At 58.0% G+C, this 54,408-nt stretch carries 65 protein-coding genes (2 of these 65 running past the window's edge); 26 read left to right on the plus strand and 39 right to left on the minus strand.

Annotation, left to right across the window (positions count from 1 at the left end):
- From MKZ87_RS03945 to MKZ87_RS03955, 3 genes are all read left to right on the plus strand, one after another.
- A protein-coding gene (locus tag MKZ87_RS03945) for a cysteine hydrolase family protein (protein ID WP_011333204.1) crosses the window boundary here: on the plus strand, positions 1-379 show its 3' portion. It extends 212 nt beyond the left edge of the window; only the last 379 of its 591 coding nucleotides appear in the window; its start codon lies off the left edge, out of view; the stop codon is at positions 377-379.
- A gap of 131 nt (positions 380-510) precedes the next feature.
- Positions 511-831 carry a hypothetical protein gene (locus MKZ87_RS03950; RefSeq protein WP_007960009.1) on the plus strand — a complete coding sequence of 107 codons (321 nt, stop codon included), beginning with the start codon at positions 511-513 and terminating at the stop codon, positions 829-831.
- 74 nt (positions 832-905) lie between these two features.
- Positions 906-1,463 (plus strand): Smr/MutS family protein, encoded by a 558-nt coding sequence (locus MKZ87_RS03955; RefSeq protein ID WP_039769915.1) that lies wholly within the window; start codon positions 906-908, stop codon positions 1,461-1,463.
- A 377-nt stretch (positions 1,464-1,840) separates the two neighbouring features.
- On the opposite strand, the gene MKZ87_RS03960 is transcribed toward MKZ87_RS03955, so the two are convergent.
- A complete protein-coding gene (locus MKZ87_RS03960) occupies positions 1,841-2,212 on the minus strand; it encodes a response regulator (RefSeq protein ID WP_266200299.1) in 372 nt (123 codons plus the stop codon).
- A gap of 144 nt (positions 2,213-2,356) precedes the next feature.
- Between MKZ87_RS03960 and MKZ87_RS03965 the strand changes: the two genes are divergently transcribed.
- The 5 genes from MKZ87_RS03965 to MKZ87_RS03985 all read left to right on the plus strand — a co-directional run bounded on the left by MKZ87_RS03965 (position 2,357) and on the right by MKZ87_RS03985 (position 9,415).
- A complete protein-coding gene (locus tag MKZ87_RS03965; RefSeq protein WP_266200300.1) occupies positions 2,357-3,484 on the plus strand; it encodes a sensor histidine kinase in 1,128 nt (375 codons plus the stop codon).
- Between the two features lie 340 nt (positions 3,485-3,824).
- Positions 3,825-4,043: a hypothetical protein gene (locus MKZ87_RS03970; RefSeq protein ID WP_266200301.1), complete on the plus strand. Its 219-nt coding sequence runs from the start codon at positions 3,825-3,827 to the stop codon at positions 4,041-4,043.
- 246 nt (positions 4,044-4,289) lie between these two features.
- Positions 4,290-6,395: an AAA family ATPase gene (locus tag MKZ87_RS03975; protein WP_266200302.1), complete on the plus strand. Its 2,106-nt coding sequence runs from the start codon at positions 4,290-4,292 to the stop codon at positions 6,393-6,395.
- Positions 6,396-6,699: 304 nt separating this feature from the next.
- A complete protein-coding gene (locus MKZ87_RS03980) occupies positions 6,700-8,673 on the plus strand; it encodes an AAA family ATPase (RefSeq protein ID WP_266200303.1) in 1,974 nt (657 codons plus the stop codon).
- A 334-nt stretch (positions 8,674-9,007) separates the two neighbouring features.
- Positions 9,008-9,415, plus strand: coding sequence for a response regulator (locus tag MKZ87_RS03985; RefSeq protein WP_266200304.1), 408 nt, complete (start codon positions 9,008-9,010; stop codon positions 9,413-9,415).
- 87 nt (positions 9,416-9,502) lie between these two features.
- Here MKZ87_RS03985 and umuC read toward each other — a convergent pair whose 3' ends face one another.
- From umuC to MKZ87_RS04165, 36 genes are all read right to left on the minus strand, one after another.
- Positions 9,503-10,780, minus strand: coding sequence for a translesion error-prone DNA polymerase V subunit UmuC (gene umuC / locus MKZ87_RS03990; protein ID WP_266200305.1), 1,278 nt, complete (start codon positions 10,778-10,780; stop codon positions 9,503-9,505).
- Positions 10,773-11,198: a LexA family protein gene (locus MKZ87_RS03995; RefSeq protein ID WP_266200306.1), complete on the minus strand. Its 426-nt coding sequence runs from the start codon at positions 11,196-11,198 to the stop codon at positions 10,773-10,775. The genes umuC and MKZ87_RS03995 overlap by 8 nt, the downstream gene beginning before the upstream one ends.
- Before the next feature lie 138 nt (positions 11,199-11,336).
- A complete protein-coding gene (locus tag MKZ87_RS04000; protein WP_266200307.1) occupies positions 11,337-12,131 on the minus strand; it encodes a DNA adenine methylase in 795 nt (264 codons plus the stop codon).
- Positions 12,132-12,281: 150 nt separating this feature from the next.
- Complete coding sequence (locus MKZ87_RS04005; protein ID WP_266200308.1) at positions 12,282-12,824, minus strand: lysis system i-spanin subunit Rz; 543 nt, start codon at positions 12,822-12,824, stop codon at positions 12,282-12,284.
- Positions 12,806-13,369 (minus strand): glycoside hydrolase family 19 protein, encoded by a 564-nt coding sequence (locus tag MKZ87_RS04010; protein WP_266200309.1) that lies wholly within the window; start codon positions 13,367-13,369, stop codon positions 12,806-12,808. The genes MKZ87_RS04005 and MKZ87_RS04010 overlap by 19 nt, the downstream gene beginning before the upstream one ends.
- Before the next feature lie 30 nt (positions 13,370-13,399).
- Positions 13,400-14,449, minus strand: coding sequence for a phage late control D family protein (locus MKZ87_RS04015; protein WP_266200310.1), 1,050 nt, complete (start codon positions 14,447-14,449; stop codon positions 13,400-13,402).
- 89 nt (positions 14,450-14,538) lie between these two features.
- The gene (locus MKZ87_RS04020; RefSeq protein ID WP_266200311.1) at positions 14,539-14,745 is read right to left on the minus strand and encodes a tail protein X; all 207 of its coding nucleotides are present in this window, start codon (positions 14,743-14,745) and stop codon (positions 14,539-14,541) included.
- Entirely contained in the window at positions 14,720-15,565 is an 846-nt protein-coding gene (locus MKZ87_RS04025) for a phage tail protein (protein WP_266200312.1), read from the minus strand. The genes MKZ87_RS04020 and MKZ87_RS04025 overlap by 26 nt, the downstream gene beginning before the upstream one ends.
- Before the next feature lie 9 nt (positions 15,566-15,574).
- Positions 15,575-18,124, minus strand: a complete 2,550-nt coding sequence (locus tag MKZ87_RS04030; protein WP_266200313.1) for a phage tail tape measure protein — start codon at positions 18,122-18,124, stop codon at positions 15,575-15,577.
- Positions 18,125-18,280: 156 nt separating this feature from the next.
- The gene (locus tag MKZ87_RS04035; protein ID WP_266200314.1) at positions 18,281-18,595 is read right to left on the minus strand and encodes a phage tail assembly protein; all 315 of its coding nucleotides are present in this window, start codon (positions 18,593-18,595) and stop codon (positions 18,281-18,283) included.
- A gap of 12 nt (positions 18,596-18,607) precedes the next feature.
- A complete protein-coding gene (locus MKZ87_RS04040) occupies positions 18,608-19,111 on the minus strand; it encodes a phage major tail tube protein (RefSeq protein WP_085683143.1) in 504 nt (167 codons plus the stop codon).
- Between the two features lie 12 nt (positions 19,112-19,123).
- Positions 19,124-20,290, minus strand: a complete 1,167-nt coding sequence (locus tag MKZ87_RS04045; RefSeq protein ID WP_266200315.1) for a phage tail sheath family protein — start codon at positions 20,288-20,290, stop codon at positions 19,124-19,126.
- A 103-nt stretch (positions 20,291-20,393) separates the two neighbouring features.
- Entirely contained in the window at positions 20,394-20,837 is a 444-nt protein-coding gene (locus MKZ87_RS04050; RefSeq protein WP_266200316.1) for a phage tail assembly chaperone, read from the minus strand.
- 2 nt (positions 20,838-20,839) lie between these two features.
- Positions 20,840-22,798, minus strand: coding sequence for a phage tail protein (locus MKZ87_RS04055; RefSeq protein WP_266200317.1), 1,959 nt, complete (start codon positions 22,796-22,798; stop codon positions 20,840-20,842).
- Entirely contained in the window at positions 22,795-23,400 is a 606-nt protein-coding gene (locus MKZ87_RS04060) for a phage tail protein I (RefSeq protein WP_266200318.1), read from the minus strand. Before MKZ87_RS04060 ends, MKZ87_RS04055 begins: the two co-directional genes overlap by 4 nt.
- Position 23,401: 1 nt before the next feature.
- Entirely contained in the window at positions 23,402-24,286 is an 885-nt protein-coding gene (locus tag MKZ87_RS04065) for a baseplate assembly protein (protein WP_266200319.1), read from the minus strand.
- The gene (locus MKZ87_RS04070) at positions 24,283-24,609 is read right to left on the minus strand and encodes a GPW/gp25 family protein (protein ID WP_266200320.1); all 327 of its coding nucleotides are present in this window, start codon (positions 24,607-24,609) and stop codon (positions 24,283-24,285) included. The genes MKZ87_RS04065 and MKZ87_RS04070 overlap by 4 nt, the downstream gene beginning before the upstream one ends.
- Before the next feature lie 5 nt (positions 24,610-24,614).
- Positions 24,615-24,878 (minus strand): hypothetical protein, encoded by a 264-nt coding sequence (locus MKZ87_RS04075; protein ID WP_266200321.1) that lies wholly within the window; start codon positions 24,876-24,878, stop codon positions 24,615-24,617.
- Positions 24,879-24,940: 62 nt separating this feature from the next.
- A complete protein-coding gene (locus MKZ87_RS04080) occupies positions 24,941-25,528 on the minus strand; it encodes a phage baseplate assembly protein V (protein WP_266200322.1) in 588 nt (195 codons plus the stop codon).
- Positions 25,525-26,064: a hypothetical protein gene (locus MKZ87_RS04085; protein ID WP_266200323.1), complete on the minus strand. Its 540-nt coding sequence runs from the start codon at positions 26,062-26,064 to the stop codon at positions 25,525-25,527. Before MKZ87_RS04085 ends, MKZ87_RS04080 begins: the two co-directional genes overlap by 4 nt.
- Before the next feature lies 1 nt (position 26,065).
- The gene (locus MKZ87_RS04090) at positions 26,066-26,722 is read right to left on the minus strand and encodes a hypothetical protein (protein WP_266200324.1); all 657 of its coding nucleotides are present in this window, start codon (positions 26,720-26,722) and stop codon (positions 26,066-26,068) included.
- A complete protein-coding gene (locus MKZ87_RS04095; RefSeq protein ID WP_266200402.1) occupies positions 26,719-27,033 on the minus strand; it encodes a head-tail joining protein in 315 nt (104 codons plus the stop codon). The genes MKZ87_RS04090 and MKZ87_RS04095 overlap by 4 nt, the downstream gene beginning before the upstream one ends.
- 2 nt (positions 27,034-27,035) lie before the next feature.
- A complete protein-coding gene (locus MKZ87_RS04100) occupies positions 27,036-27,248 on the minus strand; it encodes a hypothetical protein (protein ID WP_266200325.1) in 213 nt (70 codons plus the stop codon).
- A gap of 1 nt (position 27,249) precedes the next feature.
- On the minus strand, positions 27,250-28,278 hold the full coding sequence (locus MKZ87_RS04105) for a major capsid protein (protein WP_266200326.1): 1,029 nt from the start codon (positions 28,276-28,278) through the stop codon (positions 27,250-27,252).
- Between the two features lie 12 nt (positions 28,279-28,290).
- Positions 28,291-28,641, minus strand: a complete 351-nt coding sequence (locus MKZ87_RS04110; protein WP_266200327.1) for a head decoration protein — start codon at positions 28,639-28,641, stop codon at positions 28,291-28,293.
- Between the two features lie 12 nt (positions 28,642-28,653).
- On the minus strand, positions 28,654-29,886 hold the full coding sequence (locus MKZ87_RS04115; protein WP_266200328.1) for a S49 family peptidase: 1,233 nt from the start codon (positions 29,884-29,886) through the stop codon (positions 28,654-28,656).
- Between the two features lie 2 nt (positions 29,887-29,888).
- Complete coding sequence (locus MKZ87_RS04120; RefSeq protein WP_266200329.1) at positions 29,889-31,496, minus strand: phage portal protein; 1,608 nt, start codon at positions 31,494-31,496, stop codon at positions 29,889-29,891.
- Positions 31,497-31,498: 2 nt separating this feature from the next.
- Positions 31,499-31,714, minus strand: a complete 216-nt coding sequence (locus MKZ87_RS04125; RefSeq protein ID WP_083366729.1) for a hypothetical protein — start codon at positions 31,712-31,714, stop codon at positions 31,499-31,501.
- Between the two features lie 10 nt (positions 31,715-31,724).
- Positions 31,725-33,713, minus strand: a complete 1,989-nt coding sequence (locus MKZ87_RS04130; protein WP_323873467.1) for a phage terminase large subunit family protein — start codon at positions 33,711-33,713, stop codon at positions 31,725-31,727.
- Entirely contained in the window at positions 33,658-34,182 is a 525-nt protein-coding gene (locus tag MKZ87_RS04135) for a terminase small subunit (RefSeq protein ID WP_266200330.1), read from the minus strand. The genes MKZ87_RS04130 and MKZ87_RS04135 overlap by 56 nt, the downstream gene beginning before the upstream one ends.
- Before the next feature lie 133 nt (positions 34,183-34,315).
- Positions 34,316-34,654, minus strand: a complete 339-nt coding sequence (locus tag MKZ87_RS04140) for a phage holin family protein (protein ID WP_266200331.1) — start codon at positions 34,652-34,654, stop codon at positions 34,316-34,318.
- A gap of 527 nt (positions 34,655-35,181) precedes the next feature.
- The gene (locus MKZ87_RS04145) at positions 35,182-35,541 is read right to left on the minus strand and encodes a hypothetical protein (protein ID WP_223008163.1); all 360 of its coding nucleotides are present in this window, start codon (positions 35,539-35,541) and stop codon (positions 35,182-35,184) included.
- Positions 35,534-37,753 carry a VapE domain-containing protein gene (locus tag MKZ87_RS04150; RefSeq protein WP_266200332.1) on the minus strand — a complete coding sequence of 740 codons (2,220 nt, stop codon included), beginning with the start codon at positions 37,751-37,753 and terminating at the stop codon, positions 35,534-35,536. The genes MKZ87_RS04145 and MKZ87_RS04150 overlap by 8 nt, the downstream gene beginning before the upstream one ends.
- The gene (locus MKZ87_RS04155) at positions 37,743-37,970 is read right to left on the minus strand and encodes a TraR/DksA family transcriptional regulator (protein WP_223008161.1); all 228 of its coding nucleotides are present in this window, start codon (positions 37,968-37,970) and stop codon (positions 37,743-37,745) included. Before MKZ87_RS04155 ends, MKZ87_RS04150 begins: the two co-directional genes overlap by 11 nt.
- Entirely contained in the window at positions 37,963-38,481 is a 519-nt protein-coding gene (locus MKZ87_RS04160) for a phage regulatory CII family protein (RefSeq protein WP_223008160.1), read from the minus strand. Before MKZ87_RS04160 ends, MKZ87_RS04155 begins: the two co-directional genes overlap by 8 nt.
- 327 nt (positions 38,482-38,808) lie before the next feature.
- Positions 38,809-39,033 carry a helix-turn-helix transcriptional regulator gene (locus tag MKZ87_RS04165; RefSeq protein ID WP_223008159.1) on the minus strand — a complete coding sequence of 75 codons (225 nt, stop codon included), beginning with the start codon at positions 39,031-39,033 and terminating at the stop codon, positions 38,809-38,811.
- Between the two features lie 100 nt (positions 39,034-39,133).
- On the opposite strand from MKZ87_RS04165, the gene MKZ87_RS04170 reads away from it, so the two are divergent.
- The 10 genes from MKZ87_RS04170 to MKZ87_RS04215 all read left to right on the plus strand — a co-directional run bounded on the left by MKZ87_RS04170 (position 39,134) and on the right by MKZ87_RS04215 (position 44,680).
- Entirely contained in the window at positions 39,134-39,859 is a 726-nt protein-coding gene (locus MKZ87_RS04170; protein ID WP_266200333.1) for an XRE family transcriptional regulator, read from the plus strand.
- Between the two features lie 83 nt (positions 39,860-39,942).
- The gene (locus tag MKZ87_RS04175) at positions 39,943-40,119 is read left to right on the plus strand and encodes a hypothetical protein (RefSeq protein WP_223008157.1); all 177 of its coding nucleotides are present in this window, start codon (positions 39,943-39,945) and stop codon (positions 40,117-40,119) included.
- On the plus strand, positions 40,116-40,706 hold the full coding sequence (locus tag MKZ87_RS04180) for a hypothetical protein (protein WP_266200334.1): 591 nt from the start codon (positions 40,116-40,118) through the stop codon (positions 40,704-40,706). Before MKZ87_RS04175 ends, MKZ87_RS04180 begins: the two co-directional genes overlap by 4 nt.
- Positions 40,707-40,716: 10 nt before the next feature.
- Positions 40,717-40,998: a phage antirepressor KilAC domain-containing protein gene (locus tag MKZ87_RS04185; protein WP_266200335.1), complete on the plus strand. Its 282-nt coding sequence runs from the start codon at positions 40,717-40,719 to the stop codon at positions 40,996-40,998.
- A 158-nt stretch (positions 40,999-41,156) separates the two neighbouring features.
- A complete protein-coding gene (locus MKZ87_RS04190) occupies positions 41,157-41,474 on the plus strand; it encodes a pyocin activator PrtN family protein (protein WP_223008154.1) in 318 nt (105 codons plus the stop codon).
- Positions 41,475-41,530: 56 nt separating this feature from the next.
- A complete protein-coding gene (locus MKZ87_RS04195; protein ID WP_266200336.1) occupies positions 41,531-41,950 on the plus strand; it encodes a hypothetical protein in 420 nt (139 codons plus the stop codon).
- On the plus strand, positions 41,947-42,588 hold the full coding sequence (locus MKZ87_RS04200) for a hypothetical protein (RefSeq protein ID WP_266200337.1): 642 nt from the start codon (positions 41,947-41,949) through the stop codon (positions 42,586-42,588). The genes MKZ87_RS04195 and MKZ87_RS04200 overlap by 4 nt, the downstream gene beginning before the upstream one ends.
- Entirely contained in the window at positions 42,489-43,637 is a 1,149-nt protein-coding gene (locus MKZ87_RS04205) for a tyrosine-type recombinase/integrase (protein WP_266200404.1), read from the plus strand. The genes MKZ87_RS04200 and MKZ87_RS04205 overlap by 100 nt, the downstream gene beginning before the upstream one ends.
- A 22-nt stretch (positions 43,638-43,659) precedes the next feature.
- Complete coding sequence (gene folE / locus MKZ87_RS04210; protein WP_085701133.1) at positions 43,660-44,205, plus strand: GTP cyclohydrolase I FolE; 546 nt, start codon at positions 43,660-43,662, stop codon at positions 44,203-44,205.
- A 103-nt stretch (positions 44,206-44,308) separates the two neighbouring features.
- Positions 44,309-44,680 (plus strand): glutaredoxin family protein, encoded by a 372-nt coding sequence (locus MKZ87_RS04215; protein WP_039769909.1) that lies wholly within the window; start codon positions 44,309-44,311, stop codon positions 44,678-44,680.
- 32 nt (positions 44,681-44,712) lie between these two features.
- Here MKZ87_RS04215 and MKZ87_RS04220 read toward each other — a convergent pair whose 3' ends face one another.
- The gene (locus MKZ87_RS04220) at positions 44,713-45,879 is read right to left on the minus strand and encodes a PLP-dependent aminotransferase family protein (protein ID WP_266200338.1); all 1,167 of its coding nucleotides are present in this window, start codon (positions 45,877-45,879) and stop codon (positions 44,713-44,715) included.
- Positions 45,880-45,961: 82 nt separating this feature from the next.
- Between MKZ87_RS04220 and MKZ87_RS04225 the strand changes: the two genes are divergently transcribed.
- The 4 genes from MKZ87_RS04225 (at position 45,962) to MKZ87_RS04240 (ending at position 50,388) form a co-directional block, all read left to right on the plus strand.
- Entirely contained in the window at positions 45,962-46,405 is a 444-nt protein-coding gene (locus MKZ87_RS04225) for a MarR family winged helix-turn-helix transcriptional regulator (RefSeq protein ID WP_011333199.1), read from the plus strand.
- Between the two features lie 196 nt (positions 46,406-46,601).
- Entirely contained in the window at positions 46,602-47,951 is a 1,350-nt protein-coding gene (locus tag MKZ87_RS04230; RefSeq protein ID WP_266200339.1) for an NCS2 family permease, read from the plus strand.
- Between the two features lie 87 nt (positions 47,952-48,038).
- Entirely contained in the window at positions 48,039-48,668 is a 630-nt protein-coding gene (locus MKZ87_RS04235) for a LysE family translocator (protein ID WP_266200340.1), read from the plus strand.
- Between the two features lie 139 nt (positions 48,669-48,807).
- Positions 48,808-50,388, plus strand: coding sequence for a hypothetical protein (locus tag MKZ87_RS04240; RefSeq protein WP_085705313.1), 1,581 nt, complete (start codon positions 48,808-48,810; stop codon positions 50,386-50,388).
- Between the two features lie 107 nt (positions 50,389-50,495).
- Here MKZ87_RS04240 and uraH read toward each other — a convergent pair whose 3' ends face one another.
- On the minus strand, positions 50,496-50,849 hold the full coding sequence (uraH, locus tag MKZ87_RS04245; RefSeq protein WP_011333195.1) for a hydroxyisourate hydrolase: 354 nt from the start codon (positions 50,847-50,849) through the stop codon (positions 50,496-50,498).
- A 430-nt stretch (positions 50,850-51,279) separates the two neighbouring features.
- On the opposite strand from uraH, the gene puuE reads away from it, so the two are divergent.
- From puuE to MKZ87_RS04265, 4 genes are all read left to right on the plus strand, one after another.
- Complete coding sequence (puuE, locus tag MKZ87_RS04250) at positions 51,280-52,206, plus strand: allantoinase PuuE (protein WP_085701129.1); 927 nt, start codon at positions 51,280-51,282, stop codon at positions 52,204-52,206.
- Positions 52,203-52,718, plus strand: a complete 516-nt coding sequence (uraD, locus tag MKZ87_RS04255; RefSeq protein WP_085705318.1) for a 2-oxo-4-hydroxy-4-carboxy-5-ureidoimidazoline decarboxylase — start codon at positions 52,203-52,205, stop codon at positions 52,716-52,718. Before puuE ends, uraD begins: the two co-directional genes overlap by 4 nt.
- A 90-nt stretch (positions 52,719-52,808) precedes the next feature.
- On the plus strand, positions 52,809-53,804 hold the full coding sequence (gene alc / locus MKZ87_RS04260; RefSeq protein ID WP_085701128.1) for an allantoicase: 996 nt from the start codon (positions 52,809-52,811) through the stop codon (positions 53,802-53,804).
- Between the two features lie 117 nt (positions 53,805-53,921).
- Positions 53,922-54,408 carry the 5' portion of an ureidoglycolate lyase gene (locus tag MKZ87_RS04265; RefSeq protein ID WP_027613342.1) on the plus strand. The gene runs 17 nt beyond the window's last position, so 487 of the gene's 504 nt are visible here — the first part of the coding sequence; it begins with the start codon at positions 53,922-53,924; the stop codon falls past the right edge of the window.

The raw sequence follows: 54,408 nt of genomic DNA on the forward strand, positions 1-54,408 counted from the left end.
CGGCACTGTCGGCGGTCTGTTCGACCCGCAGGGCGAGCGCGGCGAGTTCATCCCCGGTCTGGAACCCCAGGGCGATGAAACCATCATCGGCAAGTTGCTGCCGAGCGCCTTTCACGGCACCGAACTCTACGATCGTCTGCAAACCATCGGCTCGCTGGACCTGATCGTCTGCGGTTTCATGAGCCACTCCAGCGTCAGCACCACCGTGCGCGCGGCGAAAAACCTGGGTTTCCGTTGCACCCTCGTCGAAGACGCCTGCGCCACCCGCGATCTGCCGTTCAAGGGCCGCGTGCTCAGCGCCGAACAGGTACAGGAAGCGGAAATGGCAATCATGGCCGACAACTTCGCCACCCTAGCGCTGACCCAGGATCTGATCTGATCGACCGAAAATGAGCGGCTCAGCCCGCCGCTCATCTGCAAAGACCTCGCATTTGCTTCAATTACCCTAGCCTCAGGAACAACCCGGTCAACTCCCGGTCGAAGGGCCGATACCCATTGAGGAAGGTCGGAATGAAGTTATCCGATGGATTTGACGCACGCCGCTTGCGGCCCAAAGGCCAAAGCAACTGGCGATTTCGATTCGGCGCGGCGATCGCGGCCATTCTGGCCACGTTCGGCGTGCTGCTGGCGATGGCCGGGGCCGCCAGCCTGCTGGGGCGCCCGCCGGCGCTCGGCGATCTGAATGCAACACCGCTCGGCTCGGCAATCATTCTCGCAGTCGGCCTGCTGTTCCTGTATTTCGGTGTGGCCCTGTGGCGTCGGTGCCGGCGTCGCGCACGGCAATCGCGGGAGCTGAACATGTCCCCGCACCTGATGAAAAAACATGATTGAATCGACGGCCTGGCTTTTTGCCGGGCCGTTTTGTGTCTGTTTGGGTAAACTGGCCGCCCTTCGCGGAGGCTGACATGCAAGACGACGATTTTTCCCTGTTCAAAAGTGCGATCCAAGGCGTCAAGCCGATCAAGCACGACCGCGCCGACACCGGCAAACCCAAGGCTGACCGTGACCGGATCGCCAAACTGCGCCAGTCTGCCACCGTGCGCACCGACACCACGACCGTTGACGGCTTGTCCGATCAGTTCGTGATTGACGTCGGCCCGGAAGACGAGCTGATGTGGGCACGCGACGGGGTACAGGAAAGCCAGATGCGCAAGCTCAAGATCGGGCAGATCCCGTTCGAAGGCAGCCTTGACCTGCACGGCATGAGCGTGGAAAAGGCCCGCGAAACCCTTTGGGCCTTTCTGGCCGAAGCGACCAAATTCGAAATCCGCTGCGTGCGCGTCACCCACGGCAAGGCTGTGCGTCTGGACGGCAAGCGGCCGATGATCAAAAGCCACGTCAACACCTGGCTGCGCCAGCATGCGCAAGTGCTCGGTTTCTGCTCGTGCCAGGCGAAACATGGCGGTGCCGGCGCCGTGTATGTGATGCTCAAACGCACCATGATGGAAGGCCGCGACGAATAATCCCGTTACACCGAACTTGCAGGGTCGTGTCCGCCACCGTACCCTTGCCCTTTGCGAAAATCCCCACAGGTAGTTTCATGTCCCTGGAACAGAATTACACCGCGATGTTTAAGGGGTAAGAGTAGGTTCTCAGGGGCAATGGAATCAGGGGCTTAGCACCGAGAAAACCTCAGACTTTCGTGCAAAAACACAGTTATTGGTACAGAAATTGGTACGGGATTTATATCCCAAATACATCGAAGAAGCCCCGCATTGCTAGCGATGCGGGGCTTCTTTCATTTTGGAATGATGCCTTGACCGTAAATCGAATTACGGCTGTCGGCCGGAAGCACGCGCATATAGGCGATTGTTTACCGACAATACCAAACAGCGGACTTTTAACGTGGTCTTGCATTCGGTAATAACTCTTCAATCGCACAGTGCAAAGCATCCAAGTGCACGGGCTTGACCAAAAATCGCGCGTTGGCAGGAAGAAAACCGGGCGGTAGCACCGTGTTTCCAGACATCAAAACGACAGGCAATTCAGGCCATCGCAACCAAATCGCTCGAGCCAAGTCCAACCCATCGAGCCTACCCGGCATGCGCACGTCGGTAATCACCAAGGCAGTGGATATCGTGCCCTCCAATGCGATTAACGCCTGGTCAGCACTGGATCGCTCGATCACCTCATGACCGAGAATCTTCACGGCCTCCGCCATCACTGAGCGCAAAAATCCGTCGTCCTCGACCAAAAGTATATTGAGTGGCACGGTGAAACTCCCTTGGGCTCAAACAAGATGTCGACCATTTATCAATCAGGAGCACATCGACTTTTCGATGCCTTCATTCAGGTCTAATCTTGTCAACTCAACTGCGCTCGACGTCACTTCCTCCGCATAAACCCAAGGACAACGATGAGACTTCACCAGTTCATTCTAGAGCATATCGAGCAGATTCTGATGGCTTGGGAAAGCTTCGCCCGCTCAGTGGAAACCGCGCTGCCCACCATGGATGCGAAGGGGCTGAGGAATCATTCTGAGCACATCCTGAGGACGGTAGCTCAAGATATGCAAACCCCTCAGACCGAGCGACAGCAGATTGCTAAATCTCTCGGTCAGGGGCCGACGTTGGAAGAAGACTCGCCCGCGCAGACGCATGCGGTGACGCGATTTGTGGCAGGGTTTTCCATGGATCAGATGGTTTCAGAATATCGGGCCCTCCGATCGAGTGTGCTTAGGCTTTGGCTGGCGGAGTCTCGGATCGAAGATTCGCATGATGTGCAAGACATCATCCGCTTCAATGAAGCAATAGACCAAGCGCTCGTGGAGTCGATTGCGAGATACGGTGAGGCCGTGGAGAACACGCGCAAACTTGTTCTGGGCGTACTCGGTCATGACCTGCGTTCACCGCTCGGGGCTGTATTGATGGCCAGTGACTTATTGCGTGAAAGCGCCCATCTGACATACAGGGACCGAAGGCTGGCAGAGCAAATCAAAGCGAGTGTAAGCAGAGCCAATCACATGGTCGGCGATTTGCTCGACCTGGCCCGCTCAAATCTGGGCGCGGGTATACCAGTCAACCCAGAAGATACTGATCTATCGATTGTGTGCGCTTCTGTTTTAGAAGAGTTACGCACCGCATTTCCGCAGGTGCAGCTCGTTTCGCATGTGAGTGAACGAGTAGCGGGACGGTATGATCCGTCGCGCATCGAACAAGTCTTCACCAACTTGATCGGTAATGCGGTCAGACATGGTGACTCATTGCAACCCATCCATGTGACCTTGTCTCAAGATGGCGATTACTCAGTCTTCAGCGTGCAGAATCGCGGCGAACTGATACCTGCAAGCGTAATACCCCATCTTTTCAACCCCCAGGCCCGTTACTCAAGCTATGCAGCAACTGAAAAAGGATCGACTGCCGGCTTGGGGCTGGGGCTGTTCATTGCGTCGGAGATCGTGACAGCCCACGGAGGAGAAATCGGGGTGGTTTCCACACCTGAGCAGGGCACGATTTTTAGGGTTCAGCTCCCAATCATCCAGTGATCCATCTCACGCTATCTAGCGGGAAGCTCGTCACGGTCTACCCTCAAGTTTGATCCTCATGACCCCTTCATACCCGCCTCCCCTTGGCGGTTTTTTTATCGGATATTACATCCAATTCTGCGAATGACGCTCACTAGCATCACAACTAATGCCGAGAACGGCCGTAGGCTTGCTCCTATGATGGATTGGATGCAGTAGCCCGCCTCCACCCCTAACTGATTGACTAAAGTCTCAAATCATCTACGCGGTGTAGCAATTTTTAAGCATGCGGTAGCTAAGCCTGTCTGCTGCGGCCGCATGAGCTAGGCTTTGCGAACCCCTCATTACTAGGATGGATCGCATGCCAAACAACTCACCTTCTAATATCGCCACTGCTGATGCCCTGACCTTACTCCTGCACAACCAGCATGCGCTGGCGGCGGCAATCGAGGAGGTCGCCGTTTGGCTTGCAGCTAACGGCGTGGCAGTGGTTGCAGATAACGCTGTGATGGCTATGGAGGCGTTAGACACGAATGCAAAAGCGATCACAGATGCGATCATGCGTATACGGCAATCCTAATAACGCTTTTGCAGGCAGCAATTGGCAAAAGCGGCAGTCCGTGAGCGGCAGCTTTCGGCCAGAAGCGGACATCGGCAAGCGGCCGGTGCCGGCCAAGAGTGGACGCTCGCGGTTTAACGCACAAAAACCTCCGGATACTGTGGATTCCCGGCTACAAAATTATATAGATCGGACATTCACGGGCGAATTTAAGAAATAGCTGCTAATTTTATTTTCCTACTCTGGTCAAGATAAAGGGGGGGGCGCATGGCTAACTACACGGTTACCGTACTCAACTGCAACAGTATTGACCGCGCAGATGTAGTTATTTCTGAGGGAGCGCTAAACATCAAATATGGGCCAAACGGCCTAGGAAAAAGCACCATTGCGAAAGCTATTATCAGCCATATTCGTGCTGACGGCACTCTCCACGAGTTAATCCCATTCAAGCACCGCGGCAAGCCTGATATGCCAGCCCCGGAGGTTCAGGGAGTGGATAAACTCAGGAAAGTCCTCGTATTTGACGATAGTTATGTGCAGCAATTCGTCTTCCAGAAAGATGAGATTGTGAAAAATAGTTTTGAGATTTTCATCAGAACTCCGGAATATATGGCGGAGATGGCTGATATCGATTCGCTGCTTTCGGGTATCCGAAAAGCGTTTTCCGACAATGCTGAAATCGGGCAAGTCGTAACCGATCTGAAGGAGTTACGAGAGGCCTTCGGAAAGTCCAAGACAGGTGCCATTCCCAAGACAAGCAAGATCCACAAGGCATTCGGAACTGGCAATAAGCTGGAAAACATTCCTGATATCCTGCAACCATTTTCGACGTTTATTAAAAGTCAAGAACCCGCCAAATGGATCGCATGGCAGGTAAAAGGCAATGAATTTCTACAATTAGCAGATAGCTGCCCCTACTGTTCAACAGCGCTGACTAGCGCAGAACAGAAGGACACAGCCTTAGCCGTCGAAAAAGAGTATGACTCCAACACCGTCGGTCACATTAACCTCCTTCGCGGAATCATTGACAGGCTAGGAAAATATTTCAGCGAGAAGTGCCGGGAGAATCTGGAAAATGTAACAAAAGCAAAGGTTGAATTGCAGGCGGAGGAGCAAAGCTTCCTGACGGGCCTCAAAGCGGACATTGATGCGTTGATCAACAAGCTGGAGGGGCTGCGAACTATATCTTTTTTCTCTCTACGCGATTTCGAAGAAGTTGGCGATCAACTCACACCTTTGAAAATTGACCTCAATTTGATTGACAAGCTTGACTCTGAGGAGACGCGCAAGACTGTCGACCCTATCAACCTTCAGCTGGACGACTTGATTGGGAAAGTTGGTAGCCTCAAAGGGAAAATCAATCGACACAAAGCGAAAATTAAAAAAAACATCGAAGACAACCAGAACAGCATCAATGGCTTCCTAAAGTCTGCAGGCTACAAATACGTCGTTGAAATCGTAGCCGAACCAGAATCCTACAAAATGAAGCTAATCCACAAAGACCAGGTAAATTATATAGAGACGGCCTCACGTCATCTGAGCTACGGAGAAAAAAACGCATTTGCGCTGGTGCTATTCATGCATCAGGTCCTAAGTGAAAAACCGGATTTGGTCGTATTGGATGATCCGATCTCGTCTTTCGACAAGAATAAGAAATTTGCGATCCTTCAGGAGCTATTCCGGGGTAAGGCCAGTCTGCGCGGCATAACCACGCTGATGCTCACCCACGACATCGAACCCGCGATTGATGTCATAAAAAGTACCAACGCCATATTCAAGGCCGCCGAACCGTCTGCTTGCTTCTTATCTTCGCGCGCCGGTGTTGTAACGGAAGTTCCGATTGAGAGGAACGATATCCAGACCTTCGCCAAAATCTGCAAAGTTAATATCGAGGCACTTACCGACATCGTCCTGAAGACAATCTACCTGCGACGACACTTCGAGCTGCTGGACGACGCAGGCTTGGAATACAACCTACTTGCTAGTCTTTTCAAGGGGCGGGATACCCCGACAATTCAGTCAGGGTCTTCTATTCGGGACATGACGGCTGCAGAACAGGCAGATGCCGAGTCACTAATCCGCAACAACCATATCGCCGAATTTAATTACATTGCCCTAGTGGCTGAGGTGAAGGACGTTGAGGTCATCAAGGCCAAGTTTTACGCGACGGTTGTGGGTTATGAAAAAATCCAGCTGTTCAGGCTGATCAATGATGAGCACGACGACAGCGTCATCCGGAAATTTATCAACGAGTCCTATCACATCGAGAATGAGTACGTGATGCAGCTCAACCCGCATAAATTCGAGAGCATTCCGGAATATGTCATCGAGGAGTGTGTCGCGCTGCTTACGCCAGCTCCCACCGTTGCGTAAGCCAGTACCACGGATCTGATCCCAACTGACGCTTGGGGGCTTTTTTGACCAGACGGGAATCCCACAGAATTCGGAGATTTTACCGTTCGATTTTTTCCGAATTCTGTAGCCTCCCCCTCATTGCTTACATTGAAGCTGAAACCGTACCCAAAGCTATAAAGGCCCCGTTTCCTTCGGGTCGACTGCTGCCCTTCACGAGAGACAGCAATCGGCCCCAAATGCTAACGAAGGTTGCTATCACTTTGATATCGGCTCGAACTGAGTTAGGGTGTCGATACATAATAGCAATGCGGATGATTGGCTGATGATTGTCGGATTGTTCATAAGAAACTTTAAAATCTATCAAAACATCAATTACATACCCCTCTCTAAAGGGAAATTATTTAGCGCTATAGTAGGGGAAAATGGGGCCGGGAAAAGCTCAATCCTAGAAGCCTTGAATTCATACTTTAATAATTTCGACTGGAACTGTAATCATATTGTCGTAACAAGTGGGTTTGATACCAGAGAGCCGTTTATATGCCCTATATTTCTATTTGAAAAAGGTCGTTTGCCTAGCACGTTTAAATACGAACCCGCTCTGGATGTTGCTAGCCATTTCGTATGGAACGCTACTAGTCAGTCTTTTAATTCTGCTAATAGAAAGATAGCAGCGCAGTTTTGTGAACACCGCGATCAGCTTCTTGAGGAAGGCTACAGCAGTGAAACACACTACCTGTTCCCAATGGGTTTGTTAAAGCACGGCATAAATACACCTACTGAAAATTATTTTTCTATTTTTGAAACGCACGAAGATGAAATCGGCGTTAAATTTTTAGATATGATTGGCAAGGTTGAGGCGGAAGCACTTTTGCAACTGGTCCAAGAAGCGTATAGCTTTGTATATCTGCCTTCAGAAATCGACTTTCAGTCGTATACGAAAATCGAAGGGCGAACCATACAAGCATTACTTGGACGAAAGCTAGATAGTATCGTGCGTGCTTTTATTAGTTCAAAAACGATTACAGATATCAATCGGGATCTGACAGCTTTTCTCAATGAGATAGCAGCAGTGCTCGAAGGATATGAATATAAAAAACCTTCAAAGAAACAGACCTTATTTAATCACTCTCATTTTACGGAAAAGGTGATTGAGGCCTTTTTTGATTCGAAAGTCTTAACAAGAATTGATGGCGACAACTCCACCCCAGTAAACAACCTTAGCTCTGGTGAGAAGCGCAAAGCTCTTATTGATGTTGCTCGCGGCTTCCTCTTAAGAGCCGAACAGAGCGGGCCTCAGCAAGTCATATTGGCGATAGACGAGCCGGAACTTTCGCTTCATGTATCCGCATGTTTTGAGCAATTTGAGAAGCTAAGAGAAATATCCGAAGCGAACGTTCAAACAATTATTACAACACACTGGTACGGATTTATGCCAATAGTGTCGAGCGGAGTTGCGGTATATATATCAAAGATAGAGCAAACTCGCGTGGCGCCATTAATCGACTTAAGGTGCTTTCGTGATGACATCAAAAAGTTAAAAGAGAAGACGCGCGGTGTGCTGCCGGCCAATATTGAGCTAAAAGGAATGAATGATCTCGTTCAATCGATCATTGCGTCAATTACAGGGTCAGATTATAGGTGGATAGTTTGCGAAGGATCATCTGATAAAATCTATTTGGAACACTATTTTTCCGGTGATTCAAAAAGACCATTTATACTGCCGGTTGGCGCGGCCAAAAATGTCAAAAAAATATTTTCATATATTGTAATGGCATTGGATTCTGACAGGGATGATATAGAGGGAAGAGTTTTATTTCTACTTGACACTGATAAAAGTTTTGAGAAATTTGACGGGTCGGATGGTATTGAGAGTTTACGAATTCGCCGGCTTTTGAATTCTTCCTCAGAAATGAAAACGACTCTGGTGCATACAACTAACTCGATATTTTTTCCTCCTACAGAAATAGAAGACTCACTGGACGCGACGTCCTTCCTGAGTACGCTCGCTGCATTTGAAAAAGATGAGCTATATCGAGAGATTTTTGGCGCATTGTCAGAGCCACTAACAGTAACTGATTTTAATTATCCGTCAGGACTGGCTTTGGATCTCAGAAGCTCTGACAAATTAATTTTAGAAAAGCTTTTTGATCAGGATGGTTTCAAGATCAAGTTTGCATTGGCGTACGTTGAAAATTCTGATCCAAGTAAATGCCCAGACTGGATAACTGATATTAAGCAGTTTTTGTATCCTCCAAAGCCGAGAGTTAAACGCGTTAGAGCTGATAGAGCTAGCTAAACTTTCATAGCTTCGATTCCTTCGCCGTTATAGCGGGCGTCAGTTTGATAGAGAGGATCTTCGGCGCACCTCGCCCGCTTTATTTGAGGCGTTTGCTTTCTACAGTGCTTCCCATTGCCGCATTACTGTCAGCCGAAAGCAGCCTGGGACGAACGTCCGCTAATGGCCGTTAGCGGACGTTCGGCCCTCGGTACCCATACACCTAGCCTTGGGCCATCAGGAAAAGAATTTAGCTTCATCTGAAGTAAGCATCGCCGCATACAACTATTAGGAGTAGGGTGATAGGACTGCGTTCGTCGCAAATCGCGGCTTACCAATCTTTGGAGCCTGATTGATGAACGCGAATTGGGAGCGGGTTCGCCCCGTCTTAGGTACTGTGATCGTCGTCGAGGATGACTCAATCATACGGTTGTTGGTGAAGGATATTCTCGACGAAATCGGCGCCAAATCCGTGCTTTTCTCCAGCGCTGACGAGGCCTTCGACTATCTGCTGGGCACTCACGCCCATTGTCCGCTGGTGATTGTCGACCAAGGATTACCAGGAATAATTCAAGGCAGTGAGTTCATCGAAATGGTTAGGGCAAAATGGCCGGGGGTACGCTCAATTCTTACCTCCGGATATCTTCTGGAACCCGCCACCATTCCCGCTTACGTCACCTACCTGCACAAACCATGGTCTCCAGGTCTACTGATTACCACGATTACGAGCTTGCTGAACCGTAAAGGCAGAGCTTCAGCCTAATCGTCAAATTGCGCCCAAACTTTGCCTTTAGCATCGGCATCTATCGGTGCCGCCGTATAACGTAAACGCTGCCGTCAGTCAGTAGGTTCATTTGCAATTCACGGTCCATAATTGGTCCAGCCGTGTCGTGTAGCTTTGACTCATCATTTCTCGCCGCATACCCCATGCTGGATTACTTGGGACGCTCGCCGCTCGAAGTGTTCCCCTGCCCCATCGCTCATTAATCAGGTCCAGGACAGCCATGACCCGCGTGGACCCGTTTGGTTGCGAGATTGCAAACAAGTCCTCCGTGTATTCCCCAGGCTGACACAGGTTCATTAGCAATACCTCTGCCTTGCTGTACTTGAATCCTGGGCGATAGACACGATCTACGGCGTCAACCGCCGCCTTGGTCAGTAGCCGTACGTCGTCCGTTGGATAGGGCATATCAATCACTACGCCATTCGCGTACTTCGCCTCTTCTGGATTGAACATGCCGGTGCGGATGCTCACGCGGACTTTTTTGCACAGCGAGTTTTGCGCCCTGAGCTTTTCCGAGGCACGCATCATGTACGTGGCCACCGCTTCCTTGATCAGCGCCAGCTCTGTGAGTCGAGCGCCGAACATCCGACTGCAGCAGATCTCCTGTTTCGGCGGATCGGGCTCATCTAGCTCCAAACAGGGAGTGCCGGCCAGTTCGCGCGCCGTCTTTTCGATCACCACACTGAAATTTTTACGCAATGTCCAAGGGTCGGCGTTGGCCAGATCCATCGCACTTTTGATTCCCATGATATCCAGGTGGGCTTTCATGCGCCGCCCTATCCCCCACACCTCCGCCACATCAGTATTGCGAAGTACCCAATCACGCTTTACTGGGTCGCAGATGTTGACCACCCCACCCGTCTGGGCTTGCAGTCGCTTGGCGGTATGATTGGCGAGCTTGGCCAGGGTTTTGGTGTGAGCGATCCCCACGCCCACCGGAATGCCGGCGCACTTCAGCACTTGGCTCCGGATTCGCCGTCCGAGGCTATCTAGATCGTTAATGCCGGTGAGGTCGACGAACGCTTCGTCGATGCTGTAGACCTCGACTGCGGGCACCATGGACTCGATCAGCGTCATGACGCGCTCACTCATGTCACCGTACAGCGCGTAGTTCGAGGAGAACGAGACGATGCCGTGCTGCTTTAGCTTGTGTTTGATCTGGAAGTACGGCTCGCCCATTTTCACGTAAGGCTTGGCGTCGTAGCTGCGGGCGATGACGCAGCCGTCGTTATTCGATAAGACAACGATGGGGACCTTTGCCAGGTCAGGACGAAACACTCGCTCACAGCTGGCGTAAAAACTGTTGCAATCGATCAGGCCGAACACCGGCACCTGCTTAAACATGACTGCGCACGCTACCAATGATCACTCCCCAGATCGCCAGTTCATCGCCTTCCAAGACGTAACGCGGCGGATACTTGGGGTTTTCAGACAGCAGGATGATCTCTTTCCCACGGATGCATAGCCGTTTGCAAAGTGGGTCGTTGTTGAGCAGCGCAACGACAATATGGCCGTGCGCCGGCTCCAGTGAACGGTCCACTACCGCTAAATCGCCGTCAAAGATCCCCGCCCCCTGCATGCTCTCTCCGGCAATTTTCACCAGGTAAACATGCGGGGCACGAATGTTGAGCACTTCGTCGAGCGAGATGTGGGTTTCGATATGATCCGCTGCCGGCGAAGGAAACCCTGCCGGCACTCGAAAAAGGCAAAGGGGTAATTTCCGACCGGCCACGGCAACAGGGCCTAAGATTGAAAAGCTCATGACGCACGACTTCCGATACTGTACGAATATACAGTTAACGTTCAGAACGGCACTCGGTCAATTTCTGTAGGAAATATCTGATAGACGGGAGGTCGGATGTTCTCCTGATTGAAAATAGAGAATGATGACCAGCATCTGTCAGAACAACCCACCTAACGCTATCGGCTCCCAGTTCATGATTACCAGTTCGCCACTGACTTCAGCCTTCCCTTGCCGCTGATTGGCTGTGGTGTAGCGGATGTCCAGAGTCTCAAAATGGAAGCCTTCGAACACGCGGCGGATGTCCGGATGATCGTTGATGCTGACCATCACTTTGCCTTTGCAGCGGCGCATGAAGTCGGCCATCCGCTCGTAGTTCTCAAATGGAAAGTCCACGCCATAGCCGGCGGTCTGCCAGTAAGGCGGATCCATGTAGTGGAAGGTGTGAGCGCGGTCGTAGCGTTCAGCGCATTCAAGCCAGGGGAGGTTTTCGACGTAGGTTCCGGACAGGCGCTGCCACGCGGCCGAGAGGTTTTCCTCGATGCGTAGCAGGTTGATGGCCGGGGCAGTGGTCGCCGTGCCGAATGTCTGACCCGAGACCTTGCCAGCGAAGGCATGGTGCTGCAGATAGAAGAATCGGGCGGCGCGCTGGATGTCGGTGAGGGTTTCAGGGCGGGTCATCTTCTGCCATTCGAACACCTGCCGTGAGCTCAGCGCCCATTTGAACTGGCGCACAAATTCTTCGAGGTGGTTCTGCACGACACGATAAAGCGTGACCAGGTCGCCGTTGATGTCGTTGAGGACTTCGACGGGTGATGGCTGGGGCTTCATGAAGTAGAGCGCGGCACCGCCGGCAAAGACTTCAACGTAGCATTCGTGTGGCGGAAAAAGCGGAAGGAGGCGGTCGGCCAGGCGGCGTTTGCCGCCCATCCAAGGGATGATGGGTGTAGACATAAAAAGCAAGACCTTTACTGTATGGATAAACAGGTGCTAGGCTCGCCGCGCTTTGTGCACGGAGCAAGAGCCTTGGCTGGACTTGCAGGGACAATCTGCAGGGACGGCGGTCGATCCGGATGTTGACGCATCCGGACCGACCGCTCTTTTTCAGTTCGGTGTTGATACTTCTTTGGCGTATGCCTGACAGGCCGTGAGGGCAATCAGCCCCCGGTCGCCGTCATCGGTGACGCCGATAATTCGTTGAGCATGCGCCGGGTCAAGTTCGGCTCTTGTGGGACCATGAACCACGCTGCCGGTGGCGGCGGTGGCTGGCATCGATCCGTTGCCGGCGCTGGTGGTGGCATCGAGGAGAACTGACAGGCGCAGATCAGCAGTGGCAAGACGGTCGCGTAGGCGACCTTGATCACGTTGAACATCGTTCAGGGCTCGGTAATGGGTTTGTTCACTGGATGCCAGGCGCTGCTCGAGCGCGAGGCGTTTGTCTTGGTTGGCACGCTGCTGCGCGGCCGAGGCCTGGGCCAACTGATTGAGTGTGTCGGTGTGTAGCTGGGACTGCTCGGCGAGCTGTTTACCGTAGCGCCAATCCTGCACTTGCCAGGTGATGGCCGCAGATCCGCCGACCAGAGTGGCCAGCAGTACCGCTTTGCCAAACAACCGATAAGGTGTCGGGATCAGTTCACCGAGGCGCATAGCACTGCCCTCGCCCGCTCCCACAACTGCAGGCGATCCTGCAGGCCATTTAGCCCGCCGTTGATCTTGCGGGTGATTTCCTCGAATTCGCCCTGATCCGCCAGGGCATTCAGCCCTCGAACCCACCAGAACCATGCGGCCGACTCGGCAGCCCATTGCGGCTGCTCCAGCAGCTCAGGCGTGCGCAGCAAACGCTCGTCACCGAACAGTGCCAAGCTGCATCGCAGGTAGTTGTTGTGACCGGTGATCTGAATCAGCCCGCGACCACGGTAGCGCTGGCCATCGCCATCGGCCTCAGGTGTGTTACCCAGCCTTGTGGCCAGGGTGCCGGTGTCGTACTTGCTCAGGTACTGGTCGCCGCCCAGCTCGCGCACGTAGTTGAGCTGTCCGGATTCGTGCCCAATCTGGGCGAGAAACACGGCCTGTCGCTTGGGCGTGTTGATTTGCCGGTGATCCATCGCTGCATTGAGGGCGGAAACAAAAACGCCCGCTTGGCGGCGGGCGTTGGGCATCATGCGTTGCAGCTGCTGTTCTGTCAGAGCCATGGGTTTCTCCTGGGTTATGGGAACGCGGCGCTACTGCTTGATCTGAACGACCTTCAGATCCTTCGCCGATTTTTTCTTCTTGCCTTTGGCTTTCGCCTTGCCTTTTTTGCCGCCGTTGCACTCGACCGTCGTGCTCCAGCCGGCTTGGGTGAACACCTGCTCCACGGAGTCGACTAGGTACTCGCCGTCGAGTCCGACCTTGAAGCCCTGGGCGTTGATCGATCGTTCGGCAAACAGATCGGTGCGTCCGACCATCTCCAGCCGGACGCCGGCCGTGGAGCGGTTGAATGCGGTAAGACGGGCCTGGGCAGCGGCTTCGGCGGCTGACTTGTTTGGGTAGATGTGCCGGTCGGTGTGCACCGGCGGCAAGCCGTCGGGTGATTCATCGTTGTCGAGGGTAACCACGGCGAGCTTGCCGGTCCTCTTGTCCTGGTGCTTGGCCGACACAGCCTTGTGGGTGTTGCGGTCGCCGAGCCTGAACTGGAAACGACTGACGTCCCGCCGCTGGATAGTCACCGTGTCCAGCGCTTTACCCGACGCGCTCTCCCCGCCCTGACGCGGCATCACCAGCAGCTTGCCGTCGGCCACCTTGGCCGTGCAGTCGTATTGCTTGGCTAGGCGCGTAATGAAATTGAAGTCCGACTCGTTGAGCTGATCGGCGCGGGGCACTTTTGTCTGCACCGGGCAGACCGCCTGCCAGCCGTTGCGAGCGGCGACGTCGGCGACGATCCGCGACAACGGCACGTTTTCCCAGCTGCCGCTGCGAGTGGTCTTGCCACTACCACGCATGTCGCTGGCCTTTCCAGTGATAACCAACGTATCCGGCGGGCCGGACAGCTCAATCTCGTCGACGACGTATCGGCCGATGCGGGTCAGTTTGGTTTCTGCGTAGCCGAGGTAAACCTCGATACTGGCCCCGCGTGGAGGCAGCACCACCGCGCCGTCGCGGTCGTCGATGCGCAGCTCGAACTCGTCGGACTCCATACCGGGTTTGTCGGTGGTCTTCAGCTGCAGGAGGCGGTCGTTGATCCGATGGGTGATATCGGCACCGTCGGCGACGATGCGAAAGGTCGGGGTCATTATTTTTTCCAAAAAAAAGCCCGCACGGGGCGGGCTTTGGAGGGGGTGAAGCTAAAGGAGCAACGTGAACTACGGGTGACTATAGTTCATCAACTCCATAGCGATATGCCGTCCTCCGACGGCAGTGGCAGATCTGGTAACTCGATCACAATACCGGCCCGATAAGGTTGCGGCTCATCGGCCAAGCCCTGATTAGCATCCAGCACCGCCTCGACCGTTCCGTTAAGATGCCCGTAGGCGTGGTAACACAGGGTGTCGAGTAGATCCCCATCAGACGTTCTGCAGGTCATCGCCATAACGTACAAACTCCAAAGTGAACGCCTGTTTACGCGGGATACCACCTTGCAGCAGCGCGCTCTGTTCTTCTTCGACGTTCTTCAAACACCAGGTGCCGAGCACGTCGCCATAGCCGGTGGTGAGTGTCAGCGGCAGCTGTTGAGCGCCGAGACTGCGCAAAGTGTCCAGTTGTTTGATCCCACCCTTGAACCCCGGAAAGATCGCGCCCTTAAGGGTGATCTTTTCCTCACCGATGCCCACCGCCTGTTGCGCCGGTCGCCGGGTCAGGCGTTCCTGTGAAGCCCAGCGGTATTCGGTCGAGCGCCGCAGCTCGTCGAAGGCGGCGGTATCCAGGTTGAAGTAATACGGCACCGCTTTGGGATCCAGCGGCTGTACGATCAGCAGGTGCGGAAACGGCTTCACTGCTTCCGGTACCGGCGTCGCATCCCCAGCCAACGATCCGGTTGGCAGGATGTTCCCCAGCGATGGGCTGACCTTCCCGGCGATCTTGTTGATAGCGGTCGACGCCCGTGCCGCCTGCTCCTTGAGTTGGCCCATGCGTTCATCAATCTGCGACACGGCACGCGTGGCCTTGTTGTAGGTGGCCACCACCTGACCGACCTTCGCCTGGGCGGCGTTCACCCCGCGCATCACGCGCTGCAGTTTTTCACCGACTGCAGGACCGACAATCGGAATGCCTTCCAGCTCCGAGGCCGCGCCGCTGATCTCGCTGATCGCGCCGTTGACCGGGCCCATCATGCCGTCGAGGCTACGCCGTCCGGTCTCCCCCGCTGCCGCCAGCTGCTTGAGCCCTGATTGCAGTTGCTCCATATAAGCCATCAGTCCTCCTTACACATGCGGTTCATCGTAGAGTTTGCGGTTCTGCAGCTGCTGCGTGGCCTGCTGCATTTGCTGCGCGATGTAGGGTTGGAGCTCTCGCGCCATTTGCGCCGGATCCTTGGCATCGCCTTGCACGGTAATGTGCAGTGGCGCCGAGATCTCGACCCGTTGTTCGACCTTGGGTGTTTCGGATCGGGGTGCAGGGATCGGCGCGGCCAGTAAAGGTGGTGGTATCGGTGCACTGGCAGGTGTGGTCAGCGAACGGGCGACATCACCCATTGCTGCAGCATCGGCTGGGCGCTCAGGGAGCAACATGCTGACAGTGGGCACTGCAGGTGGTTTTGCACCAGGTGCCAACGGGCCGGGGGCGGATTGCGGCGCGAATGACCGGGCGATGTCACCCATCACCGGCGGCAGGTTTTTTCCGGCATCGGCCATCATCAATGGCCCGGCGTCCGGTACCCGCTTCAGCGACTCGTCGGTACCGAACAGTTTCTTGCCCAGAAAACCTCCTGCCGCATCGCCGCCCATGTATCCCAGGTATCCGCCGATCATGCCGCCGACGATGTTGCCAATGATCGGCACCGCCGAACCAATAGCGGCGCCTGCAGCTGCACCCGCCAAAGTGCCGGCCAGCCCACCGGCTGCCTCGCCGTAGCCTTCGGCCTTTTCGTCCTGAGTCACCGCATTTTCGTAGGTGTCGTAGGCTTTGAAGCCGGCGTCAACCACCGCGAAAAACGCCGGCCCTTTGACGCCCTCGGCGATCTTGGCACCGCGACCGCCGCCTTCGTGACCGCCGCCCCTGCTGCCTTGGCTCTTCTTGCCTTCTCCGGCCTTACCGTCCTTCCCGCCTTTGTCCTTCTTGCCTTCGCCGCCATCCAGATCACCGGCATCCAATCCACCGCCGGCACCCGGCAGGTTGGTGACGATCACTTTTTGCGGGATGTTCGGGTTGCCCATCAGTGTGCCGCGCCCGAGGTTCATCAGCCCCTTGCCGACCTTGAAAGCGCTGACGACGCCCTTGAGTGCGACCAGCCCAGCCACGGCCGTACCAATGCCGAGCGTGACCCGTGGAAACTCATCGGCGAAGCCTGATAGCTTGCGGCTGACGTTGTTGATGCCGTCAGCCACTGCGTCGGTAACCGGCCGGATCGCATCGCCAATGCTGCGCATGGCGTCATCCATGGACTGCGCCATCTCGGACCATTTTTGCGCTGAGGTTTGTCGACGCTCAGCGAGGTTCTTGTCGAGGATCCCGGTGGCACCGGCCGAATCCTTTTTCAGCTGGTTGTACAGATCCCTGTTCTGCATGTACGCGGTCAGAGCCGCTTTCACCTGCATGTCGGCAAACAGGTCACCGGTACGCAAAGCCTCTTCCAGCGATTTCATCATCGCTTTGGCTTTCTCGGGGTCGGCCTCTTTGCTGATCGCCGCCGTGGCCTTGGCCATCTCGGCAGCCCGCTTCGGATCGGTCGCTTCGATGTATTTCTGCGCCAAGGCAAAGCTGGATTCCAGTGTGGACATGCCGTTTTGCAAACCGGTCTGCATCGAGCCCTTGTAGTCGATACCGGCCTTTTTGTAAGCGTCGACCGTCTCACCGGATCCGATTTTTTCCATCCAGTTTTTGAGGTTGTTGGCCGCCTCATCCGAACCGCCAGCCGTTTTCATTTGCACCTGAAGCATGGCGCCCAGCTGCGTCACCGAGTCCATGCCGGTGATGCCCAGCTTGCCCATCCCGGCCAACAGTTCGGGGAACCACTTGGCCATGTCGACCGCTTCAAAGCTGCCTGCCTGGCCCTGATAGGCTATGGCTTCCAGCGCTTTTTCCATCACCTTGGGGTCAGTGATCTTGGCGTTCTGACCCAGTGCGTTGATCATCTTGGCCGTTTCAGTGCCTTCCGATCCTTGGCCGATGGCAAACTTGGCCGCCGTCGGGGCGTAAGCCAGCGCCTTGTCCAGCTCCATGCCGGCACCGACCAGGGCGTTGACCACTTCGGCCACCTGGTTGCGCGCCATGCCGGTATCGCGCGACGTTTCGATCACTGTCTTGGACAACTGCGCCTCTTCCGGTGAGTTGGCAATGTTGGCCTTGATCGCGATGTCGCGAATGATCGCGCCGTAGTCGGCACTGACCTTGGTCGGGATCGCAGCAGCGGCGGTCAGCGCACCGGCTTGGCCGATGGTGCCTTTGAGTCCGGCCCGGCCTTCCTCGATCTGCCGGTGACCGAGCGCCTTTAGTTCGGCGCCGGCAGCCACGCGGCCCATGGTGGCGTAAGCCTTGCTCAATCGCCCTACCTCGACACCCTGTTTCTTGAGCAGATCGAGGTTCTTTTCGTACTTGGCCAGCAGCTTGTCTGCGCTTGCGGCACCGGTCGCGTGCGCCTTGCGCCACTCTTCGCGCAGACGCATGGTGTCGCCGATGGTGTTCTGCAGGACTCGGGCCTTACTGCCCACCGAATCCAGATGTTTGATCTTGCTTTCGACGTCCTTGAACGCTTTGCCTACCGTCTGATCGACGGCGCCGCCAATGACAAAGCCAAGCGCGAGGTTCTTCGCCATGTGCGTGCCTTATGCGTCGGAAAGAGTTGAGCGGTGGCTCAGTCGGAGAGCCACCACACCAGTTCGTTGAAGGGCATGGCCGTGATCTCAGCCGCCGAGAACCCGGTCTCCCTGGCCATGCGCTTGGCCAGGATCTTCAACGTAGAGCCGTCGCATTTACTCGTCCGTGACCAGGCGAAAGTAGCCGGCCTGCAGGCGCAGGTAGTCCACCATCTTCAGCCCCATCAGATCCGCTTCAGGGGTCTGGGTCAGAGAAGCGAACAACGACATTTCACGCTGCTCGGCATCACCGTTGGAGGCCGCCTGCGCAGCTCGCACATCACGCACGCACGGTGCACGCATCATCAGAGTGTCGACCGTGACACCGGACAGTTCTGTCGGGTATTTGAGGCTGATGCGAAAGCCTTCGTCAGACAGCTGCAGCCACTTAGGCAGCGATTTTTCGGTGGTCGGTTGAATGTCTTGATTCATTGCGTATTTTCCTTAAAGGCCCAGGGCCGCACGTTCGTCTGCGAGCTGGTCGACGCCGTCGATGACCAGCACCATGCCCAGCATGTCGATCTCGTAAATCACCCGGCCGGCGACTTCGAGCTTGTAGTAGGTCAATGCCATGTTGTGTTTGGTCTCGGCCTTCTCACCAGCCTTCCAGTCGCCCATGTCGACTTCCTTGATCCCGCCACGCATGGTGACGATCACCGGGGTGACCTTGCCCTTGAGCCCCTTGAACGAACCTCGGAAAACAGCGCTGCAGGCGGTGCGATCGGACAGACCAAAGAACTTGAGCGCTTCGCGCCGCACACCGTTGGTGGTGAAGCCGGCTTCCAGTTTTTCCACGCCGGTCGGGATCTCAACCTCACCGGCCATACCGCCGCCTCGATAGGCTTCGGTTTTCAGCACCACCTTGGGAAGAGTCAGGCTCGGCATTTCGCCGGCAAAACTGACGCCGTCGATAAACCCGGCGCAGTTGGAGAGAACTTCAGGAATCATCAGGGTGCCTCCTTAGGCAGGTTCAAGCACTTCGGTCATCCACTCGTTGGTGACCTCAAAAAGGAAGTTCGGGTTTTCAGCCGGCGGCACGTCGGTGAAGCGGATCCGCCAGTACACCTTGCCCTGCTCGATCTGGCTGGCCGTGTTCAATTCGTGATCCGGGAACACCTCGAAGTTGATCACCGCGCCTTGGTTCTTCAGGTCACGCATGAACGCTTCCAGGCCGTCAGTGACGTCCTTGACGTAGGTCTTGGTGATCGAGCGGTCGACCGCCCATTTGTGCCCGGCCTGCACAGCATCCATGAGGATGAACAACGTGCGTACGCGGGTGACGAACGCCCATTTCGGATCGCTCGACAATGTGCGGTTACCCCAGAGCCGGTAACCGTCGTCGCGAATGATCGTGGTGATATTGGCGTTGTTGAGCAGGTTGGCCCGGCAGGTTTCGTCGCCGTCCAGGTACTCGACCGCGCGGGTGGTGCCGGTGATGCCGGTGAACTCTTTGTTCGACGGCGAGGCCCAGAAGCCGTAGGTCGCATCCGTCCATGCAAACAGGCCGGCGGTCCACGCAGAGCCGGGAGCATCCACCGTCTTGCTGACCCCGGTATCCCAGAACTGCACACCGGGATCGACCATAAACAGGTTGCGACTGCCGAAATTGTCGGCGTAGGCCATGGCTTCCTCGTCGGTGGTGCATGGCCCATCGATGATGCCGATGGCGCGCAGCTTCTGCGCCAGACCATCGATGGCGGTGGCCACCGCCTTAGTGGCCGAATGACCCGGTGCGATCAGTAATCGCGGTTGGGCGTTGAACAGGCTTTTGCCATCAAGCAGTGCCTGCAGGCCAGTACGCTGACCCGAAGCCAACACGCCGCCGATAATGGCCGATGTCTGCAGCGCCGGATCATCCATCTTCGGCACGCCAATGGCGACGATCACCGCCTTGGCTTTTTTGTAAATCGCCTGGCAGGCTCGGGTCATTGCCGATTCCGCGCCAAACGCTGCAATGGCTTCGCGCTCGGTGGTGATCAGCTTCAGTTCCCCAGCCTTGGCAGTGCCGCCGCCCAACACACCCGGCGTGAAGGTGTCGCACAAACCGATGATCGAGGAAGACGGCAGCGTGATGGTGCGTGCACCGGTGTCGACCGCTGTGGTCGTGACGCCGTGAAAGAAGCTCATAAGGCTCGTTCTCCAGAAACGAAAAAGCCCCGCGTGTCTGCGAGGCTTGAAGTGTTGATATTGCGTGAGGCGGAATGAGAAACGCCCCGTCAATACGGGGCGCTCAGGTGGTTTGCGTTGCCAACCAGGTCGGTGCCGGCGGTCGGTGTTCGGCGAGCGGGAATTCTCCGACCTGCGGCCAGTCGCGCAACTGCCGGCGGTAGGACTGCAACTCCGTGTACTGCTCGGCCGTGAGCGAAGTTGCGCCGCTTTCTTCCAGCTCGTCGCGATGCCGGGAAACCAGCGGATCGGTCAGGGCCAGCCGCCCGTCACGCCAAGCCCGTTCGACCGCTGCCAGTTCGTCGTCATCGAGCGGCGGCGGATCGATCAGCACCGGCTGACCATCGGGTCGGGACGACATTTTTTTTGGACTGGTCGACAACTCATCGAGCAGCGCCTGCCAGACACTTTCCGCCACCTCGACCACGTCCGCCGGCATGTTCGTGCCATGAATCTCAGGGCGATAGGCCCCACAAATGGACGGACTGAAATACACGATTTTGCTCATTTTTAGTTCCCCATAGCCCGCCACCAGACTGTCCAGTTCACTGCCGATGCATTGGCTGAGTTTTGCAATCGCAACGTACAACCCGTCGCCGTAACGCTCCCCCCCATGACTGCGGACATAAGACTCAGCGAACCCACATGATTAAAGATGATATTGCGGCAGCCATTTGGAAACGGGATAGGAAATGTGACGTACACATAGCCGTTCGCATCGGTGACGCCTGTTCCCCACTGCTCAATGAGGCCGTTGGCATTTTTCGCCCACCCCGAGCCAGAAATGCTCGATGCAAACTCCGTGGAGTATTTCAGGGTGGCGGGCCCCTCCTCAAACACCCAATTGGTTTCACCGCACACCAGAACACCAGCCGACCCCGTCGGGATAATGACGCTGTTCACGGTTTTGGCGAGGGCGACGATAGTATCCGTCGTCCCTTGTCGGCTAACCACAATGTCGCCACTTGACGAGTTTTGAATATAAAACTTTGACCCGACAGGACTGGCGGCCAACAGCGGAAGTGTCCAAGTACCAGCCACATTGCCGACGATGCGCCGCCCAGCCAGGGCTGGCGTAAGCGTGGTAGCCGACGTGGTGATATTCGTTTGCCCGCTGAAGTTACCCTGGGCTCGCTGCACAAATTCAGTCGTGGCCAACGCCTTGCCGTTATCGAACTGCGGCTGCGTGAAGAAGTGCGCACTACTCAACGTACCCGCGAAGCGCAACGCCGCCGTGCCGCCGATCAACCGCCACTGATCTTGGAGGCGGATGAATTCGGCCGTGTCGCCCAAAGCCAGCACCAACGGGCCGGCCACGCCGGTCGAGGTATAGACCACGTCAGTCCCCGAACCTACGATTTTCAACCCGCCCGCGCCCGCGCTGACCAGCGTGATCGTGGCTCCCTGCGCAACACCTGCTGTCGGTGGCAAGGTCGCCGTTAGCTGTGCTGCGGCGGCGAAACTGTGAAGGCCGCCGACGTGCGCCGCCGACAGCACCAGGCTCAGATCGTTGGTCGTGAACCCCGAGAACTCGATACCGCGCCGCTTGAAAAATTCAGTCGTCGCCAGCGACTTGCTGCTGTCGAACTGCGCCGGCGTGGGAGCCGTGGGGTTGCCTGAAAACGTCGGCGAGAACAACCGGGCAAAACCGTCTGTGATGTCCTTGAACGTCAGCGCGGTGGTGCCCACGACAATCGGGCCATCCGTTACCAGCTGCCAGATCGTGTCGCCCTGAGTTGCGCCAACCTCGACCGCCACCGTCAGATTCGGCGTCACCTTGGTGTTGTTGTCCGCATCTTTGGCTCGCACCCAAGCTCCAACCGCCGCCACATAAGGACCGTTGTCCTTGGCAGCCGTTTGATTTTTCACCAGCACCCGGTCACCGGCGTTGATCGAAACGCCATCCACCACCTGTAAACCGACCAGGCTGATATTGGCCGTGGTGGCTGCTCGCACCGATTGCTTGATATCGAGCTTGCTCAGTTCCTCCAGAATGCGTGAATCGACCCACTCACGCGTCGCCAGCACCACCGCCGGATCGATCTTGAGACTGATCTGCGCGGTACTGGAAACAATAAGGTTCATCCGCACCACCTGCGTGCGTCCCGAGCCCTGCGACAGAATTGGCTTGAAGCTCGGCGCGCAGTTGGCCACCGCGACCAGGTCGCCGTCCGCATCGTACAGTCCGACCTCACGAATCCAGCGGCCACCCTCATCGGCTGGAATCACCTGCTCGGCGATGATCACTGCCGCATTGACCGGATCAATGCGTAGCTGATTGAGCGGCCGCCGACGCCATTCATTGATCAGTTTGGTTTGCTTGGCGCTGGGCTGCGGGTCAGTGCCGTTCGCATCGCCCAGGCCCATCTGTGTAATGTTCCAGGGAACCCCAAGCACGTTGGCATTCGCCAGCTTGGCGGCACCCACGTCCGTGAGGATCGCGAAAAATTTCGAATTCTCATCAATCATGAATATATGTCCAAGGTATCAATGGAGTGTTCCCGCCCAACCACACCGAAGTTGCCGGTGAGGTTGATGTCCTGCATTTCAGGTGGGTAAATGTCGAGTTCGTCGCCGTCGTAGAGGCATGCACCAACATTCAGGTTGCCTTGCGTCTCAAGGCTGATGGCCAGCCCCGTCAACTTGCGGCTGACCGGTTTGGCGTCATCGATCAGGCGTTCGAGTTCGAGGTACATTTCCTCGGTGATGCCGGTATCCAGTACCCCGACCTTCAACGCAAAAGTGCCCGGCACGCCTTGTGGCACCGTGTTGAACCATTCGACGATCTCGATCAGGTAGCCCAGCGGTTCTACGACTCTGCGCAAGGCACCGATGGTGCCCTTGTGTTTGTGGATAAAGAACGACGCCTTGATTGCGGCGCGCTTGACCGGTTCCGACCAGGCTGGATCCCAGCGGTCGACCGACCAGGCCCAGGCCAGATGCGGCAGCAGGTGCTCCGGACAGGTGTCGGGGTTGTACAACGTGCGCAACGGAATCAACGTGGTTTCGGCGAATGTCGCCTCGATACCCCGCTCCAGGGGAGTGCTGTTGAGCGGCAAAAGACTGCGCATGTCAGCCTCCCAGTACAACGGTGTAACCCGTGCAATAAGCGGCCTGTGCCTTGGTGGGTTTCAGATCCTGCCAATCCTTCAGTTCCACTCGCGCAACACCGGCGACATGCAGCTGCGCATCGACCCCAGACCGGGCTACCTCGACGCCCAGCCGGCGCCGTGGATTGATCCAGGCTTCCAATCGACGGATCGCCTCGGTAAGCGCCGCGTCGTTCTCGGGGCCGGCGCCTTTCATGTGCAGCACGGCGTCGACCCGGTAACGCAGGATCTCGGCGCCGCGCACGGTGACGCGGTCGCCCACCGGCCGCACGTCATCGTCATTCACAGCCACAGCGACCAAGGCCAACAACTCCGGGCCAGCCGCGCCATCGCCCTCTAATCCCAGCACCGTGACGTCGACGCAGGCCGGCGCCGGGCTTTCCGCCGTGGCATCGGCGACCAACGCCGAGGCGTTTCGTGCGTGGAGGATGTAGCTGTTGCGGGGGCCGGCCGTGGTCAGCCCCTCATAGGCCAGTTGTACACGCTCGCGCAACGCATCATGAGACTCCATGACCGCTGCAATCGGCGGCACAGCCAGCAGATCCGCCGCCTGGATCACCAAGCGCTTGAGGTTGACGTTGGCGGCCAGGTGATCCAGATCGGCGCCGGTGGCGTAGGCCAGTAACTGAGCCTTGGCCGCGTCGTTCACACGTGCCCGGTTACCGAGCTTGATGTAGCTGCCAACTTCCAGCAGCTTGGTCACCGGATCGCTTTCCAGCGAGGCGGTCCAGTTCTGACCCATGTGCCCTCGGAACACGCCCAGCGCTTCGCTGTACGTGTCTTCAAAATCCAGCGGTTCCAGCACGTCCGGTGCCGGCAGCTCCGACAGATCTACCAGGGTACTCATACCCACACCTCCAACGTGCCGCGCTCACCGAGGTATTCGCCGCTGATCTTGAAATTGATTTTGCCGCCGAGGACGGAGACAACCACGATGCGCTCAAGCTTGAGTCGCGGCTCCCATTGGTTGAGTGCCCGCACGGCCTCAGCCTGCGCCGCGCTCTTCCAACCTTTGTTGATCGGCAGGTCGACCATGCGCCGGAGCTTGCTGCCGTACTCCGGCCGTTCACGGCGGCTCAGCAACGGTGTGCCGAGGATGTCCGCAACCGACTGACGTAGATGCTCGATGCCGGAGATGGGCTGCCCGGTGTGGCGATCCATTCCGATCATCGGGTCTACTCCTTGAGCTGCTCGTATTCAGGGTGAGCCTTGAGGTATTTCAGCGCGACGTCATCGCCCGCCTCGACCATGACCAGGCTCTTGACCACGGGAAGGGTGCGACCGTCCGGCAGAACCACCGTGCGGGAGGTGTAGAGGGCGTCGCGAAACTTGATGAGCTGGTCAGAGGCATGGCCGGGGAATCCCTGAGCAACAGGGACAAGCCCTGATACTGGCAGTGCTTCCGCGAACGCCTCGACTTCAGATTTGACCTTGGTCATGAGTATCTCCAGGCATAAGAAAGCCCGCGCGCGGCGGGCTGGGTGGATAGGTGGGTGGGTGATCAGTGCTTGTGGTTGGCAGTGTTGCCGGTGGTGTCCAGGATCGCACCGTCGCTGGTGATGTTCTGCGTGGCGTGCAGTGGCCCGTCGATATTCACCGGTCCCTTGATGTTCACTTTGCCTTCGAGATCGATCGTTCCCGACTTCACGGTAACGGCGTTGTCGGTCACTTCGGCCAGGGTTGCCCCGACCTTGATGACGACCGTGCCGGTGGGCAGGGTGATGCTGTAAATGCTGTCCTGCCAGTCGTAGACCAAGCGCCCGCCATCCTCGAAATGCCAGACTTCGACATGGTCACGGTTGTCAGGCGGTGGCCCGCCGTTACCGTATAAGCCGGGAATGAACGTGCCTTGTGCCACTTCGCCACTGGCACTGATCAAGGTGCCCTGCTCATTCAGGCTTGGCGCTCGCCAGTGCCGTGCCTTGCCGGCGGCGACGCTGTGCCAGCGCACCCAACCGCTGACCCATTCACCGTCCGAAACGCGGCACACCGGTGGTGATGCCGTTAGATCCACCGCCACCACGTAGCAGTCCTTGACCAGGCCGGCGAGCATGCGGTCATGCTGGGCGCTCACGTAGCCGGCGCTCATGGTAGATTCTCCGGCGCAAAGTACTTGTCCTTGTTGGCCAGGCCAGTGTCAGGCTCCACGCCGAACAGCAGCGTGCCTGACGGCTGATCAGGCCACGGCCATTGCGTTTCGCCGAGGTAGATCTGCTGCGTCCATTCCACAACCCAGACGGTATAGCCATCCAGCTCCGGCTTGGTCCAGTCCTGCATGGCCTGAACAAACTCCGCCGGTTCGACTTCGACGCCCCACGACTGCATTCGCAGCAGCACGGCCAACTGACCGGCGATGAACACCGCTTGCTGATGGTGATCGGGCTGGATCGGGTCGGTAATCACCCGCGCTTCAAACTTGCAGGACAGGCCCGTTTCGCCCGTTCCCGGATCGAGTCCCGGCTCCATCTCTGCCAATTCGACCAGAACCGCCGGCAGTGCGATGCGATCATCAATGTTCGGCCAGACTGCAACAGTCTGAATACCTGGCAGGTGATCCTGAATATGCCGTTCAATGGCTTGATACAACTGCTCCAGGCTGAACGGCTTATCGACTTGATCCGTCATGTCATGTTCCCTTCAGGTGTTTCTGCAGTTCAAAATTGAGTTCCTGCTGCAGGACGTGCAGCAACTGTTCGTCGGCCTTGCGGATCCAGCTTTCGAAGTGTGGCCGCGCCTGCTCCAGCGACACCTTGGCTTTCGCCAGTGGAAAGCGGCTACCGTGTTCGGCGATCCAGCCCGAACTGGCCCCGCCCGCCCCGCTGACATCGCTATCGGGATAGTCACTGGCGTCGAAATGCTTACTGGCCGTTCGGATCCAGACATCCGCACTGTTGCCGTAAACCTTCTTGAAGAACGCCCCCTGAAAGCGGCGCCCCGCCACTGACACACCGGAACGGCTCTGTCGAGGCCGGCCAATGCGGCTGGCTTCCATGGCGTTGAGGCCGAACCAAAGTTTGCCGCTGTTCGCTCCACCGCTGACCGGGTAAGCTCGCAGGCGCTGCCGCACAGCAGCAACCGCAATGCGCTCCTGTCGGCCAACGGCGCGAGCAATTTGCGTGGCGAGCCATCGCAACGTTTTGTTGATGGCTCGCCGCTGTGCCGCAGCAGCGGCCTTCGGCACCAGCGCGGCGAAATCCTGAAAAGCTTTCAGGTCGGCCGCCGAGGTTTGCAGCGATATCATCCCGCCACCGGCCGAGGGTTTGACATAGCTACCGACGCTCATCGTTTAGCCCTCAACAACAACGCTACCCAACCGGTGCCATCCGGTTCAAGTTTCACCAGGTCGTACTGGCCGCCGCCGTCTTGCGCCGGTAGATCAATAAGAACCAGTTGGCCCGGCTCAATTCCTGAAGCATCGCTGACGCGGATCTCGAACTGCGGCTCTCGTAGTGCGGTGTTGATCCGCCCTATGCGCGGTTGTAACCAGGGGGCAGAAAAGAAACCGGCGATCTCACGACCGCCGACCGTTCCCATGTCGCCCAGCCCATCCAGCACCAAGGCATCCATGTCTTCGCTCAACTCGCGAAAGCCCACAGTCATTCACCGTCGTCGACGTCGTCGACTGTGCCTGGGTTGTCTCCCAGCAATTGCTGCGCACGCGGATCCTTGATATCCGCGATGCGCCCCTCGGCCACGAGCGCGTCCGCCACCTCCTTGCTGGGCGGGCTGTATGGTTGGCCTTTGACGACCACATTTCGACCGTCCTGCACGCAACCATCGATCACCAGGTATTCGGCTTTCTTGGCCATGTCACACCACCTTGGCGTAGATGAAGGCGTCCGGCTCCAGCAGGCCAGCCAAGGCGGCGCTCTGCAGTTTCAGCCAGCGAGCGCTCGGCTCTTGCGTAACCCAGCTTTTCGGGAAGCGGGCCGCCTCAACCAGTCCGCTTTCCACGGCCTCCAGATCCTGGATCGCGCCATACAGCATCGCATTGCGCGTCGAAGTCGCACCGAGGATCAAACCGCCGACCGGGATCATTGGCTGTTCGTCGTCGTCATCGTCCAGATACCACTCGTCATAGCCGTACAGGTCGACGCCCGGATCGTTCAGGTAACCCAGGTAAGTCACGCCGTCGGGTAATTCCTCTGGCTTGATCATGCCCATGTCGACGCGGCGGGTGTTGAGTTGCTTCATCACCGTCGCATTGGACTGGAAGGCGTCCAGCGCTTCGCCGCTCATGGCCACCGTGTTGGCCGTGCGACCGGAGTCCTTGGCGATCTTGCGTTTCCAACTGCGTAGGTTGCCGATGGGGTCGCTGTCGGCCGTGCCCCATTGCCCGCTACCAAGGCTGATCCGGTGGTCGCTGGCCATCAGGAAATCGATGGTGTCGTCCACGCCCTCGCCGATCACGCGAACCTTGCCGGTGGTCAGTGCCTGGGCGCACATCCACTCTTCGCGGCGGACGATCTCGTCGTCCAGGTCACGCAGATCCTTGCCCAACAACTGGCCCGCACGCTCCAGCGGTGTACGGGTGGCGTAGGGGTTGTCGCCGGCCGAACGCTTGAGTACCAGTTCGGCGGTGGTCTCGCGCTTGGGTTGGATGTACGGTGGCGTGTAGGTGCTGGTGGTGTAGCCCTCGCGCAGCGACAGGCTGCCCGGCAGACGCGGATTGACGAACGGCGCCATCTTGCGTTTGCCCTTGATGATGTCGATGTCCACGGTTTTGGTCGGGAACGTCACCGGAGTGCCACCGTTGAAAAAAGTGTTCAACAGAAAGCGGCGTGCGGTCGGCATCTGCTCGACCGCTTCCAGCATGGTGCGGGTATCAAAAATATCCATCGGAAACTCCGGTTAACGAACGAACAGGCACAGGGCTCGTAGCGCGGCTTTCGCCTTCGCTACGGTGAGCCCTTCGCCGAGAGTGAGTTGGGCGGCCAGCACTTCGCCGGTCAGTCGGATCGGTGCCGCCTGGACACCCTTGCTGGTATCCGTGGCCTGATCGAGGATCGCTGAGGGCACCTCGGAGCCGTCCGTGGCGGCGGCCTTGCACAGCGCGTACTCGCCACTCGCTTGGACTTGGCCGAGGACGGCACCTCGCGGAAGATTCTGGCCGGCGGCGATCACAGCGATGTCGATCATCACCGGGAAGGCGCCCGCTGAAAGCTGCTCGGGCACGTAGGTTTGGCGTTCTGGATTGCTCATGTTTTTCTCCTGTCAGCGGCGCGAGGCGCCCACGACGATGGCGTTGACCACGGCCTTACGTTCGCCCTGGTTATCGTTATCAGTCGGGGTCGAGGTCGAGGCGCCGGTGGCATCGGACTTGATCGCGTTCAGTGAAATGCCGCGATCCTGCGCCGCCTTGAACAGTTGCAGGGCGGTGGCTTCGACCGAGGTACCGGCATCGATAGCGGCAGCGATCTCGGTCTCGAATCCCTTGCTGGCCATGGCGTTGATGCCAGTGATGCGCTGCCGCTCAGCGGTCGCGCCCTCCTCGCGGCTCTGGGTGCGGATGCTCTCCAGATCCGGCTGACTCGCCTGGGCGATCTGGATGGTCTGCGGATCCGTGCCGGCGGCCAGCGCCTCACGCAACTCCGCCGTGCTGCTGACGGTGGTCATGTTGAATTTCCTCGGTTGGGTTGCGGCCGTTTTGGCCAGTTCGGTAATCAATGCTTCAAGCGAGCCCAGACGATGGGCCAGGCCGGACTCGACAGCGGCAGCGCCGACACGCAGTCCGCCGAAGTCGCCCATCTCCGGAACGCGTTCCGGATCCACGCCCAGGTTCCGGGCCACCTTGGCTACGAACACGTCGCCCATGGCGTCGACGGTTTCGCCGACCTTGGCCCGTCCCTCTTCAGTGGACAGATCCACCCGTTTGTTGGGTGCGTTGCGGCTGACGATTTGGTAACGCTTGCGCCCTGTAGCGGCCTCGCCCTCCACAACCGCCTCGACCACGACGCCGATGCTGCCGGCGAGCGCGGTCTCGTCGATGACGATCTCGCCAGCCGCCGAGGCGATCCAGTAGGCCGCGCTGGCACCGGTGCCGCCGATGTAAGCAACAATGCGTTTGCGATCTCGGGCTGCATGGATGTGGTCGGCCAGCTCGTTGATGCCGGCGGCCACACCGCCTGGGCTGTCGATGTTCAGGACGATTGCGCTGACCTTGGGGTCTTCCAGCGCTTTTTGCAGGTCGGTCGCCAGCACCTGCGTACTGGTCGCGCCACTGATCTCGGTGAAGAGATTGGCGTAGCGAAACACCGGGCCGACCACTGGGATGATCGCCACCCCGTTGCGCACGCTGACGGTACGGCTGTTGTCCAGCCGCATGCCGGAGCGTGTCTCCAGCGCCGCCGGATCGCCCATTCGGTCTGCGATGGTCAGCAGGTTTTCCAGGGCGCCGGGCAGCATCAGCCAAGGCTGCGAGGCAGCCAGCTCAAATGCGCGGGGCATGGTTATTCCTCGTTGGGGTTATTGGGCGGGGTTTCCTGCTCGCGCCCCTTGGGCAGGACGTGCAAGCCGTCCTTGCGGCGCTGCTCGACTTCGCGCACGCGCTGTCGATACACCTGCTGCCACGGCTCGCCGGTCATAGCGGCGGTTTCCAGCGTCTCATTGCTGACACCGATCTCGATGCGCTTGCCGGCGGCGTTGGCCTCCTTTAACTCATCGATGGCGCCACGGGCTGGACCGATCCAGATCGCCTGGCAGTAAGCCTTGCGCTTAGCCGGATCCGCATAGCCGGGCAACTTGATCAATCCACGCGCCACTGCCTCGTCAATCAGCAGTTCGCGGCTGGGCTGGCAGAAGTCGCAGATCAGCCACCAGCGGCGCAGGCTGTAGAAGCGCCAGGCCTGCAACATCGCCGCACGGGCCGCGCTGTAACTGCTGCTGTAGTGCAGCAACAGTTCCTCCATCGGTTGTTCCAAGGCCGCACCGATCTCCTTGACCACGGCGGTAAAGAATGGATCGAACTGCGCGTTGGGTCGGGCCGGGTTGGCAATGACCGGCTCTTCGCCCTGCCCTAGGTCGACAATTGCGCCCTCGCCCAAGGCGAGTTCGCCATCTCCCGTGGTATCGCCACCAGGACCGCCGCCTTCGTTCGCCAAGGCGGTCATCGGCAGGTTTCCGACCTGAAAGTCGTTGGTCTTCTTGATGAACACGGTGAACATGGCCGAGATCACCGCCGCCATCAGCTCGGCGCTACTGTACCGCTCCAATTTCTGCAGTGGCTCCAGCACTGGGGCCAGGTACGGCGCGCCTCGTTTCTGACCCGGACGCTCCTTGTCGGCCATCACATGCATGACTCGGCGTCTGCCGGTGGCTTCACCGAAGGCTGGCAAACGCTCCCATTTGAGGGCTTGGCCGGCGGTGAACTCGTTCGGGTAACCGGTGCAGACGTGGTAAGCCAACGGGGCGCCGAGTCTGTCGAATTCGACGCCGTCCACCAGGTTCGCGCTGTCCAGCTGTCCAGCCGGATTGCATACCCGATCCGACTCGATTAATTGCAGCCGAGTACTGAAGACACAGCCCGGACGCTCGTCATCGGGGCTGGCAATCAATACATCGCCACCGACCATCGACGAGACCATCACGAGCGCCTGTAGCTGGTAATGATTGAGCGTCGCTTCCGCGTCACACTCACGTGGATCATCGGCATACAACGACCAGAGCCGGTCGAGCTGGGTATTGAGGTCTTCGGCCTGCTCCTCACTCAAACCGAGCGCCGCGTGATCAATTTGCGAACGGCAAACCAGACCGGTGCCGACTACGTTGGTGCGCAGGCGAGTGATCGCCGCTCTTGCGATCAGGTGATTGCGCATGGCATCCCGTGAACGAGCCACCAACATGCGCCGCTCGTTTTGGTCGAGGTCGCGTCGCGGGCTGCCGAGGCCGGGTATCCAGCTGGCCATACTGCGCAGCACGCGGGAGGCACCGCGCCAGCGCGTCTCAACACCACCCCCACCACCTTGAGCGACAATAGGTCGGGCCTCGTTTGCCGACTTGGCGAGCTTGATCGCCTCACGCATCAGCAACTCGGCCGGGTCTTTTCGAAAAAATCCCATAGTCAGATCTTCATGTAAGAGATGCGGTTACGGCCACGTCCCTGTTGTTGGGCCTGTTCCAGCGCGACCTCCTTCGCGTATTGCTGCTCGAGCAGGCGAAGGCTGTTCAGCTCGGCGCGATACAGTTCGCGATCCGCACGACGCAAGCGCTGGCCTTTCTTCAGGACGTCAGAGATCGCCGCCCGGACTTCCGCGAGGCGCTGTTGTGCGTCTGTCATGTTTGTTTTCCTAGTAGCCCGCGCGACTGCGGGTGCCCCGCCCACGAGCGACGGCTCGGCGCGGTACCGGTGCGACCGGTTGTTCGGTGGTGAACAGAGTTGGCTGTAGCTGTTGCTGCTCCAACTGGTCCCATTCGTGATCGCGCAGCAGATGGGTTTTTAAACTGCGCGCCGCATGCAAGGCGTACACCTCGCAGTCGAGCGCTTCGTTGCGCCGTCCGGCCTTTTTCTGCCACACCATCTTGCTGGGGTTACGCGCGTGTGGGGCCAGCACTTCGTTGGTGAGTTGCTCGTAGTAGTCCGAGCGAATCTCGCTGTACCAGTGCATTCGACCTGGACCACTGCCTTTGAGTCGGAGCCGACCGTCGATCAACGTCTTGGCTTTGTGCGTGCCGACAATGTGTACCCGCAGGCCGTATTTCGCAGCCTTGGTGTTGTCTTGCGAGGTATCCACTGACTGCGGTGGTTTGGTGAAAATCTCTTTGTCACGACTATCGACGGAGGCCCCTTTGATCGCCATGACGTTGTAGCGCTGGCGATCCCGAACGTAGGCATAAACCGCATCGCTGGTGTTGCCGTCGGAGCTGTCGATGCTTACCGCAGACACCGCCAGTTGGGCGCCGCCCTCGGTGGGAATCGGCCGAGAGATCACCCGGTCCAGCTCCTGCCAAACAGCATCATGCGGATCGATGGGGTTGCCATGAAGCTCACCCCAGTAAAGCCGCCATGACTCTTCACCACGCCCCCACCCGGTAATGACAAGGGCCAGGCGATCGCCTTGCACGTCGACGCCAACGGTGACCAGCAACACACCTTTCGGTGCTGTCAGTTCAGCGTAAGGCTCGGCGCGCTTCTCCAGTTCGTCAGTCTTCGGCGCGTCACTCTGGTACTCGTAACTTTCACCTTTGGAGCTGTTGACGAAGGCGATCATCGGTCCGATGTTGCCCTGCGAAGCGGCGTGCTCGGCTTGAAGTTTCTTCTCCATCAGCACCTGAAAGCGCGATCCCCAGAACGTCGCGTACAGCTCGTTCAGGATATAGCCCGCAATCCCGCGAAACTCAGCCGTGGCCGACCAGCGCCCGTTTTTGAGGTTGGCGTTTTTCTGGTTGTCGTCCCAGATCCCACCGCAGTGCGGGCAGGAATAGAACGCTTTTTCCGGACGCTTCTTGCCGTACACCTCGTGCAGGTAATCCGGGTCCTCATCGCAATGCAGGTTGTCAAAGCTCAGCGAGTGTTCCTGGCCGCACTCATGGCAGGGCACCAAGCCAACCCGCTTATCCGACAGTTCCAGCTCTGCATCAATCGCCGACAGGCCTCTGATGGTCGGTGTCCCACCGATGATGATCTTCGAGCGACGGAAGGTTTTCAGTCGCTCTTTGGCCAGCTTGATGCTGTCGCCCTGACCGCGCAGGTTGAGGTTGCAGTCATCAGGCTCCTCAATGGCCACTCGTGGCACTGGCGTGGATTTCACGCTGGCCGGACTGTTGGAACCGACCATTTTCAGGAAGCCGCCGGGGAAGCGCTTGAAGTCCTGACGCTGCTGCAGCTTGCGACTACGCAAGTCGACTTTCTTGCGCAGGCGTGGCGTGGCTTCGATCATCGGTTCGAGCTTTTCGCCAACGTATTGCTTGGCGGCTTCAGCTTTGGGGAACAGCACCAGGATCGGTGACGGGTCAATGTCGATCCACTTGCCTAGTGCATTCCCAAGCACGCCAGACGTCCAGGCAACCTGTGCCGACTTACGGCCAACAATCTCGCTGACGGCTGGATCGTCCAACGCTTCCAACGGCCCACCGGGCCAGGTCAGGTGCGGTGTCACGTCGAAGCGGTATTTGCCAGGGCGCGCTGCTTCCTCGGGTGCGAGCCAACGGTACTTGTCAGCCCACTCGATGATGCTCATGCGCGGCGGTGGCGCCCACTTGCGGCAGGCGCCGCGCAGCGCCTTAGTCGCCGTTTTCTTCAAAACCCTCCGGATCGTCCGGTTCGTCAGAATATCCATCTGACGGGGCATCATCCTTGTCATAGTCAGAAAGCCTCCTCAGGATGGCTTCAATGGGATCCCTGATCAGTTGGTCGTCGACCTCCACCCCGTAGCGCGCCGAAAGTTCGGCGGCCAGGGCGTCGGGGAATGTGTTGAGTAGCTCCACCTTCGCAGCGGTGATCATTGCTTCGAAGCGCTCGACCAAGTCATCGGCAATGACGACCTCCCCCAGATCCTTGGCCATCGCGAGTTCTTCGCGGTCGGCACGGATCCGGTCGAGGCGGTCGCGGGAAGATTCTTTCTTGCCGTTGAGCGCGGCCTGGTGCATCAGCCACTCAATCACTGCTTGAGTGTCATATTGGTTTTCGTTGCCCCGACCGAGGCCGAACTCGGTCACTGGCATGCCGTCGTTCTGCCAACGGGTCAGGGTGCGTTCATCACGACCGACGATCTCGCTTAAGTCGGCCTTGCTAACAGTCCTGCCCATATCTAACCCTTTGAAAAGACGGACATCACTGCAAAATTCTCAGCTGCAGAGATCCCGCGAGTTCGCTAACCCGTGTAGGGGGCGGCCCTCAGGGAGGACCCGGAAAAATGGCGCCCCCCACCCGGCCACCGACCTAGCTGCGGTCGGCCGATGTCGACTCCGAAACGCCCAGCCGCTTGGCGGCCCAGCGTTCGTACAACCCGATGGCCACATCGGCACCGGCCATCGCCGTCAGGCAACCCAAGGCGCCTGCCGTCCAGATCGTCATGCCCGCCGCGATCATCAGCATCATCGCCGACACTCCGCAGACAATGCAGGCCCCGGATCGAAGCGCGAGGCGGCGCAACAACGCCCAGCCCCGCGCCCCGTCCTTGTCGGCCCGCCACATCTCTCCCGATACGCCGCCGACCAAGGCCAGGACAATCACTAACCAGATCGGCATCTCTGCCAGCGCTTGTTGCTCGTTTGTCATCGCCAACCCCTAAACGCAAAAACCCGGCGCAATGGCCGGGTTTGGTGGTGTGGTGCCTGCCGCTCTCTGCGGTCGCACCTATCGAAGATGACTACTTTTTACAGGTCGATTCCGGTGGCAGCAACCCCGGATTAATGCCACCCAGTGAATAAGTGGTCAATGTGGGGTGAACGTCTAGCGAATGTGGGCGAATAACTCACCCCGGCATTCTGTTGTTTCGGCGGCGTCCCATACGTCCCACCTTTCAAAATCGAAGTGGGACGCCTGAGAGCGCCTAAATTCGGGGCTTCGCCCCACCGTCCTACCTATTTCTCTCTCTTCTCGTGTAAAGGAAGAAATCTAAGAACACGCTTGCGCGTGAAGCGCGCGTACATTGTGCCTGCTACGCATATACGGGCGGGTGACGTTGCAAGGTGGGACGGTGGGACAACCCTGTAAAGACAAGGCCCGCCCCTGTCCCACTACGCCAAAACATAGTGGGACAAGGCGGGCCGGTAGGACAACAACTGCCGGAGTCAGGCCTGGGGTCAAGCAGCCACCCCCATTAACATGCCCCAGATAACCAGATGGGCGTCATGCAGACGCTGGTAGTACGTGTCACGGCCGCAACCGCAGTGTGCGTAGCGCAAGCGCATATCCACATCGAGCGTGCAGTAATGCTCCCGCACAACCTTCACCAGCTCGGGAGCCAAGTGCTTTGTCACGATCAGCTCGATGTCGAGAGAACCCTCCAGCGGTGCACGAAAGGCCCGTCTTCCACGGATCAACTGCCCATTACTCTCCATCATCATGGCAACCATGTTTCCCCCAGCGAGCCCTCCTTTCGAATGTTCGGAATGCAGCTCCTGAGCCCAAAGCTTCAGCAACGAATCGATCTCCTTAATCATCGAAGCAAGGCTCCTCGAAAGCAGGTTGCTCCAAAGCTGGCGCCCTGCCCCAATCCGCAGGTTTCTTGTAGCCCCACAATCGTTGCCGGCTCTTGGTCATCGCCCCGAGCCGGTAACGTCGCCAGCCCAATCGATGCAGGATCGCCCCGACCCGCATCTGCTCCGGCTTACCCCAATGCCCTGGGTCGAGCTTGAGTGCCTGCGTCAACACCTCACTGCCGGTGGTGGTCTCACCGATCTGCGACTCTTCCAACCAGGTCAAAATTGGCGTTTCCCATTCGTCCACTACGAAGCGCTCGTCCTGCTCCTCGCCGAACATCGCCGCTTCATCCAGCGTCACCCACCAGAGATCGCCCGCGTCGTAACAGAACACTGCCTCAGCCCACAGTTGCTCGCGAATAGAGCGCAACAGCTCCAAATCAACCTTGGTACACGCCACCGGCCAATAACGGCGGTTACCGGTCGCATCCTTCAGGTACTCATCTTGGTTCGTCGTACCCACGAACACGCACTGACGCGGCACGTCCATCGTGCGACGGCCGTAACTCTCACGGTAGGTATCGGTGGACGCCGAGAAAAACTGCTTGGCCTTGGTACTCTCGGCCTTGTTGAAACTGTCCAGCTCGCCCAGCTCAACGATCCACTTGCCCCGGATCGCCTGAAAGCCGTCCTTGTCGCCCAGGGCGAACGGCGTATCCATGAACCACTCACCGCCGAGAATGCTCATCGCCGTCGACTTACCGGCGCCCTGCGCACCCTCAAGAATCATCACCGAGTCAGCCTTGCAGCCCGGCTTCATCACCCGCGCCACGGCCGACAACATCCAGCGCTTGCCGACCTTGCTCGAGTAATCGGTGGCCTTCACGCCCATGACATCCGTGAGCCAGCTTTCCAAGCGCGGCACGCGATCCCACTCAAGCTTGCGCAGATACTGCCGCACCGGATGAAACGCATGGTCATGCGCAACCACACTCACCGCCTCGATCACATGCGACGCCTTCACCCGCAAGTTGTACTGCTGCGCGAGCCACTTCATCACCCGCACATCATCGATGTCCGCCCAATCGCCCGTGCCGCCGCCATACGGTGCAGCACGCAGCTTCACGATCTTCGAACTGAACGCGCTGTAACTGATCACCCCGGCCCAACGTTCATCGTTGGCCAAGATCAACTCGACGTTCTGCATGTGCGCGATCAACGCCCCGCTCTCGCTTCGAGCCAGCATGTCTTTCCAGCCACCAGCGGCCGGCGGTTTGACCACCGCCAGCACCTGACGGCGCACAGCCTCCAAACCTTCGGCAACATGCAAGTCGTTGAAGTCGGTCCACTTGACCTCACGCTCGCCGGAGAAAATCGGCGCAACCACCTGGCCACCGACGATCAGCGCCGCATTGTTGGCCTTCTCTTCACCAGGGTTCCAGGCATCACCGTTCGGTTTCGTGGTCTTCCAGTCATCGTCCCGGCAAATGATCAGCGGGCAACCAGCGAAGCGCTCACGCATCGCCTTACACACCACCAGCAAGTTGCCAGCGTCAAATGCGATGGCCACAGTCAGCGAAGTTGCCATATGCAGGCTTGCGCCCGTGGCGTAGCCCTCACACACCAACACCGGCTCACCCGGATCCGGATGCGGACCGATCAGGTGAAAAGCGCCCTCCTTCGACATCCCATAGGGCCAATACGTCTTGTCCCGGCCGGTGTCTTCTTGTTTGGTTGGGTAAACCACCTGCAGGCCGACGATCTCGTCGCGCACGTTGCACATCGGCACCAGGAACGCGCCAGTTCGCGGGGCATACCGAACACCGATACCAACGATCTGCTTACGATCCAGATAGTCGCTTCGGCCTTTCTCCGGCATGCGCTTGAACATGCCTGCCGCACGCTTGGCCGCACGACGCGCCGCACTGGCTGCGATCTCAGCAGCCCGGCGCTTTGCCTCTTCCTGTCGTGCGCGCATGACCTCACGCTCTTCCGGCGACGTCCGCCCGGCCTTGACCTTGATCTTCTGCGACTCACCCGAACGCCAGTCACCGAACGCGCCGAAAATAAGCGTCTCGCCCTTCTCGGTGTGATGCTCATGGGCGATGTACCAGCCATTTTTTTCCTTGCCCTTGTCCTGCGCCGTCTTGCACCGGGTCAGCTTGCCAAACACCAGTGGCAGCGCAGGCTCAAGGCCGTAATCCGCGAATTGCCCCAACACTTCATCGAGCATGGTGTGCCCCCTTCAGCTCGGCGAGAGACAGACAACCCACGCACTGCGTGCAACCGGGCTGCGCCAAACGACGTGCCTCAGGGATCGGGTCATCGCACGTTTCGCAGAACAGAAACGAATGCGCCACCAAGCCAGGCTTGGTGGCGTTGCGTGCAGCGAGCGCTTGATCGATGCGCTCTTGCACCAGGTCATTAGCAAAGTCAGCGATATCAGCCACGATCAACACCCCGTGTCGTCTGGTTGACATACGTGGCGCGGTTGAACAACCCCAACAGCCCTTGAATCCCACGAAACACCTGCAGGCGAATCGCGGCCAGTTCCTCATCAGTAACGACACCGTCACCGATGCTCTTGGCCCAGATGTCTGCCAGATCCGCCACCTTGCGGAAGTATTCCGCGATGCCGGTAGTCAACGTCTCGGGCATGTCATTGGTATACGCCTCGGCCAGCTCCTGCCAGATCGTGTCACCGACCAACGCATGTACTGCATCCAGAATGCGGCGATCCTTGGTCAGCTCCAGAATCTCGCCGAACTCTTGAATGTTCACCGTGTGGCTGGGGTGGGTTGGGGAAAGCTTATGCTGCAGCGTGGTCGCATTCCGGCCGGTGGTGGCGGCGATGGCGGCGGCACCACCGGGGTAGTCCCGTGCGGCATGGTAAAGCGCAAGATCAAGCGGCAGGACTTCCCGCTGCGCCCGGTCTAGAGAGCTCAGAATGATACGGCTCATGGCATTAATCCTTGAATGTTGCCAGTGCCGCACGACAGGGAGTGGTGATACATTTGTCGTGTGGCTTGATAGGCCCAAACGCCGGCGAGGTTGCTAAGACCAACACCGGCACCGTGCCGAGGCGAACAATCCGTTGTTCACCCCCGGCGCAACAGCTGCCAGCTCTGTGGTGGAAATGGCAGCAACACCAAGGCTTCCGAGCCTTGGAAAACGCGAAAGGTGTGGGCGGTTTTGCATTTGGTTTGCCCGCCAACCCCAATCGCGGCCCGACAGCGCTGTGGTGGTGCGTGTCGGGAGGAACTGGGCGACCCTTGGGTCGCCTTTTTTCTAAGCTACTTTCTTGAAATCCATCTCTGGCGGAAAAACATCATCAAGCGAGCATTTAATTCCGAGTTGATTCAAAGCAGCCGTAATTGCACGAGACTCTGCAAGTCCGGCTACACGGCGTCCGGACTCATAATTACTAACCCGTGTCTGCGTCCAGCCCAGAATCGAAACCAAATCACGCTGCTTGATACCCGCCTTCTCTCGATGGTCAGCAATCCTGTTCATAAAGATCTCCTGTAACTGAAGCGCAGAATAAACACGTATCGTGATTTTTACAACACGCAAAGTGCGATAAATTTATTTCAATGCGTGGTAAAAAAGACAAATGAACACACTCGGCTCACGCATCAAATCACTCAGAAAAGCCCAAGGTCTGAGCCAGAAGGATCTGGCACTTGCCTGTGGCTGGGAATCACAGTCTCGTATCGGTAACTATGAAAAGGATCAACGCCAGCCCAACCTTCAGGATCTAGGGAAAATTGCTGCTGCCCTGAAAACGCCACTGACAGAACTGGTCAAAGATGTCGAGGGACCATTACCTCATTTATCTGGTGATGCGCATGGAAACATTTTCGACATCAGATACCCCCCTCGGCTCAAAAGCAGCCAGAGCGAAGGATTAACATCAGCAGGACGAGCGAAAACAGGGAGTGTTCCGGTGATTGGAACCGCACAGCTAGGCAATGAAGGATATTTTGAGGCGCTTGATTTTCCTCCAGGCCACGGTGATGGTTACTTGAGCATCCACAGCGATGACCCTGATGCCTATGGACTAAAGGTTACCGGCGACAGCATGCTTCCCAGGATAAAAAATGGTGAGTACGTGCTGATCGAACCCAACAAGAGCTACTTCAGCGGCGATGAGGTTGTGGTCAGAACCGCAGAAGGCCGAACGATGATTAAGGAATTCATTTACCTGAGAGATGGAATGTACCGCTTGGACAGCGTAAATGCTGAACATCCGCCAATCCATATCGCCGCGAGCGACGTGATTGAGATTCACTTAGTCGGCGGCATCCTAAAGTCATCACGTTTTTTGCACGCAACGTGACAAAATAATCACATATCGTGTTGACTTAAAAAACACACTGCGTGATATTTGTCTCACTCTTTCACCACAGAGCGAGGCAAACCATGCAAACCTGCGCAACCCTCCACGTCCATCCGGCGTGCGTCAGCAACAAAAAGATGATCGAGCAGCTGCAGTCAGCCACCGGCTACCTGGTCATCATTCATAAAAGCAAACCCAGGCTGATTGCCAAATCCCAGCCCCTCCCTTTCGATCCGAATGACGGAGGGCACGCGGCATGACCAAGTACAAGATCGACAACCGCACCCTGCAGTTGCTCAACGCCCAGGTCAACCTGACCGAGACCTTCAACCATGTCCTGCGAACAGCACCTAAGCGTGAATGCCTGGCATTCCGACTCAAGGCTGAACGCGGCACAGTGAAAAGCACTTTTGTCGTCGAGCTGGGCTGCGAACGCCACACGCTGACCTTGCAGAATGACAAGAAGATGCACCTCAAGCTGGCCGACTTCATTGAGGAGGTCGCCAACGGACCGCTTGACCCGAGCAGTACCAGCGACCTAACTCATCTCCCGCACGCCAGCCGGGAGTACGGTCGGTTTGAGGTGCAAGACAAGCAGCGAGTGTTTGAACTTGTGCGTAACGGCGGAGTGTTGAGCCTCGACATGGGGCTCGATCTCCCCCTGCACGTTGCCATTCATCGCACCAATACGCGACGAGGTGTGACCGTCATCCTAAGTGTTGGCAACAAAAGGCCGAATACCCGCTGCTTCACCGTGGGCGGCACCGATATCGAAATCTACGGCGATGTCACTGAGTCCATTATCCATCTGGCGGCAGCCGCGACACCTGCCGCACATGCGGCATGAGGTGGATAACATGGAACGCACACTCGCCCAAACTGCCGCTCATCTCGGCCTGACCCGACCAAAGCTCATCGCCCTCATGCGGGAGAGAGACCTGCTTAAGGGAAACCTGCCGGCCTACCCCAAACGCGACAAAGAGTATCTGCGGGTCAAGGACAGTACCTGGTACGACGAGAAGTACGGACTGCAATACAGCCAGTCGACCCGTGTCCAGCAGGCCGGCATCCACTGGCTGGCTGAACAACTCGACATCGACCTACCCGCCATCCCGGCAGACCGCCGTGACGTGGCCTAGGGAATACGCCCGACAGATTATCGCCATGCGGACACGAGAGGAGCGCAATGCCGCGCTCCTTGAAGTGCCCGAGCATCTGCGGGAGCTGACGAAACGGCACTGCCTGAACGCCTGGAACCATCCGGCAAGAAGACAACGCAAGGAGGCCACACAAAGCAATGAGTAACGCAGCCCAAGCCCTACTACGGCTACGTCCTGCCCCTGAGTCCACCACCATCGAGCTGCTTTACCGCACCTTCGGTGACGTGTTGATTCCGCTGGAGACGGTGCGCGAGAAATATTTCCGCAACCTCAACGAGCAAAAGTTCGTGTCGGAAATCAACAGCGGCCGGATCCAGCTTCCGATCACCACGCTGGATTCAAGCCGGAAAGCGCCCAAATACGCACACATTCGGCATGTCGCATCACTCATCGACATTCGAGCCTACCAAGCCGACGAAGACATGCATTCTCAGCAGGATGAGCCAACCGAGTAACCCACCACCAAATGGACTGCCACCACCAGTCCGCAACTGAACCAGGAGCAAACCAAATGACTGCAATTCAGATCTGCGCACTTATAGTCCTGATCACCCTGGCCGGGCTACTGGTCTGGGCCGGCTACTTCATGGGCCACAGCGACGGAGTGTCCGCCGGCATGGAAGAAAGCGACGACATCCAGCGCGCCGAAAGCGCCAAGACCATTCGCGAGTTAAGGGCTTCGCTCGACTTCATCAGGGCCGACCACGCCCACCTAGCCCAATTCAGCAAACGCCTTCAGCAAGCGCTGGCACTCGGCGAACCTGAACGCCAAACGCTGCTCGACATCGCAGACAAGCTCCGGATCGCCGCCGAGACATTCGCCGCCTTCCGCACGAGCAAAAAACTCGAACGCGAGACCAGAGTCCTGCGCGACCAAGCGCTGGCCATGGCAGACCTTCTTCAGGTTGCAAAGGAGGGAGAGGCGGCATGAACGGCACACTCTCCTACTTCGGACCGACTCATTATCGGATCTCAGAGCAAGGCGGCGAGCAATCTCGCGTACGAGCACGATTATCGACCGCGTTGCTCTGCGACAGCACGCGCGTCGACACCCAAGAAATAAAAAGTCTCTGCTGCGCAGCAGCAGGCATTAGTGCTTTTCCTCAAGCCGTTACCGAGGCACTTCCCCCCCAAGAAAAGCTGCGCCGGGCAGCGACACCCAATGCAACGCTGACAGCTCAGCAACGCTCGCCCGCGCAGCTTGTTGAGGGGTATACGCCCGCTGATGACGATGCCGACTCATCGCTTCCGACCTATCACTTGGACAAGATTCCAGAAGACAAGATGGCCGAATTGGTTGGTACCACCCGCCGGGCGTTACAAGGTAAGCGCGCCAGAGGCGTTATCCCTAAAGGTGTTTGGAACACCATCGACAGCCGCATTTACTACAGCATCAGGAGATACGAGGCATGGCTAGAAAGCCAATGGGATTGCCCACCGGAGTTGAATTTGCTGGACAGTCCGTCCGCATTCGCTTCACCTGGAACGGGCAACGCCGTTGCGAAACCCTCCCCTATCCCCAAACGCCGAAGGGGATTAAGGCTGCCGCCGACCTACGCGCTAACGTAGCCAGCCTGATCAAGCATGGCGTATTGGATGATCAGCGCTACGCCGAACTGTTCCCCAACTCCACCTATGCCAACTACTCGGCAACTCCCCGTTTCGGGGAGTACGCCCAGGAGTGGCTCAACAGTCGCGAGATCGTGGCCGGGACACGCAAGAACTACCTCGGCTCGCTCAATCTGTACTGGATGCCATATCTGGCGATGCTTCCTATCGACAGCATCACGTCGGTGATGCTGCGCAAGGTGGTAGCCAATACAGAATGGCCGACACCGGGCGTTAAGCGCGCGGCGATCCAGCGTCTGACCACGGTGTTCGGTACGGCAGTGAAAGACGGTCTGATCAACCGTAACCCGGTGGAGTCCATTGAGCTGCCGGTGAAGGCCAAGAAACCCATCGATCCCTTCACCGTGGGTGAGGCCAACCAGATTATCGATCACCTATATAAGACGCTGACCCATTCGATGCGGATCTACGCTGCGTACTTCGAGTTCGCGTTTTACACCGGCATGCGCCCCAGCGAAATCGCGGCACTGCGCTGGGAGGAGGTCGACAAGGAAAAGCGACTGGTCAACGTGTGTCGGATCGTCGCGGATTACAAGATCGAGGAGCGCACCAAAACCCGGAACGTGCGCCAGGTCATGCTCAACAGCAGAGCGCTGCACGCCCTTGAGCAAGCCGAGCTGGAGGCGCAACAACGCGCCTTGCAGAGCCGCCGCAAACGCGCCGAATCGCCCTACGTGTTCCCGCCGACGAAGAACTTCGAGTTCATTCAACAATCGAGCGTAACCGACAAACACTTCCAGGCTGCACTGACCGAATTGGGTATTCGCGCCCGCCGGCAATACAACTGCCGACATACTTACGCTACCATGTGCCTCATGGCGGGTATGAACCCTGCGTTTATTGCCACTCAGCTCGGTCATAGCGTTCAGATGTTGCTATCGACCTACGCCCGATGGATCAACTCCAGCACCGACTGGGGTGAACTCGGAAAGCTCGAAAACAGCTTGATTGGTACAAAATTGGTACAGACAGAAACAGTACCCCTCTGAAACCCTTATGGAATCAGCCTCTGTGACACTGGAACAGAACTACACCGCGATTCTCGGCCAATTGGGCGAGGACGTCTCCCGCGAGGGCCTGCGCGACACGCCAAAGCGTGCCGCCAAAGCCATGCAGTACCTCTGCCGCGGTTATGAACAGACGCTCGAAGAGGTCACCAACGGTGCCCTGTTCAGCTCCGACAACAGCGAAATGGTGCTGGTCAAGGACATCGAGCTCTACTCGTTGTGCGAACACCACCTGCTGCCGTTCATCGGCAAGGCCCACGTCGCGTACATCCCGAGCGGCAAAGTGCTGGGCCTGTCGAAGGTCGCGCGGATCGTCGACATGTACGCCCGCCGCCTGCAGATCCAGGAAAACCTCAGCCGCCAGATCGCCGACGCGGTCCAGCAGGTCACCGGCGCGCTGGGCGTGGCGGTGGTGATCGAGGCCAAGCACATGTGCATGATGATGCGCGGTGTGGAGAAACAGAATTCGTCGATGATCACCTCGGTGATGCTCGGTGAGTTCCGCGAAAACGCGGCGACCCGCAGCGAGTTTCTCAGCCTGATCAAGTAATTGATTGCAGAAAAGAACCGGCGTTGATCGCCGGTTTTTTTTTCGTCCGTGAAAAATCGGGTAAGCTGCGCGCCTTCTTCAGTGTCCCTGTGAGGCTTGTAACGTGTTCGTCAAAGCGCTTCGTGTCGGCCTCGGCCAACTGATCATCTTCGTTGATTTCCTGACTCGCCCAGGCAAGAAACAGCGCCCCGCCGCTGCCCAGGCTCAGGTTGACGCCGCCGCCAAGGACCTGACCCTGTATCAGTTCCACGCCTGCCCGTTCTGCGTGAAGACCCGCCGCAGCCTGCGCCGTCTGAACGTTCCGGTGGCCCTGAAGGACGCGAAAAACAACGAGCAGGATCGTCAGACCCTGCTGGAACAGGGCGGCAAGATCAAAGTGCCGTGCCTGCGCATCGAAGAGAACGGCCAGACCACCTGGATGTACGAGTCCAACACCATCATCGAATATCTGAACCAGCGGTTCGCCGCAGTCTGACTCAAAAAAAACCGGCCTGAGGGCCGGCTTTTTCATGCCGCCTGCGCCGCCTGCGCCTGGCGCACCACCGCTGCCAGCCGCTTGAGCCCTTCGTCCAGACGAGCCGGATCAATGTGGCTGAAGTTCAGGCGCAGGTGGCCGGGATTGCGATCGGGCTCGGGAAAGAACGGTTCGCCTGGCATGAACGCTACATCATTGGCCAGCGCGGTATTCAGCAACGTTCGGGTGTCCAGCGGTTGCTTCAGTGTCAGCCAGAAAAACAGCCCGCCTTGCGGCGTGTTCCAGTCCGCCAGGTCGGCGAAATGGATTTCCAGCGCTGCTTGAAATGCATCGCGGCGCTGACGGTAGAAGCTGCGCAATTCACTCAAGTGCTGCTGATATTTCTCACTGCCGATCCACTGCAATGCTTGCCACTGACCGATACGATTGGTGTGCAGATCTGCCGATTGCTTCAGTTTGAGCAGGTGCGGGAACAGCTCCGGGCTGGCGATCAGGTAGCCGACACGCAAGCCTGGCAACAGGGTTTTCGACACGGTGCCGGTGTAGATCCAGCTGGATTTTTTCAGGCGTCCGGCAATCGGCTGGGCGCTGCCGCCGTCGAAGGTCAGTTCGCGGTAGGGTTCGTCTTCGATCAGGGTAACGCCGAATTCGTCGAGCAATGCCGCAACGGCTTCGCGCCTGGCTTCGCTGTAGCGCACGGCAGACGGGTTCTGGAAGGTCGGAATCAAATAGATGAACGCCGGACGATGCTGCTCCAGACGCTGACGCAATTGCGCAAGGTTCGGACCGTCAGCCTCCAGCGGCACGGTCAGGCAATCGGCGCCGAACAGTTGGAAAATCTGCAAGGCCGCCAGATACGTCGGCGCTTCGAGCAGGATTTCGGTGCCTTTGTCGATGTACAGCTTGGCCGCCAGGTCGAGGGTCTGCTGAGAACCGCTGACCACCAGCACCTGACTCGCCTCACACGGCAAACCCAGCGCCCTCGCCTCTGCCGCCAGCGCTTCGCGCAGTGCAGGCTCTCCTTCGCTCATGCCGTACTGGCCGAGAGACAGCGGCATGTCGGCCCACTCGACCTTCGGCAACATGGCTTCTGCAGGCAAACCGCCGGCAAAAGACATGATTTCCGGGCGCTGGGCCGCGGCAAGGATTTCACGGATCAGAGAACTTTTGAGGCGCGAGACACGTTCGGAAAAAGCCATGGAAGTCACCGCTAGCGAGGCATGGGAAAAATGAGTCAAACTTGTTGACTGAAATTACGACACCCTCACTGGAAGCGTCAATATGCTTGACCTTAAAAACTGCGCCAGCCAACAACAGGCCATGGAAGCCTTTTTCTTTGGTTACCAGGCATTCACCGCCAAGGCCGATGAAATGCTTGAGCGTCGCGGCTTGTCCCGAGTGCACCAACGCATTGTGTTTTTCATCGCCCGCTACCCGAACCTGAGCGTCAAGGAATTGCTCGCGCTGCTCGGCGTCAGCAAGCAGGCGCTGAACATGCCGTTGCGTCAGTTACAGGAAATGCATCTGGTGGACAGCGTGGCGTCCGAGACTGACAAGCGCAAGCGCCTGCTGGAGCTGACGGTTGAAGGCGCGAAATTCGAACAGGCGCTGCGCCGCGAGCAGGTGAAATTGCTCGAGCGGGTCTTTGCCGAAGCCGGCGAAACGGCGGTCAACGGTTGGCTGGCGGTGAATCTGGCGCTGGGAACCAATCGCCCGAACGAGTGATATAGCTCGATCGCCGATCTTTTCGTCCACAAAATCAAAAACAATATTTGCTTTATTTGTACACAAAAGCATAATCCACAGCGTGCGAGTTCCTGACCGCATGGTCAACAAATTCGCGTATGCCTCAAAGGGCCGCTGCCACCCCTCATGGGTCCGGTCCTGGAAATAACAATAAAACTCTTGAGGAGTACTCGCTGTGGAAAGCCGCAAATCCGAAGCATCGACGCTGGAACTCTCGCCGCCGTTACGCACTGGCCTGCTTGAGCGCATCTTCAAACTCAGCTTGCATGGCACCACGGTGAAGACCGAGCTGATTGCCGGTCTGACAACCTTCATCACCATGGCCTACATCATTTTCGTCAACCCGAACATCATGGCCGATGCCGGGATCGATCACGGTGCAGCCTTCGTCGCCACCTGTATCGCCGCTGCGCTGGGCTGCCTGCTGATGGGCCTCTACGCCAACTGGCCGGTAGGCCTGGCGCCGGGCATGGGCCTCAACGCGTTTTTCACCTATACCGTGGTCGGCACCATGGGCTACAACTGGGAAACCGCCCTCGGTGCGGTGTTCGTCTCGGGCGTGCTGTTCATGATCCTGACCTTTTCGCGGATTCGCGAATGGCTGCTCAACAGCATTCCGGTCAGCCTGCGCTATGCAATGGGCGCCGGCGTGGGTCTGTTCCTCGGGCTGATCGGCCTGAAAACCGCCGGCATTGTGGTCGATAGCCCGGCCACCCTGATCAAACTCGGCTCACTGCGTGAACCCGGCCCGCTGCTTGCCGCCATCTGCTTCCTGATGATCGCGATCCTCAGCTACCACAAAGTGTTTGGCGCGATCCTCATCAGCATCATCACCGTCACCCTCGCCGGCTGGGGGATTGGTCTGGTGCACTACGAGGGCATCATGTCCGCCCCGCCAAGCCTGGCGCCGACCTTCATGGCCATGAACGTCGCCGGCGTATTCAACGTCAGCATGATCAGCGTGGTACTGGCGTTCCTCTTCGTACACATGTTCGACACCGCCGGCACCCTGATGGGCGTCGCCCAGCGCGCCAACCTGGTGAAAGCTGACGGCCGCATCGAAAACCTTTCCCGCGCGATGAAAGCCGACTCCGCCTCCAGCGTATTCGGTGCAGTCGTCGGCGTTCCGCCGGTCACCAGCTACGTGGAAAGTGCTGCCGGTGTAGCGGCTGGTGGTCGGACTGGTCTTACCGCAGTCACCGTGGGTGTGCTATTTATAGCCGCGATGTTCTTTGCACCGCTGGCCGGCATGATTCCCGCCTATGCCACCGCCGGCGCGTTGATTTACGTAGCGATGCTGATGATGGGCGGCATGGCGCACATCGAATGGGACGAAGCGACCGACAGCATTCCGGCGATCGTCACCGCGATCATGATGCCGCTGACCTTCTCGGTTGCCGACGGTATCGCGCTGGGCTTCATTACCTATGTCGCGCTGAAGGCCGGCACCGGTAAATACAAAGAGATCTCCGTCAGCCTGTGGGTGCTCTGCGCGATCTTCATCGCCAAGTTCATCTTCCTGTAAGCGCTACGCGGTTCACGCTTCAAAACAGCCTCACCCCAACGGGTGGGGCTTTTGCACATTCTTGATAACGATAAAAAGGAGCAAGTGATGAGTCTGGAAACCTGGCTGCTGTTCAGCGGCGCTGCGCTGGTGGTGATCCTGATTCCGGGGCCGCTGTCGTTGCTGATGATCAGCAACAGTCTGAATTACGGTTTGCGCCGTTCCTATCCGGCCTTTCTGGGAGGTGTGAGTGCGTCGATCTGCCTGCTCAGCGCTTCGGCACTGGGGTTGGGCGCCCTGCTGCTGGCCTCGGAAAAACTCTTCAGCGCATTGAAGATCGTCGGTGCGCTGTACCTGTTCTACCTCGCCTGGCAGAGCTGGCAGCAATCGCGTCAGCCATCGGTTGGCGCAGAAGTACCGCAGGCGGCGCCTGTTCCACGCTTTCGCGCGCTCTTTGGACGTGCATTCATGCTGGGCGCCAGCAACCCGAAAGACATCCTGTTCTTCGCCGCTTTCCTGCCGCAGTTCCTCAATGCCGAGCAGCCGTTTCTGCCGCAACTGCTGGTGATGATTGCGACCTGGACAGTGCTTGATCTGCTGTGCAAGTTGACCTACGGCCTCGGCGCTCACGGTGCAGCACGCTACCTGCGCAGCGGCAAGGGCCAGAGCTGGTTCAACCGCATCAATGCCGGTTTGTTCGGCGGCGCAGGGGCAGCTTCATTGTTGAGCAGTCACTGAGGCCACAGAGGGCGGGCAACACCCGACCACATTTCGCCTCACACATAGATATATGTACCGCACTTCGCGACGTTGATTCACCGAACATCCGGCCCTTCTGGCCAGATCAACGTGAATCAACCTTGCGAGCGAAATACCCATGAGCCCCAAACGCCCGATAAAACCCGGTGCCTCGACCACCTCCCCCGAAACGCCTTTCACCCGTCCCGATGTCGGGCTACCGCCGCTGCACAGGCTGCCGCTGAACGTCGCCCTCGACGATGCAGGCAGAGTCTCTGTCGACCCGCCAGTTCAATCATCCTCCTCCCAACCATTGGCTTTAGAGATCGTCGATCTTCCGGGCGACACCCATATCACCCCTGTCATCACCCATGCACCGATCGAGCACTTTTTCCTTCCGCCCAATCACTTGTCCCGACTACCGGCGCCAAATGCACTTTCCGGCATTCGAGAACTCGGGACGCAAAGGCACTTCGTCGACCTCCAGGAAGGGGGGACGATATTGCTGGGCATCGATTCGGAAAACCATTTTCGGGCCCGATTGAACAGCGACCACAGACCCACCGGGCCACGCGTCGAACAGGTTGAGGGCTCGCTCTTGTGGCGCGTCAAACCCACTGACAACAGCGCTGGCAGCAGCGATTCCACATTAACGCTCAAACGCCTGCGCAACCCGGATGAAGATCCTGAAGAGATTGTCGCGCCCAAACGCTCTGCCACTACGACGGATGATGAGTGGTCCGATCCCTGGAAAAACTGGGGTGTTTCACTCGAGCACGCTCCCTTCGGCAGCATTGAAGTCGATGGCATCCGGTTTCCACTGATGCCTCGAGGCAGCGACCCGGATCACCCGATCGCCTACATCAAGAATCCGAACCACTGGGTATACGATTTCGATTACATGGAACGCATCCTTGGCACAGACCTGATGCAGCAACCCAGAGGCGCGATCCGCGTTCCGCCCGCCAATCAGTGGGAGATAGATCCGAATCTCCCCTTCCAACATCCACTGAAGCAATACATCGCCACTTTTTTTCCTCAACTGTCCGAAACCTCAGTGAACAAGGTGGCCAGGCATCAATTCGGTCTGGCCAATGAAGGGGACATGGCAACCAGCGTCGGCCTGACCCGGCTCAGGCAGACATTCAATGACTGGAAAAGTGGCAACAGCACTCCCCGCCCGGAGCTGGCCGATCCGTTACTGATGCTCCCGATACTGCCAACCACCAGCGAGGGGGGATTCAACCGGATTCTGGAACTACCCTCCGCGTCCCCGGAAGGTCCTCTCCGGCGACTGGACTTCGATCTGACGAAGAAGGAATGGGACTATTTCAAAACAACGCAGTCAGGCACAGAACTCAAGCGCGTCATGGCCGGTGTCCTGAACCGGCAGGGTTATGACGTTTTTACCCCGACCCAGGCAGATGCTTATCCGGCGCTGGTGTTTCGTCGCAAGAATCATCCTTTTGTTTTTTTCATCAGCCTGTACCGCATCAGAGGAAAGAAAATTTACCAACACTTGAGGTTCGCTCCCGAGGCAGCCGATATGCGCCTGACCACTCAGGTTGGCTATTCGGCCCATCAGGAAATGCTTCAGGCGCATGCCGAAAAAAGGCTGGTCTGGCTCAAGGGAGGATCGCAGATCCTGGCTTCGCAGACCGATTCCGTTTTCATCGTCAGGGATGATGATTCGAAGTTTGGAGCGCTTCCCGACCGTTAATCCGGGACGTCTTTCGGGGCACGAAAAAAAGCCCGCAGTGTGAGCGGGCGAAAGACCAAAGAAGCTATATGCGCAGTCGCTTCCCGGCAGGGGCAGCCGCTTGGGGGTCAGCTGCCCCGATAGGTGGAATAGCTGTAAGGCGAGATCAGCAACGGTACGTGGTAGTGATCCTGTTCGGCAGAGATGCCGAACCGCAGTACGACCACGTCCAGGAATGCCGGCTCCGGTAACTGGACGCCACGGGCGCGGTAATAATCGCCGGCGTGGAACTGAACCTGATAGACACCGGTACGGTAGTCATCGCCTTGCAGCAGCGGCGCATCAACCCGGCCATCGCTGTTGGTAAGCGCACTGGCGACCAATTCCAGGTGCGAACCTTCAACGCGGTACAGCTCGACCTTGATCGAGCTGCCCGGGCAACCGTGTGCAGCGTCCAAAACGTGTGTTGTCAAACGTCCCATTGATTCTGCGCGCCTGCCTGCGTGGAGCAGTCAGACTTCGCGCCTCCCGAAGTCAGTTGAAAAGGAGACCGCACCGTTTCGGAGCACGAAAAGCTGCGGCGAGCGATTGATTAAGACACTTTTCAAAAAAATTGTACACAATAAAAACAACATTTTTCCTGCTACCCCCGCCATCCTTCGATTTTCCGGTGATTTGCCGTGCAACCTTGCATTCATTGAACCCCCAATCCATTAGCTGACTGGTCAGGCAGGTTTCTTGCAGGTTCACGCCATTAACAGCAAAAGATGACAGCCGGCGAAAAATGCGAAAAATCAGGCTTACAAATTGAGAATAAAGTTGTATACAATCAGCCCATCGCTGTGACGCCAGCCTGCCATCCAAATTTCAGGGCGCCACACAATCTGTCAACGAATAAGAAGGAAGACTGCAGTGAGCGCTGACTACCCACGCGACCTGATCGGTTACGGCAGTAACCCTCCTCACCCACACTGGCCGGGCAACGCCCGGATCGCCCTGTCGTTCGTACTCAATTACGAAGAAGGCGGCGAGCGCAACATTCTGCACGGCGACAAAGAATCGGAAGCCTTCCTCTCGGAAATGGTCGCGGCCCAGCCTCTGCAAGGCGTGCGCAACATGAGCATGGAGTCGCTTTACGAGTATGGCAGCCGTGCCGGCGTCTGGCGGATTCTGAAACTGTTCAAGGAATTCGACATTCCGTTGACCATCTTTGCCGTGGCCATGGCCGCCCAGCGTCACCCGGACGTGATCCGCGCGATGGTCGATGCCGGTCACGAGATCTGCAGCCACGGTTATCGCTGGATCGACTACCAGTACATGGACGAGGCGCAGGAACGCGAGCACATGCTCGAAGCGATCCGCATCCTCACCGAACTCACCGGCGAGCGCCCGCTGGGCTGGTACACCGGCCGCACCGGCCCGAACACTCGTCGCCTGGTGATGGAAGAAGGCGGTTTCCTCTACGACTGCGACACCTACGACGACGACCTGCCCTACTGGGAACCGAACAACCCGACCGGCAAGCCGCACCTGGTGATCCCGTACACCCTGGACACCAACGACATGCGCTTTACCCAGGTCCAGGGTTTCAACAAGGGCGACGATTTCTTCGAATACCTCAAGGATGCGTTCGACGTGCTTTATGCCGAAGGCGCCGAAGCGCCGAAGATGCTGTCGATCGGTCTGCACTGCCGTCTGGTGGGCCGTCCGGCGCGTCTGGCTTCGCTCAAGCGCTTTATCGAATACGCTAAAAGTCATGAGCAGGTGTGGTTCAGCCGCCGCGTCGACATCGCGCGTCACTGGCACGAAACCCACCCGTACCAAGGGGCTGCCAAATGAGCACCTTTCAAACCCTGCAACCGTCGACCCTGAGCCGCGACGCCTTCGTCAAAGCCTTCGCCGACATCTACGAACATTCGTCATGGGTGGCCGAGAAGGCCTTCGACCTGGGCCAGGACGCGTCGATCGACCAGATCGAAACCCTGCACCAGCGCATGAGCGACATCCTGTTGAGCGCCGATCACGCCAGTCAACTGGCACTGATCAACGCTCACCCGGACCTGGCCGGCAAAGCTGCCGTCCAGGGCGAGTTGACCGAAGCCAGCACCAATGAACAGGCTGGCGCCGGTATTCACCAATGCACGGCCGAAGAGTTCCAGCGCTTCACCGAGCTGAACGACGCTTATAAAGCCAAGTTCAAGTTTCCCTTCATCATGGCGGTAAAAGGCAGCAACCGGCATCAGATCCTCGCGGCGTTCGAAACGCGCATTCATAACCCGGTCGACACCGAGTTCAAATGCGCGCTGGCGGAGATCAACAAGATCGCCCTGTTCCGATTACTGACTCTCTAGCAAGCCTGGCCCGAGAAACCTCTAGAACGCTTGTGTTTCCCAGGGCCTTGCAAGCATCCCCAGCCACTTATTTAAAGGCAGACAAGAAGAATGAAAGCTTACGCCGTACCTTTCGAGAAGTTCGTCAACCTGGCCGATGCCCGTCTGGGCACCAAAATCATCTCGGTCACCGATGACTGGTTCGCAGACGCCAATCGTCTGTTTCAGCCGACCCCGGCCGTGTGGAAGGAGGGCGTGTTCGATGACAACGGCAAGTGGATGGACGGCTGGGAGTCCCGCCGCAAGCGCTTCGAAGGCTATGACAGCGCGGTGATCCGCCTGGGCGTGCCGGGTTCGATCAAAGGCGTGGACATCGACACTTCATTCTTTACCGGCAACTTCCCGCCATCGGCCTCGCTGGAAGCGTGCTTCCTGGCGTCGGGCGAGCCGGACGAAAACACCCAGTGGACAGAAGTGCTGTCGGCCGTCGAACTGCAAGGCAACAGCCACCACTACCACGAAATCAGCAACGACAAGGCGTTCAGCCACCTGCGCTTCAACATCTACCCGGATGGCGGCGTGGCCCGTCTGCGCGTGTACGGCATTCCGTTCCGCGACTGGTCGGCAGTTGGCGACAACGAGCAAGTCGACCTGGCAGCAGCCCTCAACGGTGGCCGCGCCCTCGCCTGCTCCGACGAACACTTCGGCCGCATGAGCAACATCCTCAACCCGGGCCGTGGCATCAACATGGGCGATGGCTGGGAAACCGCCCGTCGTCGCACGCCAGGCAATGACTGGGTGATCGTCGCGCTGGGCCACCCGGGCGAGATCGAAAAGATCATCGTCGACACCCTGCACTTCAAGGGCAACTACCCGGACAGCTGCTCGATCCAGGGCGCGTTCGTCAAGGGCGGCACCGACAGCCAGATCGAAACCCAGTCGTTGTTCTGGCGCGAACTGCTGCCAAGCCAGAAGCTGGAAATGCACGCCGAACACACCTTCGTCGAGCAGATCAAGGCACTGGGCCCGATCACCCACATCCGTCTGAACGTGTTCCCGGATGGTGGCGTGAGCCGCCTGCGCGTTCTCGGCAAGGTAGCGAAGTAAGCGGCGCGACCATTCGCGAGCAAGCTCGCTCCCACATTGATCGCAACTCCTGTGGGAGCGAGCTTGCTCGCGAAAGCGTCAGATCAAACAACACAGAATTCGGATAAGAAGAACAGCATGCGCACACTGACGATTGAACCGCTGACCAAAGAAGCCTTCGCCCCTTTCGGTGACGTGATCGAAACCGACGGCAGCGATCACTTCATGATCAATAACGGTTCGACCATGCGCTTCCACAAACTGGCGACGGTCGAAACCGCGACGCCAGAGGACAACGCGATCATCAGCATCTTCCGCGCCGACGCGCAGGACATGCCGCTGACCGTCAGCATGCTGGAACGCCATCCGCTGGGCAGCCAGGCTTTCATTCCGCTGCTCGGCAACCCCTTTCTGATCGTGGTCGCGCCACTTGGCGATGTACCTGTATCAGGCTTGGTCCGCGCCTTCGTCACCAACGGCAGGCAGGGCATCAATTACCATCGCGGCGTCTGGCACCACCCGGTGCTGACGATCGAAAAGCGGGATGACTTCCTGGTGGTTGATCGCAGTGGCACAGGCAATAACTGCGATGAGCATTTTTTCAAAGAGGATGAGCGTTTGATCC

It is taken from the genome of Pseudomonas sp. MCal1 (assembly GCF_026341415.1).
Taxonomy (GTDB): domain Bacteria; phylum Pseudomonadota; class Gammaproteobacteria; order Pseudomonadales; family Pseudomonadaceae; genus Aquipseudomonas.

What these genes read in the sequence shown, in the direction of transcription:
- MKZ87_RS04090 (WP_266200324.1), bottom strand. Translation starts at nt 26,722, where the DNA reads ATGAGCGTCGGTAGCTATGTCAAACCCTCGGCCGGTGGCGGGATGATA.
- MKZ87_RS04000 (WP_266200307.1), bottom strand. Translation starts at nt 12,131, where the DNA reads ATGTCTACACCCATCATCCCTTGGATGGGCGGCAAACGCCGCCTGGCC.
- MKZ87_RS04145 (WP_223008163.1), bottom strand. Translation starts at nt 35,541, where the DNA reads ATGATTAAGGAGATCGATTCGTTGCTGAAGCTTTGGGCTCAGGAGCTG.
- MKZ87_RS04035 (WP_266200314.1), bottom strand. Translation starts at nt 18,595, where the DNA reads ATGAATCAAGACATTCAACCGACCACCGAAAAATCGCTGCCTAAGTGG.
- MKZ87_RS03950 (WP_007960009.1), top strand. Translation starts at nt 511, where the DNA reads ATGAAGTTATCCGATGGATTTGACGCACGCCGCTTGCGGCCCAAAGGC.
- MKZ87_RS04080 (WP_266200322.1), bottom strand. Translation starts at nt 25,528, where the DNA reads ATGAGCGCCGGCTACGTGAGCGCCCAGCATGACCGCATGCTCGCCGGC.
- MKZ87_RS04030 (WP_266200313.1), bottom strand. Translation starts at nt 18,124, where the DNA reads ATGGCGAAGAACCTCGCGCTTGGCTTTGTCATTGGCGGCGCCGTCGAT.
- MKZ87_RS04075 (WP_266200321.1), bottom strand. Translation starts at nt 24,878, where the DNA reads ATGACCAAGGTCAAATCTGAAGTCGAGGCGTTCGCGGAAGCACTGCCA.
- MKZ87_RS04130 (WP_323873467.1), bottom strand. Translation starts at nt 33,713, where the DNA reads ATGGATATTCTGACGAACCGGACGATCCGGAGGGTTTTGAAGAAAACG.
- MKZ87_RS03965 (WP_266200300.1), top strand. Translation starts at nt 2,357, where the DNA reads ATGAGACTTCACCAGTTCATTCTAGAGCATATCGAGCAGATTCTGATG.
- MKZ87_RS04015 (WP_266200310.1), bottom strand. Translation starts at nt 14,449, where the DNA reads ATGACCCCGACCTTTCGCATCGTCGCCGACGGTGCCGATATCACCCAT.
- MKZ87_RS04170 (WP_266200333.1), top strand. Translation starts at nt 39,134, where the DNA reads ATGAACACACTCGGCTCACGCATCAAATCACTCAGAAAAGCCCAAGGT.
- MKZ87_RS03975 (WP_266200302.1), top strand. Translation starts at nt 4,290, where the DNA reads ATGGCTAACTACACGGTTACCGTACTCAACTGCAACAGTATTGACCGC.
- MKZ87_RS04125 (WP_083366729.1), bottom strand. Translation starts at nt 31,714, where the DNA reads ATGACAGACGCACAACAGCGCCTCGCGGAAGTCCGGGCGGCGATCTCT.
- MKZ87_RS04220 (WP_266200338.1), bottom strand. Translation starts at nt 45,879, where the DNA reads ATGGCTTTTTCCGAACGTGTCTCGCGCCTCAAAAGTTCTCTGATCCGT.
- MKZ87_RS04050 (WP_266200316.1), bottom strand. Translation starts at nt 20,837, where the DNA reads ATGAGCAAAATCGTGTATTTCAGTCCGTCCATTTGTGGGGCCTATCGC.
- MKZ87_RS04040 (WP_085683143.1), bottom strand. Translation starts at nt 19,111, where the DNA reads ATGATTCCTGAAGTTCTCTCCAACTGCGCCGGGTTTATCGACGGCGTC.
- MKZ87_RS04195 (WP_266200336.1), top strand. Translation starts at nt 41,531, where the DNA reads ATGACTGCAATTCAGATCTGCGCACTTATAGTCCTGATCACCCTGGCC.
- MKZ87_RS04010 (WP_266200309.1), bottom strand. Translation starts at nt 13,369, where the DNA reads ATGGCTCTGACAGAACAGCAGCTGCAACGCATGATGCCCAACGCCCGC.
- MKZ87_RS04105 (WP_266200326.1), bottom strand. Translation starts at nt 28,278, where the DNA reads ATGGATATTTTTGATACCCGCACCATGCTGGAAGCGGTCGAGCAGATG.
- MKZ87_RS04200 (WP_266200337.1), top strand. Translation starts at nt 41,947, where the DNA reads ATGAACGGCACACTCTCCTACTTCGGACCGACTCATTATCGGATCTCA.
- MKZ87_RS04235 (WP_266200340.1), top strand. Translation starts at nt 48,039, where the DNA reads ATGAGTCTGGAAACCTGGCTGCTGTTCAGCGGCGCTGCGCTGGTGGTG.
- MKZ87_RS04020 (WP_266200311.1), bottom strand. Translation starts at nt 14,745, where the DNA reads ATGGCGATGACCTGCAGAACGTCTGATGGGGATCTACTCGACACCCTG.
- MKZ87_RS04225 (WP_011333199.1), top strand. Translation starts at nt 45,962, where the DNA reads ATGCTTGACCTTAAAAACTGCGCCAGCCAACAACAGGCCATGGAAGCC.
- MKZ87_RS03980 (WP_266200303.1), top strand. Translation starts at nt 6,700, where the DNA reads ATGATTGTCGGATTGTTCATAAGAAACTTTAAAATCTATCAAAACATC.
- umuC (WP_266200305.1), bottom strand. Translation starts at nt 10,780, where the DNA reads ATGTTTAAGCAGGTGCCGGTGTTCGGCCTGATCGATTGCAACAGTTTT.
- MKZ87_RS04085 (WP_266200323.1), bottom strand. Translation starts at nt 26,064, where the DNA reads ATGACGGATCAAGTCGATAAGCCGTTCAGCCTGGAGCAGTTGTATCAA.
- MKZ87_RS04110 (WP_266200327.1), bottom strand. Translation starts at nt 28,641, where the DNA reads ATGAGCAATCCAGAACGCCAAACCTACGTGCCCGAGCAGCTTTCAGCG.
- MKZ87_RS04160 (WP_223008160.1), bottom strand. Translation starts at nt 38,481, where the DNA reads ATGAGCCGTATCATTCTGAGCTCTCTAGACCGGGCGCAGCGGGAAGTC.
- MKZ87_RS03995 (WP_266200306.1), bottom strand. Translation starts at nt 11,198, where the DNA reads ATGAGCTTTTCAATCTTAGGCCCTGTTGCCGTGGCCGGTCGGAAATTA.
- MKZ87_RS04070 (WP_266200320.1), bottom strand. Translation starts at nt 24,609, where the DNA reads ATGATCGGAATGGATCGCCACACCGGGCAGCCCATCTCCGGCATCGAG.
- MKZ87_RS04165 (WP_223008159.1), bottom strand. Translation starts at nt 39,033, where the DNA reads ATGAACAGGATTGCTGACCATCGAGAGAAGGCGGGTATCAAGCAGCGT.
- MKZ87_RS04150 (WP_266200332.1), bottom strand. Translation starts at nt 37,753, where the DNA reads ATGCTCGATGAAGTGTTGGGGCAATTCGCGGATTACGGCCTTGAGCCT.
- MKZ87_RS04175 (WP_223008157.1), top strand. Translation starts at nt 39,943, where the DNA reads ATGCAAACCTGCGCAACCCTCCACGTCCATCCGGCGTGCGTCAGCAAC.
- MKZ87_RS04055 (WP_266200317.1), bottom strand. Translation starts at nt 22,798, where the DNA reads ATGATTGATGAGAATTCGAAATTTTTCGCGATCCTCACGGACGTGGGT.
- MKZ87_RS04115 (WP_266200328.1), bottom strand. Translation starts at nt 29,886, where the DNA reads ATGCCCCGCGCATTTGAGCTGGCTGCCTCGCAGCCTTGGCTGATGCTG.
- MKZ87_RS03970 (WP_266200301.1), top strand. Translation starts at nt 3,825, where the DNA reads ATGCCAAACAACTCACCTTCTAATATCGCCACTGCTGATGCCCTGACC.
- uraD (WP_085705318.1), top strand. Translation starts at nt 52,203, where the DNA reads ATGAGCACCTTTCAAACCCTGCAACCGTCGACCCTGAGCCGCGACGCC.
- MKZ87_RS04180 (WP_266200334.1), top strand. Translation starts at nt 40,116, where the DNA reads ATGACCAAGTACAAGATCGACAACCGCACCCTGCAGTTGCTCAACGCC.
- MKZ87_RS03985 (WP_266200304.1), top strand. Translation starts at nt 9,008, where the DNA reads ATGAACGCGAATTGGGAGCGGGTTCGCCCCGTCTTAGGTACTGTGATC.
- MKZ87_RS03955 (WP_039769915.1), top strand. Translation starts at nt 906, where the DNA reads ATGCAAGACGACGATTTTTCCCTGTTCAAAAGTGCGATCCAAGGCGTC.
- uraH (WP_011333195.1), bottom strand. Translation starts at nt 50,849, where the DNA reads ATGGGACGTTTGACAACACACGTTTTGGACGCTGCACACGGTTGCCCG.
- alc (WP_085701128.1), top strand. Translation starts at nt 52,809, where the DNA reads ATGAAAGCTTACGCCGTACCTTTCGAGAAGTTCGTCAACCTGGCCGAT.
- MKZ87_RS04100 (WP_266200325.1), bottom strand. Translation starts at nt 27,248, where the DNA reads ATGGCCAAGAAAGCCGAATACCTGGTGATCGATGGTTGCGTGCAGGAC.
- MKZ87_RS04240 (WP_085705313.1), top strand. Translation starts at nt 48,808, where the DNA reads ATGAGCCCCAAACGCCCGATAAAACCCGGTGCCTCGACCACCTCCCCC.
- MKZ87_RS04140 (WP_266200331.1), bottom strand. Translation starts at nt 34,654, where the DNA reads ATGACAAACGAGCAACAAGCGCTGGCAGAGATGCCGATCTGGTTAGTG.
- MKZ87_RS04135 (WP_266200330.1), bottom strand. Translation starts at nt 34,182, where the DNA reads ATGGGCAGGACTGTTAGCAAGGCCGACTTAAGCGAGATCGTCGGTCGT.
- MKZ87_RS04120 (WP_266200329.1), bottom strand. Translation starts at nt 31,496, where the DNA reads ATGGGATTTTTTCGAAAAGACCCGGCCGAGTTGCTGATGCGTGAGGCG.
- MKZ87_RS04190 (WP_223008154.1), top strand. Translation starts at nt 41,157, where the DNA reads ATGAGTAACGCAGCCCAAGCCCTACTACGGCTACGTCCTGCCCCTGAG.
- MKZ87_RS04045 (WP_266200315.1), bottom strand. Translation starts at nt 20,290, where the DNA reads ATGAGCTTCTTTCACGGCGTCACGACCACAGCGGTCGACACCGGTGCA.
- MKZ87_RS04185 (WP_266200335.1), top strand. Translation starts at nt 40,717, where the DNA reads ATGGAACGCACACTCGCCCAAACTGCCGCTCATCTCGGCCTGACCCGA.
- MKZ87_RS04005 (WP_266200308.1), bottom strand. Translation starts at nt 12,824, where the DNA reads ATGCGCCTCGGTGAACTGATCCCGACACCTTATCGGTTGTTTGGCAAA.
- MKZ87_RS04065 (WP_266200319.1), bottom strand. Translation starts at nt 24,286, where the DNA reads ATGAGTACCCTGGTAGATCTGTCGGAGCTGCCGGCACCGGACGTGCTG.
- MKZ87_RS04060 (WP_266200318.1), bottom strand. Translation starts at nt 23,400, where the DNA reads ATGCGCAGTCTTTTGCCGCTCAACAGCACTCCCCTGGAGCGGGGTATC.
- MKZ87_RS04025 (WP_266200312.1), bottom strand. Translation starts at nt 15,565, where the DNA reads ATGGCTTATATGGAGCAACTGCAATCAGGGCTCAAGCAGCTGGCGGCA.